Genomic DNA, 57671 nt, shown 5'->3' with positions numbered 1-57671 from the left:
GTCGCCGACGATGACGATCCTGGCTCCGTCGACGTGGCCGAGGCGGCTGCGCAGTGTCACGGCGTCCAGCAGCGCCTGGGTGGGGTGTTCGTGGGCACCGTCACCGGCGTTGAGGACGCTGATGCCGTCGCCGCCCCGGCCGACCCATCCGGCGACCTGCCGGGCGGCGCCGGACGAGGGGTGCCGGATGATGATGGCGTCCTATTCTTTTTTTTTTTTTTTCAAGCAGAAGACGGCATACGAGATGATCTGGTGACTGGAGTTCAGACGTGTGCTCTTCCGATCTTGTGGTTCCGCAGCACAGACAGGGACGCCCCGACGGCGCGCAGGGTCAGTGCCGTGTCCTTGAGTGACTCGCCCTTCTTCACCGAGGAGGACGCCGCGGAAATGTTGATCACGTCCGCGCTCATCCACTTGCCCGCGGTCTCGAAGCTGGACCGCGTCCGGGTCGAGTTCTCGTAGAAGAGTGTGAAGACGGTGCGGCCGCGCAGCGTCGGGAGCTTCCTGACCTCCCTGTCACGCAGGGAGTCGGCGAAGCGGTCAGCCTCGTCCATCAGGCCGGTGATCTCGTCGGGGGTGAGATCGGCGATACTGAGCAGGTGTTTCATTCGGCGGTACCTCCGTCGCCCTCGGGTGCTGCGGGGCGGAGCAGGCGGACGCCGTCGGCGCCGTCGATCTCCGCCAGGTCCACGCACACGTCCTCGGTCAGTGCCGTGGGGATGTTCTTGCCGACGTAGTCTGCGCGGATGGGCAGTTCACGGTGCCCGCGGTCGACGAGGACGGCCAGCTGGACTCTGCGGGCCCGTCCGATGTCGCGGAGGGCGTCGAGCGCGGAGCGGATCGTCCGTCCGGAGAAGAGGACGTCGTCGACGAGGACCACGGTCGCCCCTTCGATGCCCTCACGGGGGACGGTGGTGGACTGCAGAGCCCGGTGCGGGCTCTTCTTCAGGTCGTCACGGTAGAGGGTGACGTCAAGCGCGCCGTGGAAGACCGTCACCCCGCTGAAGTCCCGGATCCGGGCGGCGAGCCGCGCTGCCAGGGGGACGCCACCGGAGGGGATACCCAGGAGAACCACCCGGTCAGCACCGGGTGAATCGAGTGCGGTCTTCTCTATGATCTGGTGCGCGATGCGTGCGATGGTACGTCCGACATCGTCGTTGTCCATGAGGACAACGGACGTGTTGTCGTCGGCAGCATTCGTGTTCATCGTGACCTCCTTCCCCGCCTCACTGGACGGATCGTTAAAGGTGGTCGGGCCGGCGGACAGCCGGTCCCTTGCCGTCGGTCAGTGTATCACGGGGCCCGGTGAGTGCCGTCGGTGCCGGGGACCTCACCGGCACCGTCCGGGTCACTGTCGACGGCTTCGTCCGGAACGGGTTCACCGGGGGTCGTCTCACGGGCCAGACGGTGGGACCGGGCTATCCCGTCCAGCACCGCGTGGACGTAGCCGGGTGCTTTGGGGTGCCCGTACTCCTTCGCCAGCCCGATACCCTCGTCGACGGCGACTTTCCCGGGGACCTCGTCACTGTTGTAGAGCAGTTCCCACGCACCGACACGCAGCACCGCACGGTCGACGGCGGGAAGTCGCTCGAGGGTCCATTCACTCGACAGGTGCGCGGCGATTTCCGCGTCAACCCCGTCGAGGTGCTCGGCGACGCCGGTGACGATCACCGCGGTGTACGGGTTGACCGGTGCGACCTGGTTCGCTTCATCCTTGGACAGTTCGCGACGGTCCTCGACGATCTCCACCGGGTCGATGTCCCGGAACTCGGCCTCGTAGAGCATGTCGACGGCTCGCCGGCGCGCCCGGAACCGGGACCCGTGGCGGTGGTGTTTCTTCTCCTGAGTCATCTGCGGGGATCAGTGACTCTACTGCGCGACGCGGGAGAGGTAGGACCCGTCGCGCGTGTCGATCTTCAGCACGTTACCGGTCTCGATGAACAGCGGCACCTGGACCTCCGCACCGGTCTCCAGGGTGGCGGGCTTGGTGCCGCCGGTGGAGCGGTCGCCCTGCAGGCCCGGATCGGTGTGCTCGACGACCAGGTCGACGGAGACGGGCAGTTCGCCGAAGAGGATCTCACCGTCGTGGAAGGACAGCTGCACCTTCATGCCGTCCTTGAGGAAACGACCGGCGTCACCGAACTTCTCCTGGGGGACCTCGTACTGCTCGAAGGTCTTCGTGTCCATGACGACGTAGTTCTCACCGTCGTTGTAGAGGTAGTCCATGTCACGACGGTCCACCGTGGCGGTCTCCACCTTGACCCCGGCGTTGAAGGTCTTGTCGACGACCTTGCCGGTGACGACATCCTTGAGCTTGGTGCGGACGAACGCCGGGCCCTTACCGGGCTTGACGTGCTGGAACTCGGTGATCTGCTGCAGCTTGTTGTCGATCTTCAGCACGAGACCGTTCTTGAAATCCGCGGTGGTTGCCACGTGTGTACTCCCTAGAGGAAAGTCGGACAGGTAATCGACCCGACAGTCTAGCAGGTGGTCCTGCACGACCTGCAGCTCGGTCGTGGTCCTACACGACCTGCAGCTCGGTCGTCGAGGGGTTCACCGTCTCCGCCCCGTCCTCCGTGACGATGTAGGTGTTCTCGATCCTCACGCCGGTCCGGCCGGGCAGATACACCCCCGGTTCGATCGTCAACGTCTCCCCCGCCACCAGCGTCTCCGACTCGTCCGTACGCGACGCCGCATAAGGTGCCTCGTGGACGTCCAGGCCCACCCCGTGGCCGGTGGAGTGCACGAAGTACTCCCCGTAGCCCGCTTCGGTGATGATGTCACGGCAGACCTTGTCGACGGCGAAGAGTCCGGCTCCCGGCCTGACGGCGTCAACACCGGCGAGGAAGGACCGGTGGACGAGCCCGTAGAGTTCGCGTGAGAACTCGTCGGGTTCCCCGACGCAGACGGTGCGTGTCTGGTCGGAGGCGTACCCGTCGAGCCACACCCCGAAGTCGACGGTGACCAGGCCGGGCACGATGACGTCGCGGGAGACCCCGGCATGAGGCTTGGCGGCGTTGGTGCCTGAGGCCAGGATCGTGTCGAAGCTCAGTCCGTCCGCCCCGGCGGCACGGAGGCGGTGCTCCAGGTCGGCCGCCGCCTCGATCTCGGTGATTCCCCCGCGGATGCCGCCCGCTGCGATGAACTCGGTGAACACGGTGTCCGCCAGGCGTCCCGCCTCCCGCAGTGCGGCGAGCTCCGATGTGTCCTTGACCAGCCGGGCCTTCTCCACTGCGCCCTCGAGGACCGCAGGATCGCCGAGAGCGCGGGCGGTGCCCACCGGCAGTCCGGGTTCGACCGCGTACCCGGCGTCCCCGGCGACACGGTCGAGCTCGCCGAACAGGTCCCGGGAGATCAGGATGTCCAGGTCCGGGGAGGACGCCGTCTGCTGACGGATCTGTGTGTCGTAACGACCGTCGGTGACGACAGTGGCGGACCCGTCGGCCCCGAGGAGGAGGGCGGCGTTGGAGCCGGTGAAGCCTGTGAGGTAGCGGACATTCTTCAGGTCACTGACCAGCAGGTTCCGGTGGCCGGAGGTGGAGATCGTGCGGGCCACGGCAGCCCGGCGGGAGGAGTAGTCGACTGTTGCGCTCATGTCCTCTGAGCCTACGCCGTGGTCCCGGTGCCCGCCCGGGTCACTTCCGGGTTCCGGGCACCCTGTCCGTCATCACCTCCGGGCGAGGAACTCCAGTGCCGCCGTGTACCCGTAGGCGCCGAGGCCGACGATGACTCCGGCTGCCCCCGCGGACAGGTAGCTGTGGTGCCGGAACTCTTCCCGGGCATGGATATTGGAGATGTGGACCTCGACGTAGCCGGCCCCGTCGGTGATCTCGGCCAGGGCGTCCTTCAGGGCCACAGAAGTGTGGGTCAAGCCTCCTGCGTTGATGATTACGGCATCGCCGTCGTCGGCGGCCCGGTGGATCCGGTCGATGATCTCACCCTCGCTGTTCGACCGGAAGAACTCCACCTCCACACCGAGTTCCCCGGCCCTGGCCGCCAGTCCGTCCTCGATGTCCTGCAGGGTCGTCGACCCGTAGATGTCCGGCTGACGTCGGCCGAGACGGTCGAGGTTGGGCCCGTTGACGACGAGAATGCTCACCTGTGCTCCTTCGTGGTCGCGTCGTAGGCGGCGCGCAGTGCAGACATTTCCGGCGACTCCAGACGCACCGGGGTGTAGGGAAGGCCCTCACGGTCGGAGAGCACGACGATGCGCAGGTGACCGTCCCGGTTCTTCTTGTCACGGCCCATCACCTCGAGAAGTTCTCCGAGGGACGCCCCGTCGTAGGAGGTCGGCAGACCTGCAGAAGTGAGGATACGGCGGTGCCGGGCGACAGCGTCCGATCCGAGCAGTCCGACAGCATGTGCGAGCTCCGCCTCGAAGACCATGCCCACCGCCACGGCACGGCCGTGCCGCCACCGGTAGTGCTCGTGCTGTTCAACCGCATGCCCGTAGGTGTGGCCGTAGTTGAGGATCTCACGCAGGGAGGACTCCCGCAGGTCCTTGCCCACCACGTCCGCTTTCACGGTCACCGCCCGGCGGATCAGCTCGGGAAGGGCGCCGCGCGGGTCGAGAGCAGCCTCCGGGTCAGCCTCGTAGATGTCGAGGATGCCGGGGTCACGGATGAAACCTGCCTTGATGATCTCGGCGGAACCGGCCGAGATCTCCGCGGCGGGAAGAGAGTCCAGGACATCCAGGTCGACGAAGACTGCACGGGGTTCATGGAAGGCACCGACCAGGTTCTTTCCTGCCGCAGTGTTGATCCCGGTCTTTCCTCCGACCGCCGCGTCGACCATCGCCAGCAGGGTAGTCGGGTAGTGGACGACCCGGATGCCGCGCATCCAGGTCGCGGCGATGAAACCGGCGAGGTCGGTGGTGGCACCGCCGCCGACACCCACGACCACGTCCTGGCGGGTCAGTCCTGCGGACGCGCACACGTCCCAGCATTCGGCCGCGCCGGCGACGGTCTTGGCGTCCTCGGCGTCAGGGGTCTCGTGGAGGGTCACCTCCACGCCGCGGGAACGGAAACCCTCCGCCACCCGTTGCGCCAGACCGGACAGGGGCGGCTGGTGGAGAATGACCGCCCTCCCGGCCTCCGGAACCGCCCGGGCGACGCATCCCGTGAGGTCCCTGCCGACTGTCACGTCGTAGGGGGAGCCGGTGGCGACCCGGATCCGGTGGAATGCCGTCCCCGCGGCGTCCGGGTCCGCTTCCGTGGCCGCACCCAGTCCGGTCACCGTGCTCTCCCCTGCGGCCGCTGTGCCGTCTCTGCCGTCTCTGTCGTCCCTGTCGTCGCGACTGCCGCGACCGTGCGGAGAGGCGGGTTCCTCGAGCGCCTCGAGGAAATAGAGTATCTCCGCGACTGTCTGCCGGGGATCCCTCCCCTCACTGGAGACGGTGAGGTCGGAGACCTCGTTGTAGAACGGGTCACGTTCCTCCTGCAGCTGCCGGTAGCGTGCCACGGGGTCAGCCCCGGCGAGCACGGGGCGGGAATCGTCGACCGATGTCCGTCTCACACCCTCCTCCGGGGACACCCGGAGATGGATGACGAGATGGTCGTCGAGCAGGGCCCGGGTCTTCGGCGAGATCACCGCACCTCCGCCCAGGGACACGATCCCGTCGGTGTCCAGGGCCTGCCGGACCAGGGTCTCCTCAAGTTCGCGGAACGCCGGCTCTCCGAGAGCGGAGAAAACGTCCCCGCAGGGGGCTCCCTGGGCCTCCTCGATGAGTACGTCCGTGTCCACGACCCCGCAGTGCAGGGCGTGGGCCAGGCGGCGGCCGATGGTGGACTTCCCCGCCCCGGGAAGTCCCACCAGCACCACTCGGGGATTCGGCCGGGGCGTCCCCTCCTGCCGTGTCGTCATGCTATCTGCCCTCCTCGGGGTCGGCGGACCGGTTGTCCCACCTCAGGCGTTCGTCGACGTCGGCGAGATAGGCCGTGCAGTTGCGGCGCGTCTCCTCCAGGGAATCCCCGCCGAACTTGTCGAGCAGTGCCCCTGCCAGGACGAGCGCGACCATGGCCTCGGCGACGACCCCGGCGGCGGGGACGGCACACACGTCAGATCTCTGGTGGATGCCGCTGGCCGGGGCACCGGTGTCCGTGTCGACGGTGGCGAGGGCACGGGGCACAGTGGATATCGGTTTCATTGCGGCACGGACCCGCAGGGGTTCCCCGTTGGTCATGCCACCCTCCAGCCCCCCGGCACGGTTGGTGTCCCGGACGATCCCGTGAGCGGCGGGACGGATCTCGTCGTGGGCGGCTGACCCGCGGCGGCGGGCCTCGGCGAAACCGTCTCCGATCTCCACACCCTTGATGGCCTGGATACTCATGAGCGCCTGTGCCAGCCGTCCGTCGAGACGGGAGTCCCAGGAGACATGGCTCCCCAGTCCCACGGGAAGTCCGGTGACGACGACCTCGACGACACCCCCGAGGGTGTCCCCGGACTTCTTCGCGGCATCGATCTGCGCGACCATGGACTTCTCGTGCTCGTCGGTGAACCCGGTGAAGGCCCGCACCGGGGAGGCGTCCACCGCATCCAGGTCACCGGGACCCGGCACCGGCCCGTCATAGGGGGCCGATTCCCCGATCGAGATCACGTGGCTGACGACCTCGGCGCCGGTCACCTCACGCAGCAGTGCCCGGGCGACGGTCCCGGCGGCGACCCTGGCGGCTGTCTCGCGGGCGCTGGAGCGCTCCAGAACGGGACGGGCCTCGGTGTGGCCGTACTTGAGCATCCCGGACAGGTCGGCGTGACCCGGACGTGGACGGGTGAGACGGGCACCCCTCCCGGAGTTCATCTCCTTGGCGACCTCAGGATCGTCGCGGTCGACCGGGTCGGCGGACATGATCGTCGTCCACTTCGGCCACTCGGTGTTGCCGATCATCACCGCGACAGGGGAACCGAGGGTGAGACCGTGACGGACGCCACCGAGAAAAGTGACCTCGTCTGCCTCGAACTTCATGCGTGCGCCACGGCCGTATCCGAGGCGGCGGCGGGCGAGCTGGCGGGAGACCTCAGCGCGGGTGAAGGGCACCCCCGCCGGGAGGTTCTCGACGATGGTGACAAGGGCCTGGCCGTGGGATTCCCCGGCAGTCGTCCAACGAAGCATAAGGGCCATTGTGGCACGGCGTGGGCGGAGGCGTCACATGACCCCACCTCACGGGGTGGAACCTCGGCCGGCAGGTTGTGTCACACAGTGAGAAGTACTGAGAGCCAGGACGCCACGAGCATTCCCGGGCCGTGCGGAACCCTTGGACGCCCTGGTCCGGCAGGGCTGCCGTCGGTCCCCGGATCCCCTGCCCTCCCGGCCGTCCCTGTCCTCCCGGCCGTCCCTGTCCTCCCGGTCCTCTCCGTCGCCCGGGCCGCACATACCGGAGCCAGCGCCAGGGTCAGCAGGGAGGACCCGGCCACCGCCGTCCACCAGCCGACAACTCCGCCCGCCGCTGCGGTGACCGCGCCGAGCGTCAGTGCCAGTTTGGCGTCCCCTCCCCCGATCCTCAGCCTCGCCGAGAACAGACCCGGCACCGCACACAGCGCCCACCACGCCACCGCCCCCGCCAGAGCGCGGTGGTGACCGCTGCACCCCAGTGCCAGCCAGACCACCGCTGCTGCGGGAAGGGTGAGCCGGTCCGGCAGACGGAGCTGCCGGAGATCCGTGAGCATCAGGGATGCACTCCACCCGAGTGCCACCGTAACCACCCCGACCACCACGACAATCCTCACAGCGCACCCCCGGTCCCCCTACCTGCCGCACCTCCGGCCCTGACGACCCTGACAGACCCTGTCTGCCGGTGACCGTCAGTCCAGCCGGAGGTGTTCCCTGAGTGCAGAATACATCGTCGACACAGACGCGGTGGAGCCGGTGAACAACCGGAACTGTTCGGCCCCCTGACCCGCCAGCATCAGCAGACCGTCGGCGACAGGCCTGCCGAGCGACCCCGCAGCGGACATCAGGCGGGTGGGGTACGGATCGTAGATGACGTCGACGACGGCTCCGGCCAGCGCAAGGTCACCGGCATGCTCCCCCGCTGCAGCCTCCGGCACCGTGGAGACCAGGACTCCGGCGTCCTCACAGACCCCGGGAAGCTCCGGGGAATCCAGCCGGACCCAGGAGAAGGTGGCACCGGTCCGGGACTCCCCCTCATCCCCTGTACCGCCTTCGACGAGGCTGCGCAGCCCCAGGGCCCGCTCCGAACGGGCGGCGACACAGATGTGCCGTACCCCGCGGGCCACGAGAGCAGCGACGGCGGGGCGGGCGGTCCCGCCGTTTCCGACGACCACGGCACGCTCAGGCACGGCGTCCCCCAGCACCGAGTTGAGGCAGGTCGTCACCCCGTCGACGTCGGTGTTCTCCGCGGACCACCGCCCGGTGGGCCGTCCCCTGCCGTCACGTACCGGGGTGAGGGTGTTGGCGGAGCCGACTGCTCTGGCGCGGGCTGTGGCTGTGTCCGCGATCTGAAGTGCCACCGGCTTACCCGGCATCGTGACCGAGTAGCCTCCGACACACGCGGGGGCGGCGGAGGTCAGTTCCCGCAGTTCAGCGGTGTCCCCGGCCTCGACGCGCACGTACCGGAAATGGGGGTTGCCCCGGGCTGCCCGATGGTGGATCACCGGGGACAGGGAATGCGCGACGGGTCGTCCCAGGACCGCGCACAGGCGGACCTGTGCGGGGTCGAGCGACCGCGCCAGCCCGAGGAATTCATCGACGGTGAACGTCTGACCGGCTGTCCCGCCGGGCACATCAGCGGGCTTCTCAGCGGGCATATCAGCGGGCACTGTCGAGGACCCCGTTCGCACGGGACTCCGCGATGGCCGCCTCATGGGCGGCGAAGTCACGGTTGAACACCGTCGTGCCGTTCTTGTCGACGGTCACGAAATAGAGCCAGTCACCGTCGGCGGGGTGTTCCATGGCCTGCAGCGCCTCCACACCCGGTGAGGCGATCGGGGTCGCCGGCAGCCCTTCCCTGGCGTAGGTGTTCCACGGGGTGAGCCGTTCACGGTCGGCGTCGGTGGTGGCGACCTCCTGGGCGTCAAGGTCGTAGTTGACGGTGGAGTCGAACTGCAGCATCTGATTCTCGTTGAGGCGGTTGAGGATCACCCGGGCGACCTTGTCGAAGTCACCTGCGGGGGCTTCCCGCTCCACCAGCGATGCGGCGGTGAGCACCTGGTAAGGGCTCAGACCGACGGTGGAGGCCATCTGGACCAGGCCGGTGCCCTCGTACTGGCGCGCCGAGGAGGTGACCAGCTCGCGGAGGATCTCCTGCGGACCCGACGTCGGGTCGAACAGGTGGACGCCCGGGGAGATCAGGCCCTCGATGCGGCGACCGTCGGCCCCGCGGGAGTTCACGTCGGCGACCGCCCAGTCGGGGACGCCGAGTTCCGTCGGGTCGGTGTCCGCGATGGTCTGGTGGAGTTCGTCGACGCTGACGCAGGTGCCCAGGCCGTCGGTGAGGCCGTCCCGGCAGGAGTTCGCGGCAATCATCGACAGGATCCCGGTGCGCACCTCCCCGCCGACGACGGCGGTGTCGTCGAGGGTGAGCCCGTTGGGTACGTCGATGACGCCAAGGCGACGGTTGTCGTCGGTGAGTGCCTTGAGGGCGGAGGACGCGGACATCTTCTGCTGCAGCGCGTAGTACCCGGCCTGCAGGTCACGGACCTCTCCGGTGCGTTCGGCGTCCTCGGCGGCGCTGATGATCGCCGACCGGGAGCCGACGACGTCCTCGTCGAGCAGACGCGGGACGAGCCCGGAGACCGTGTCCCCCTCCTCGACACGCACGAGCACCACCGACCCGTTCCCTTCCCCCTCATAGTCCCTGGTCCCGACAACTTCGCGCTGCCAGTAGACGTAGACGACGACGAAGACGAGGAGTATCACGAGGGCGGTCGCCAGGGCGAAGGACCACTGGCGACGCCGGCGGTACTTCGGCTCAGTTGTAGTTGTTCGTGGCATTACTGAAAGTCTCCGCGCCTTTCCGGAGCACGGTGGTGCTCACAAGGGGTGCTGCATTCTCCGGCGATCATTCTCGCACGAAATGATCACAGATCGTTATCTGAGGCCTCTGTACGGGCCAGATACGCCTTCCTGGCGTCAAGCCAACCCTGCAGAATGTGGACGGCGGCGGCCTGGTCGATCCGGGACCGGCCCTTCTTCTCGTTCACCCCGGAGGCGTGCATCGCGTTGGACGCCGCCATCGTCGACATGCGCTCGTCGACGAGCCTCACCGGGATATCGAGATGACGCCGCAGACGGTCCGCATAGTTCTCCGCACGTCGGGTTGAGGCGGTACGGCGGGAACGCAGGGTCACCGGCAGACCGACCACCACCTCGACGACGAAGTTCTCCTCGACGAGTTCGAGGACACGACCGAACTCCTCACCGGGCCACGCTCCGGAACTCCGGTCAGCCTGGACGGTCTCCAGAGGGGTGGCGAGGATACCGTCCGGGTCGGACAGTGACACCCCGATGCGGACCGTCCCGATGTCGAGGCCGAGCCTGCGGCCCCTGCCGGCGTCATCGTCCCCGGGCCGGTCGGGTACCGGGGCGGGGCGGGACCGGTCGTCGGCGTGTGCGTTCACTCCTCGCCCCGTCCCTACTTCGCCGAGGTGGCGACGACGTCCTTCACCGCGGCGACGGCGGCGTCGATACCCGTGGCGTCCGAACCGGAGCCCTGGGCCATCGCAGGCTTGCCGCCGCCCCGTCCGCCGACGTACGGCGCGACGGTCTTCACGATCTCTCCGGCACTGACCCCCGACTCCACGGCCGCGTCCGTGGCCGCGGCGATGAAGGGGACCTTGCCTGACCCGCTGTCGGAGGAGATGAAGAACACGACCGCGGCGTCGGCACCGAAGCGTCCCTTCGCCTCGTTGGCGAGGGTGCGCAGGTCACCGGAGGACACACCGTCGGGCACGCGCGCGGCGACGACCCGCAGGTCCCCGACGTTGACCGCGGCGCGGACATAGTCACCGACCTTCGCGGTCAGCTCAGCGGCACGCAGCTGGGTCAGCCGCTTCTCGACCTCGTGCAGTCGGGAGGTCAGGGCGTCCACGCGGTCCGGGAGCTCCTCCGCAGGGACCCGCAGGCGGGTCGCGAGGGAGTCGGACAGCTGGTGCTGGTCGGACAGGAAACGGAAGGAGTCCACCCCCGTGTACGCCTCGATGCGACGGATCCCTGAACCGACGGAAGACTCTCCGAGCACAGCCACCGGGCCGATCTGGGAGGAGTGGCCCACGTGGGTTCCTCCGCACAGTTCCATGGAGAAGGGACCACCGATCTCGACGACCCGGACGCGGGAACCGTAGTTCTCGCCGAACAGGGCCATCGCACCCATCTTCTTCGCCTCGTCGAGGTCCGTCTCGACGGTGTTGACGGTGTAGTCGGCGTCCACCGCCTCATTGGCGATGAACTCGATCCGGCGCAGCTGGTCCTCGGTGAGCTGCCTGCCGTAGCTGAAGTCGAAGCGCAGGTAACCGGGCCGGTTCATGGAACCGGCCTGCACGGCTGTGGGGCCGAGGACCTGTCGCAGTGCCGCGTGGATGAGGTGGGTGCCGGAGTGCGCCTGGCGGGCGCGGTGACGCCACGCGTGGTCGACCTTCGCGGTGACGCGCTGCCCGACGGCCAGTTCCCCGCCGGTGACGGTGACACTGTGCAGCCACACCTTCTTACCGGTCTTCTGCACGTCGTCGACCTGTGCCGCTCCGCCGGTACCGGTGATTGTGCCACGGTCGGCGAGCTGCCCGCCGGACTCCGCGTAGAACGGTGTGCTGTCGAGGATGATCTGGACCTGACTGCCCTCCCCTGCCCGGTCGACCAGGGCGCCGTCGGCGACGATCCCGAGGACCGTGGCCTCAGCCTCGGTGGACGTGTAGCCGAGGAAGACCGTGGGGTGGTTGTCGACGAAGGGACGGTAGACGGAGACGTCGGCGTGGGCGTGCTTCTTGGCGCGGTTGTCTGCCTTGGCGCGGGCCTTCTGTTCTGCCATGAGGGCGTCGAAGCCCTCCCGGTCGACGGTCAGACCCGATTCCGCGGCCATCTCGACCGTCAGGTCGATGGGGAATCCGTGGGTGTCGTGGAGGGAGAAGGCGGCCTCTCCCCCGAGCTCCGTACCACCGCCGGCCCGGACCTTTGCGGCTGCCTCCTCGAACAGGCGGGTGCCGGATTCGAGGGTCTTGAGGAAGGCGGTCTCCTCTCCGACGGCGACGGCGCGGATACGCTCCCAGTTGTCGGCGATCTCCGGGTAGGAGGGGGTCATGGTCTCACGGACGGTGTCCATGAGCTTCTCCATGGTCACTCCGGTGGCGCCGAGCAGGCGTGCGGAGCGGATGATGCGGCGCAGCAGGCGGCGCAGAATGTAGCCGCGGCCTTCGTTGCCGGGGGTGACGCCGTCCAGGATGAGCATCAGACCGGTACGGCAGTGGTCGGCGATGACACGGAAGCGGATGTCGTCGGTGTGGGCGGCATGATAGGCCGCCGAGGTCGTGTCACCGTCAGCGGCGAGGGACTCGCTGCGGCCGTAGGTCGCGCCGGTGAGCTTCTCGGCGACGCGGATGACGGGGGCGAGGAGGTCGGTCTCGTAGACGTTCTCGACATTCTGCAGGATGCAGGCCACCCGTTCGACACCCATGCCGGTGTCGATGTTCTTCTTCGGCAGCGGGCCGAGGATCTCGAAGTCGTCCTTGCCGATGCCCCTGCCGCGCTCGTTCTGCATGAACACGAGGTTCCACAGTTCGATGTAGCGGGTGTCGTCGACGACGGGTCCACCGTAGCGTCCGTACTCCTCGCCACGGTCGTAGTAGATCTCGGAGCAGGGCCCGCAGGGGCCGGGGATTCCCATGGACCAGTAGTTGTCCGCCATCCCGAGGCGCTGGATACGTTCCTCGGGCACGCCGATCTTCTCGTGCCAGATCTGTGCGGCCTCGTCGTCGTCCAGGTACACGGTGACCCAGAGACGGTCAGGGTCCAGCCCGAATCCGCCGTCCTCCAGAGATCCGGTGAGCAGGGTCCAGGCGTGGGTGATGGCACCTTCCTTGAAGTACTGCCCGAAGGAGAAGTTCCCCGCCATCTGGAAGAAGGTGTTGTGCCGGGTGGTGATGCCCACCTCCTCGATGTCGAGGGTCCTCACGCACTTCTGGATGGAGGTGGCGGTGCCGTTGGGGAACGGCGGGTTCTGCTGGCCGAGGAAGTAGGGCTTGAAGGGCACCATGCCGGCGTTGACGAAGAGCAGGTTCGGATCGTCGAGGATGAGCGAGGCGCTGGGAACCTCGGTGTGCCCCGCCTTGACGAAGTGGTTGATGAATCGCTCGCGGATCTCATGCGTCTGCACGTTGACGGAACCTTCTTGCTGTGTCTCTGGGTTGGTCTGGATGTTGGTCTGGATGGGTCGGTGATTTGCCGGTTGCCCAGTCTACCTGCCGTCGCGGACGATACTGCGCAGGGTGTCCAGGGTTGCGGAGATCTGGCGTTCCCGCCCGTGGTCGGTGGGTTCGTAGTAGCGGGCGCCCGCCAGATCCTCCGGAAGGTAGTCCTGCGCGAGGACGCCACGGGGATCGTCGTGGGGGTACCGGTATCCCACGGCGTTACCGAGTCCCTCCGCCCCGGAATAGTGGCCGTCACGCAGGTGGGGTGGCACGACGGTACCCTTCCCCGCCCGCACGTCGGCGAGGGCGGCGTCGACGGCGGAGATCACCGAATTCGACTTCGCCGCGGTGGCCAGATGGACCGTCGCCTGGGCCAGCGGGATCCTGCCCTCCGGCATGCCGATGAAACTCACCGCCTGATGGGCGGCGACGGCGATCTGGAGGGCCGTGGGGTCGGCCATGCCGATGTCCTCGGAGGCGTGGATGACCAGGCGGCGGGCGATGAAACGCGGGTCCTCCCCCGCGTCGATCATCCGGGCGAGGTAGTGGAGCGCGGCGTCCGGGTCCGAGCCACGGATGGACTTGATGAAGGCACTGACGATGTCGTAGTGCTGGTCCCCGTCACGGTCGTAGCGGGCGACGGCCCGGTCCGTGGACAGCGCGACGGTCTCGACGGTTATCTCCCCGCCACTGTCCTGGACGGTCTCCGCGGCCGCCTCGAGGTAGGTCAGTGCCCTGCGTGCGTCACCTGCGGCCAGGGCGGTGAGACGGTCGCAGGCTTCGTCGGTGAGGGTCACCGAGCCGCCGAAACCGCGGGGGTCGTCCACCGCCCGCCGCAGCAGAGTGGCGATGTCCGCGGGTGCCAGCGGGGTGAGCTGGACGAGCAGGGACCGGGACAGCAGGGGCGCGACCACGGAGAAGCTCGGGTTCTCGGTCGTCGCCGCGACGAGCAGGACCGTACGGTTCTCGACGGCGGAGAGCAGGGCGTCCTGCTGGGTGCGGGAGAACCTGTGCACCTCGTCGATGAACAGCACGGTCGACACACCGTCGACGAGCATGCGCCGGGCTGTGTCGATGACCGCCCGGACCTCCTTCACCCCGGAGTTCAGTGCGGACAGTGCCTCGAAGCGGTGCCCGGACGTCCCGGCGATGAGGGAGGCGACGGTCGTCTTCCCCGTCCCGGGTGGTCCGTAGAGGATGACCGAGGATTCACCGCGCCCCTCAATCAGACGGCGCAGCGGGGCTCCCTCACCGAGGACCTGCTCCTGGCCGACGACCTCGTCGAGGGTCCGGGGGCGCATCCTCACCGCCAGCGGGGCATGGGCACCGGGGTGGAAGTAGGATTCGGCGGAGCGTGAGGGCGGTGCAGGGTCCGCTGCCCGGCGGCGGGGCTCCCGGCCTGCGCCGTGTTCCGGGGTGCCGTGTCCGGAGGATCCGACCTCGAAGAGTCCCTCGCCCATGATGCTGTGATTCCGGCGCGGTCAGCGTGACCGGAGCCGGCTCCTTGTCTGGGGCACTGCCCCGAGTTCGGCGAGACGCTCCAGCAGACTGCTGGCGAAGAGCGCGACCCGGGTGTACCGGCCGAGGGTGTCACTGCCGTCCCTGCCCGCGTCCGCTCCGGTCGCGGAGGTGGCGGCGGTCGTGGCGAAGCGACGGACCGATTCGACGGTGGTGGCGAAGTCCGCCAGGTGGGTCTCGGGAAGGCGGTCGAGCTGGCGTGCCCCGTCGGTGGGGGTGTCGGCTCCGGCGATGACCGCCAGGGTGCCGTGGTAGAGCAGGGACAGGCTCATCAGTGTCCAGCCGATGAGGGAGGTCATCAGTGCCTCGGTGAGCTGGTGGTGGTCGCGGACCTCCGGCCACACCGAGACAACCTCGGACGCCCAGGCGTCGATGAACTCGTTCGCCTCGTCCTCGTCGAGCAGCGGCGTGGAGATGTCGTGGGGGAATCCGGCGATGACGCAGGCGACGTCGAAGACGATGTCACGGAATCCCGCCCACTCGAAGTCCAGGAAGACGACCTGGTCGGACAACATGATGTTGTCCGGGGTGAGGTCGAAGGGGGTGAAGGCCCGCAGACTGGAGCGTTGCTGCCGGTGACCGGCCTCCCTGGCGAAGTCGACGACCGCGTCGGGGATCTCCACCCCGCTGCCCTCCAGCAGGTCGAGGCCCTGGGTGACCAGTGCCGCGACGTCGACGTCACGTTCACCGACCTGTCCGAGGGGCAGCCCGTGGCGGGTGTACTGGCGGCGGTTGAGGGTGTCGAAGGACTCCTCACCGTCTGCGGTCGCCACCTGCATACGGCCCAGTGCGCGGCCCAGTTTGCGCAGGGCGGAGGCGCGCTGCGCGGCGTCCTCACGGACAAGAATGTCCGCGAAGCTCTCTCCGGTGCCTGCGTCGGAGAGCACGATGATGCGCTCGTCGATGTCGTGGGCGAGCAGCAGCGGTCCGGGACGGTTCTCGGAGGGCAGGGTGTTGGTGTACTGGTAGGCGACGACTTCCCTGATCATCGCGGCATTCGCCTCGGCTTCCGGTGGTGTCCCTTCGGCGAGGGCGGGCAGCTGCTTGATGACGACAGACCGCTGCTGCAGGAACGGGTTCGGGGTGACCTTCGCCCGCAGGACCAGTGAGTCACTGGAACCCCCGAGGTCCTCGGGGTGGGTGAGCTCCGGGGTGCCTCCGAACCTGCGGCCCAGCAGGTGGGTCGCTCTGTCGAGGACGGTGTCGGTACTCAGCACGTCGGCTCCTTCAGGCAGGTGGTCGGATGTGGCCGGGGCGGGCCGGGTGACCCGTCGGTGACTCCGGCCGGATGGGCTAGTCGGCTCCGGCGGCACCGGCCACCGTGTCCTGTTTCTTCGCCCCGGTCCTGCCCGGCCGGGCGTCAAGGCCCGCCTCATGGCGCTGCTGGGCGGTGATCGGCGCCGGGGCGTCGGTCAGGGGGTCGACTCCGCCACCGGACTTCGGGAAGGCGATGACGTCGCGGATCGAGTCGAATCCTCCGAGCAGCGACACGATACGGTCCCAGCCGAAGGCGATGCCGCCGTGCGGCGGGGCACCGAAGGCGAAGGCGTCCAGGAGGAAGCCGAACTTCTCCCGTGCCTCCTCCTCGGTGATGCCCATGACGGCGAAGACCCGCTCCTGGACGTCACGGCGGTGGATACGGATCGATCCGCCGCCGATCTCGTTGCCGTTGCAGACGATGTCGTATGCGTAGGCGGTGGCCTCACCCGGGTTGGTGTCGAAGCTGTCCATCCACTCCGGCTTCGGAGAGGTGAACGCGTGGTGCACGGCGGTCCACGAGGAGTGGCCGAGCGCGACGTCCCCGGAGGCGGTGGCGTCCGCGGCCGGCTCGAACATGGGCGCGTCGACGACCCAGGTGAACGCCCAGTCACCTTCCCTGATCAGGCCGAGGCGTTCGGCGATCTCGCCGCGGGCGGCACCGAGCAGGGCGCGGGAGGACTTCACGTCACCGGCGGCGAAGAAGATGCAGTCACCTGGTTCCGCTCCGACGTGGGCCGCGATGTTCGCGCGTTCGGCGTCGGTGATGTTCTTGGCCACCGGGCCGGAGAGGGTGCCGTCCTCACCGACGAGGATGTAGGCCAGGCCCTTGGCACCGCGCTGCCGGGCCCAGTCCTGCCAGGCGTCGAGGGTGCGCCTGGGCTGGGAGGCGCCGCCGTGCATGACGACCGCGCCGACGTAGGGGGCCCTGAAGACCCGGAACGAGGTTTCCGCGAAGAAGTCGGTGCACTCGGTGATCTCGATGTCGAAGCGCAGGTCCGGCTTGTCCGAACCGTAGCGCCTCATGGCGTCGGCGTAGGTGATCCTGGGGATCGGTGTGGGGATCTCGTAGCCGATCTGCCGCCACACTGCGACGAGGATCTTCTCTGCCAGGGAGATGATGTCCTCCTGGTCGACGAAGCTCATCTCCACGTCGAGCTGGGTGAACTCGGGCTGCCGGTCGGCGCGGAAGTCCTCGTCACGGTAACAGCGGGCGATCTGGAAGTACCGCTCCATCCCGGCGACCATGAGCAGCTGCTTGAACAGCTGGGGGGACTGCGGGAGGGCGTAGAACGAGCCGGGCCGCAGACGGGCGGGGACGAGGAAGTCCCGTGCGCCCTCGGGGGTGGAGCGGGTCAGGGTCGGGGTCTCGATCTCGGTGAAGTCCTCGTCGAGAAGGACGCCGCGGGCCGCCTGGCTGACCCGGGACCGAAGTCTCAGGGCTCCGGCCTGCCGTTCGCGGCGCAGGTCGAGGTAGCGGTACTTCAGGCGGGTTTCTTCACCGACCTCCCCTCCCGAGGAGTCCTCGATCTGGAAGGGCAGGGGCGCCGACTCGTTGAGGATCTCCAGGGAGCTGACGTTGACCTCGACGTCGCCGGAGGCGAGGTTCGGGTTCTCGGAGCCCTCGGGCCGGTCCTCGACGATTCCCGTGACCCTGATGCAGTACTCGCTGCGCAGGTCATGGGCGCGTTCGGCGACCTCGCTGTCGCGGAAGACCACCTGGGCCAGGCCGGAGCGGTCACGCAGGTCGATGAAGATCACCCCGCCGTGGTCACGTCGCCGGGCGACCCACCCGGTGAGTGTGACCTCCTTCCCGCTGTCGTCGGAGCGAAGGTCGCCACACAGATGCGTCCGCAGCACGTCGCGTTGTCCTTTCGGATCTGGTTGAAGGAGCGGCGCTCCACAGAGGCCTCCCCGGCTGTCACCGGCGCACGTCCTCCGGGGTTCCCGGCGGCAGGGTGCGCGCATGTCGACCCTCGAGCGTACTCCCCCGCCTCCCGGGTGGTCGGGGGTGGGTGTACCGGGTGACCCGGCCCCGACGTTTCCGCCGGGCAGCCGCTACCGTGGGGTCATGGCCGAGAACCTTCCAGCAGATACCCCGGACAGCGGAACGGGACGCAGCCCTGCCTCCCAGGGCCCGGACGACGGTGCCCCGCGTGACTCGGACGGAATCCCCGACCAGTTGTCCGTCGAGGACACCATCGTCACCCCGCTGGACCGCAGGGACGTGTACCGCTTCTTCTGGGTTGCCAACCAGGTCGTGCTGGCCGTGTCGGCGGTCGTGGCGGTCTGCGCGATCGTCTACGGTCTGGCGGCCGGTGAACCGGGCGCCTGGGTCACCGGTATGGATAAAAGACAGCCCTGATGGTGTGGTTCCGGCGCGGGCAGCGGGACCGGAGCCGGCTCCTTGTCTGGGGCACTGCCCCCGGTTCGGCGGGGCGCCAGGTCGGAAGAGCGTCGTGTAGGGGAAGAGTGGAGATGTCGGGGGTCGCCGGCCGGCCGCTGCCTGCCGCGCGCCGGCTGCCGCCCGACGAATACGGTCGGTGTCTCTCGGGGCCGGCTCAGGCGAGCGACCGGGCGAACCCGTCGGGGTCGTCGGTGGTGATCTGGTCGACCCGCAGTTCCAGCAGGGCGCGGGCCTGCGCGAGAGTTGTCTCGTCGGGGCCCGTCAGGGTGTAGGCGTCCACGAGTTTTCCTGCGGCGTGGAAATCGGCGACGATGTCGTGTCCGCGACCGGCCGCAGCAAGGATGATCCGGTGGTCGAGGTAGACGGTGTCCGCGGAAGGCTGGGCGTCGAGGGCGTCGCCGACGAAACGGGCGATGTCTGCGGTGCGTCGCAGGCGCAGTACCGCCCGCCGGGTGCAGGGGTCGTGCCCCAGTCTCAACCGCGGGTCCTGCCGGGCCACCGTGGCCGCGGCGCGAGGGTCGGTTCCGGAGACGATGACGTGTGACGCCAGTGCCCCGACGGCCCCGGCTGTCCGCCGGGCGTTCGCCGGGGTCATGACGGACGCGTTGTCTTTGATGTCGAGCTGCAGCAGGGCGGTGGGCGGAAACTGTCCGCCGGTGTCCTCCCCGGCACCGGGAGCTGTACCGGTGATGCGGGCGTCGGCGAGAGTGCACAGTGCCGGTGCCGGCTGTCGTCGGCGCCACCGTCGGACGGGGTCATGGCGGATCTCAGGGACGCCGTCAGCACTGACCCTCACGTCGATCTCCACGCTCGCCCCCTCGCGCAGACCTTCGGTGATGCGGGCGAGGGTGAAAGGGGTGTCGGTGGATGTCCGCCGGGCCCGGTGCCATTTGAGTCTGGTGAGATGTCCGTCGACGAGGATGTCCGTCGACGACCTTCCGGTGGTCATGCCTCCATGAGTACCAGCACCAGCTGCCACCCGCTGAGCGCGGTGAAGACCAGGCACAGCGCCCGGTCCGCGACTCCGGAGGTCGTGACCGTGAGTGCCGGGGGCAGGGTCCAGTTCCACCACCGGCGTCCTTTCCGCGGTATCAGCGGCGAGGTCAGCGGGACCCCGGTCTTCGTCAGGGCGTCCCCTGCCAGGTGTGCCAGTACTCCGGCGGTCACGGCCGAGGCCGGCAGCAGCGGTGTCTGCAGTGCGGGGACCGTGAGGTAGGCGGCGACCCCTGCTGCGACGGCGACGAGGACGACCACGGGTCCACCCCTGGCCGAGCTCCATTCCGGGAACAGACCGCGTAGGGCCAGTCCTGCGAAGAAGACGAGCATGACGGTGACGCCGCGTTCCCCCGCCACTCCTCCGGCCGCCCACGCACATGCTCCGGCGAGGAGTGCGAACCAGACGGTGTGGGTCGCCGTCCGGTGTGCACCGGTGACGCGGGTGTCCCTTCGGGTGCCCGTGGCGTTGACGACGAGGACGCTGACGGCCGCGACGGTGCGGGAGAGGACCCCGGTGACGAAGCCGAAGGACCTCGAGACGGTCGAGCCGGGTGCGTCGAGGTCCGGCAGAAGTGCGGCCCCGGCGGTGATGCCGGCGTAGCAGAGGATCTCGGGCACACCGGTGGCGCCGCCCCAGGCGGTCGGCAGGGTGGTTGCCAGTGCGAGTCCCGCGGCAGCTCCGGACATGGCATGGGTCGGCCCCTGGACCATCCGCTCCCCCTCCGTCCCTGGCTCCGGGGTTTCTGCCCCGACTGCATCCGGTTGATCCTGCCCGTCTTCCCCCCGGGCCGGGTCATGTGGTGCGCCATCAGGGACTCGAACCCCGAACCCGCTGATTAAGAGTCAGCTGCTCTGCCAATTGAGCTAATGGCGCCGGTGGCGACGGCCTCGCCGCGCAACAGTCGGATACTATAGGCCCCGGTCTGACAGGGGCGCAATTCAGCTGGTGGATGCCGGTTTCATCGGAAGGAGGCCGGGGCCGGGGCGATGACGTCCAGTGCCCCGGGGACGCATCCGAAGTCCAGTCGGCTGTGCCTGCCGACGTAGTCCCCGTCGATCTGCACGTCGGCGGGCGAAGTCCCGGTGAAACGTACGGTGGGAACGTCGTCCTCGCGCACCAGGTGGGCCGACCGTGGGTTGCGGGACCCGGTGAGCAGCCTGCCGGCCAGGACGAGGGTGGGCACCACCGCCAGTGAGGTCAGTGCGGCCACCCCGAGTCCGTGGTCGAGGTCGGTACCCGGGTTGGTCCGCAGGGCGAGGGGCCCCAGGTAGGTCCACGGGCTGGTGTTGCTGACGAATCCGAATCTCACCCCTTCCACGGTCCTGCCGGGCATTTCCACGGTGAAGGTCGGTGAAGGGTGGGCGGGAGAAAGGAAGGTGCCCAGGGCCGTGGTGACGTAGCGCAGGTCGGTGACCCGGCGTCCCGTGGCCCGCAGCTGTTCCATGCGCCGGATCACTGTGGCGTCCAGCCCGGTTCCCGCGGTGAACAGGAACCAGCGTCCGAGGGTGTGCCCGAGGCTGACGGGCCGTCGGGTCCCGCGGTCAAGTCCCGTGGCGAGCTGGGCGGCGGCCCGCACGGGGTCCGGGTCGATGCCGAGGGCACGGGCGAAGACGTTGGCGTTGCCGCCCGGGATGACGCCGAGGGCCGGCAGGTCACCTGCTGCGGGCCGGTCGGTTCTGTCAGGTGCGCCGAGCATGCCGTTGACCACTTCGTTGACTGAACCGTCACCCCCGTTGACCACGACGGCGTCGAAGGTTCCGGCGGCCAGGGCACCGAGTTCGGTGGCGTGGCCGCGGCGGGTGGTGGCGACGAGTTCCACACTGTGTCGGGCGGACAGGGACTCGTACAGACGGTCACGGCCGGCACTGCTGGTCGTGGTCGCGAAAGGGTTGGTGATCAGCATGACTCGCACAGGTGACGATGCTACCGGTGACCCGGGGACGCCCGGGGCGGCGGTCACGTCCGGGCACTCGGTAGGCTGGGACCATGAAATACATCTCCACGCGAGACGCCCGGGCCACCCCGGTGTCCTTCTCCGACATCCTTCTCGGCGGCCTGGCACCGGACGGCGGCCTGTACCTGCCGCAGGAGTATCCGCGTGTCAGTTCCTCGACGTTGGAGACCTGGCGGGGTCTCCTGGCGTCGCAGGGCTACGCGGCCCTGGCAGCCGAGGTTGTGGCCCTGTTTGTCGACGACATCCCTGTCGGGGAGATCCGGGCCATGACCGCCCGGGCCTACTCCACCCCGAAGTTCGCCTCTGAGCAGATCGTGCCGGTGACCGATCTGGAGCCGGGAGTGAAGATCGCGCACCTGTCCGAGGGGCCCACGGCGGCGTTCAAGGACATGGCCATGCAGCTTCTCGGGGAGCTTTTCGAGTATGTCCTCGCCGAGCGCGGGCAGACGATCAACATCCTTGGTGCCACCAGCGGGGACACAGGTTCCTCCGCCGAGTACGCCATGCGGGGCAGGCCGGGCGTGAGGGTGTTCATGCTCACCCCGGCAGGCCGGATGACACCGTTCCAGCAGGCGCAGATGTTCGGCCTGGATGACCCGAACATCTTCAACATCGCCCTGGACGGGGTCTTCGACGACTGTCAGGACGTGGTCAAGGCCGTGTCCTCGGATGCCGCGTTCAAGGCCGAGTACCACATCGGGGCGGTGAACTCGATCAACTGGGCCCGGTTGATGGCCCAGGTGGTCTACTACGTCTCCAGCTGGCTGCGGGCCACGTCCGGCCCCGGCGAGAAGGTGTCCTTCTGCGTGCCCACGGGAAACTTCGGGGACATCTGCGCCGGTCACATCGCCCGCCAGATGGGGGTACCGATCGACCGGCTCATTGTCGCGACGAACGAGAACGACGTCCTCGACGAGTTCTTCCGCACCGGCGACTACCGGGTCCGCACCTCGGCGGAGACCCTGGCCACCTCGAGCCCGTCGATGGATATCTCGAAGGCGTCGAACTTCGAGCGGTTCATCTTCGACCTTCTGGGACGGGACGCCGCACGCACGGCCGAGCTTTTCGGCACCGGGGTTCCCTCCGGCGGTTTCTCCCTGGCCGGCGACCCTGCCTTCCCGGAGGTGGACAAGACCTTCGGTTTCGCTTCGGGGTCGTCGACTCACGCCGACAGGTTGGCGACCATCCGGTCGTGCTGGGAGCAGGCGGGCGTGCTCGTCGACCCGCACACGGCCGACGGGGTGAAGGTGGCCAGGGACTTCCTCTCCTCCCATCCGGACGCGGCCCCGGTGGTCTGCCTGGAGACGGCCCTGCCGGTGAAGTTCGCGGACACGATCCGAGAGGCACTGGGCAGTGAGCCGGATTCGATGACTCCCGCACGTTTCCGGGACATCCTGTCCGCACCCAGGCATGTCACGGCCCTGTCCAATGACGTGGACGTGGTCAAGGACTTCATCCGGACCTCTGTCGCAGAGGTGCGTGTGTGACCAGCTGCGAGTGTGGCCCGGCTGCGCGTGTGGTCGGCCCTGGGTTCCGGGGCGACCACGGCGTCGGCCGGACATGACAACACTCCTGCCCTGCCCGCTACACTTCCCCCATGACCTTCAACTCCAATCTCAACGGACTGGGTGACCGGGCGTCCTCGGGCGGCGGCGCCGGTGGTGGCGGCGGATTCGGTTTCGAGGGCGGCAACCGCGGCGGGGGCAACGGACTGCTGGGACTGATCATGGGGATCGTCGGCTCGAAGTTCGGACTCCCGGGCATCATCGTTGTCGCGGCGGTCGCGTTCTTTGCGGGAGGGGGCACGGGCCTGTTCTCCGACGGTGGTTCCACCGGCACCCCGGGCGGGTCCGGAGGGTCGGGTACCGCGGCGTCGGGCAGTTCCCTGGAGCACTGCCGTACCTGGCAGGACGCCAACGCCTACGACGACTGCCGTATCGAGGGCACCGCAGTGTCCCTCGACGCTGTGTGGTCGCAGATCCTGCCGGCCCAGACGGGGATCACCTACACGGAACCTGCGGTGAAGATCGGCGACGGGACGGTGAACACCGGATGCGGTACGGCGTCCACGGCCCGGACCGGCCCGTTCTACTGTCCCGGTGACCGCACGGTGTACATCGGTGACGACTTCTTCGCCCAGCTCAAGCAGATGGGCGGCTCCGACGGACCTTTCGCCCAGATGTATGTGGTGGCGCACGAGTTCGGGCACCACATCCAGAATCTCCAGGGGACCATCGGTCTGTCCGACTACGACAACGCCGGTGAGGATTCGAATGCCGTGAAGATCGAACTGCAGGCGGACTGCTATGCGGGGGTCTGGGCCAGTCACGCGGACTCCGGTGAGAACGCGATGCTCGATCCGCTCACCGATGAGCAGGTCTCGCAGGCCATCATCTCCGCGCAGGCCATCGGTGACGATGCGATCCAACGCTCCTCAGGCTCCGCGGTCAACCCTGACAACTGGACCCACGGTTCGTCTGAGCAGCGCCAGCAGTGGTTCCTGCAGGGTTACCAGGGCGGGACCGTGGACTCCTGCCACCAGGACTTCACCAGGTAGGACGCCCCGGTCCTCCCCGGACCCGGGGTATCCTGTCCCCCGGTCGTCCCCGGATCAGGCCCGGATCAGGTCTGCTGCACGTTCCCCGATGAGCATGCACGTGATGTTGGGGTTCACCGCGGTGAGCTGCGGCATGACCGAGGCGTCCACGACACGGAGCCCCTGCACCCCCTTGACCCTCAGCTGCGGGTCAAGGGGTGACATCGTGTCACCGGGGTCACCCATCCGGACAGTGCCGGCAGGGTGGTACACGGTGTTGTGGGTGCGTGAAATGTAGTCGGCGATATCCTCGTCGGACTGGACGTCAGGGCCGGGGAAGAGTTCGCGCCCGGCGTAGGGGGCCATCGCCGGGCGGGCGACGATGCGGCGGGCCAGCCTGATCCCGGCCACGGCGATGCGCATGTCGTAGCCTTCCTCGTCGGTGAAGTAGCGTGGGTCGACCTTCGGCTTGTCCCGGTAGTCGGCGGAACGCAGCCTGACGGTGCCGCGTGCGCGGGAGTGGGTGATGTTCGGGGTGAGGCAGAAGGCCTCGTCGGCGGTGGGGTATCCCTGACGACGGGTGTGCATGTCGAAGGGCATGGACCCGTAGTGCATCATCAGGTCCGGCAGTCCCAGCCCGTCGGCGCCGCCCTCGTCGACCTCGTCGAAGATACCGATCTCCCACCACTGGCTGGCGTCCCGCAGCATCGGGACCGTCGACTCCCACGAGATCACCGCCTCCGGATGGTCCTGCAGGTTCGATCCGACCCCTGGTGCGTCGACGAGGACGTCGATGCCGAACTCCCTGAGGTGGTCGGCGGGGCCGATGCCGGAGAGCATGAGCAGTTTGGGGCTGTCGATCGCCCCTGCGGAGACGATCACCTCGCGCTCGGCGTGGAGAGTCTTCAGACGCCCGAAGGGGTTGTCGAGGTATTCGATTCCCACGGCCCGGTCACCGTCGAACAGGATCCGCGAGACCCGCCGGTCGGTGAGGATGTCGAGGTTCTCCCGGTCCATCACCGGGTGCAGGTAGGCGACCGAGGAGGACGCCCTGATGTTGTCGTCTCCGGCGTTGATCTGGAACCAGTCGGCACCGTGACTGACGGTCTCTCCCTCGTTGAACGGGGTGACCGGCAGCCCCTCCTCCTCGCAGGCTTCCAGCAGTGCCACTCCGACCGGGTCCTTGGGGTGGACCGAGCGCAGGTGCACGGGCCCGCCGTGGCCGTGGTGGTCTCCCGGCCGGTCGTTGTCCTCCAGCCGTCGGAGCAGCGGCAGGATCGTGGCGGAGTCCCAGCCGGCTGCACCGAGGCTCACCCAGTGGTCCAGGTCCTGGGCGGGGGTGTGGAAGGCGATGCAGGAGTTGTGGGAGGAACAGCCGCCGAGGACCTTCGCTCTGGCGTGCCGCATGAAGGAGTTTCCGTTCTCCTGCGGTTCGATCGGGTAGTCCCAGTCGTAGCCGGATTCGAGCAGTGCGGGCCACTCGTGGAGGTTGAGGATCTCCGGTTTGTCCACATCGGTGGGTCCGGCTTCGACGAGTCCCACTGTGACGGAGGGGTCCTCGCTGAGCCGGGCCGCGACAACGGCACCGGAGGATCCGGCTCCGACAACGATGTAGTCGTACTTCTCACGCATGTGTGCTCCCTGTTCTCGTCTCACCTGTTACTTCGTGGGGAACCAGCCGGTCACGGCGGGTTCGGTGTTCTCGTAGATGTGCTTGGCCTCCCGGTACTCCTCGAGCCCGGTGGGGCCGAGTTCCCGGCCGATGCCGGACGCCTTGAATCCACCCCACTCGGCCTGCGGAAGGTAGGGGTGGTAGTCGTTGATCCAGATGGTCCCGTGGCGCAGCGCCCGGGAGACACGGTTGGCCACTCCCCTGTCGGAGGTCCACACCGCCCCGGCGAGTCCGTAGTCGGTGTCGTTGGCGATCGCCACAGCCTCGGCCTCGGTGGAGAAGGTCTCCACGGTGATGACGGGGCCGAAGCCCTCCTCGATGACGGCCGGGTTGTCGGCGGTGCAGTTGTCGAGCACTGTCGGCCGGTAGAAGAAACCGTTCTCCAGGCCGGGTCCTCCCCCTTCACCACCGCAGCGCAGGGTGGCCCCGGCCTCGATCCCACGCCTGACGTAGTCACTGACCTTCTCCAGGTGGGCGCGGGAGATCAGGGGTCCGGCCTGGGCGTCCTCGTCGAAGGGGCCGCCGAGGACGATGCCTTCGGCGCGGCGCACCAGTTCGTCGACGAAACGGTCTCTAACGGTGTCCTGCACGATCAAGCGGGTTCCTGCCGAGCACACCAGGCCGGAGTCGAGGAAACCGGCGTTGAGGGCGTTGTCGACCGCGGCGTCGAAGTCGGCGTCGGCGAAGACGACGTTGGGGTTCTTGCCCCCGAGCTCCAGTGCGACCTTCTTGACGGTGGGCGCCGCGGATTCGGCGATCTTCCGGCCGGTGACGAGGCCGCCGGTGAAGGAGACGAGATCGACGTCCGGGTGGGTGGACAGGGGTGCCCCGGCCTGCGCGCCCGCTCCGAGAACCAGATTTCCCACACCGGCGGGCAGTCCGAGTTTGTCGAGGACGTCCATGATGAGGACGGCGGTGTGGGGGGTGAGCTCGGCGGGTTTGAGGATGAAGGTGTCTCCGGCGGCGAGGGCGGGGGCGATTTTCCAGCTGGCCTGCAGCAGCGGGAAGTTCCAGGGGGTGATCAGACCGCACACGCCGACGGGTTCGTAGACGACCCGGGAGATCACCGCGGGACTTCCGGCGTCGACGAGGCGTCCGGGGTGCTGGTCGGCGATCTTCCCGAAGTAGCGGAAGCAGCTGATGATGTCGTCCATGTCCCCTTCGGCTTCGACGAGTCTCTTGCCGGTGTCGAGGGCTTCGGCGCGGGCGAACTCGTCTTTGCGGGCGGTGACGGCGTCGGCGACGGCAAGCAGCAGGTCACCGCGTTCGGCTGCCGGGGTGGAGGACCATTCTCCGGCGTCGAAGGCACGGCGTGCGGCGGCCACGGCCTTCTCCGTGTCCGCGGATGTCGCTTCGGAGACTGTTCCCACGGTGGTGCCGTCGGCCGGGCAGATCACGGTCCTGGTGCCGCCGTCGGAGGCTGCGACCCACCGGCCGTCGATGTAGAGCGTCTTCGGTGCGGTGGAATCGTCGGTTGCGTTCATTCCTTCTTATCTCCTTCTGTGTCGGTCGTGCCGGTCCTGACGGCGGTGTCGGTCGTGCCGGTCGTGCCGGTTTCTCCAGCTGTGCCGGTTGCGGTGCTGACGGGGCTGCTCTCGGAGCCGTCGTAGTTGTCGTCGGCCCAGAATTCGGGGACAGGTGCCTGGGTCTCCCCGGTGGGGGTGCCCCGGTCCCCCGACAGTGACATAAATTCGAGGTGGGCGTCGTAGGCGTCCAGTACGTCGGTGATGACCTGCTCTTTCGTGTAGCCGAGGATGTCGTGGCCACGGGACCCGGTCGCCGAGAAGATCTCGAGGGTGAAGTAGACGTCGTGGTCCACATTGAGGTTCACGGCGAAGTTGGGGACCTGGCAGGCCACCGGATACGCCTCGTACTTGAACTCGTTCTGCCCGGGGAAGTTGACGACCAGGTCCACGTAGCTGATCGGGTAGTCCGGGTGGGTGCCCCGGTGGCAGGAGACGTCCAGGCCCATGCCCTTGAGTTCCTCGGCGACCTCCTCGATCGCCGGTGCTGCGACAGTTTCGACGTACTTCTCCGTCTCCGCGGCGGAGGGGAAACTCATCCTGCGTCTCAGACGCCTGCGCCAGGCGAGTCTGGCCGGTCCGGTTCCGCCGGTGCGGTCGATGAGTGCCCTCATCCTGGAGACTTCCCGGGAGTCCAGTGAGTGCCCCTCTGCGGCCAGGACCCGCCAGACGCTGATCATCAGCAGGTACATGATGAAGGCGAAGGGAAGTCCGATGAGCACAGTGGCGGACTGGAGGGTGTACACCCCACCGATGAGCAGCATCACCAGGGTCAAAGCGCCGGTGATCACCGCCCACACGATACGCAGCCAGGGTGGTCCGTCGGAGTCGTCGACGGAGGCCTTCGAGGTCATGTTCGCCATCACCAGTGAGCCGGAGTCGGCGGAGGTGACGTAGAACAGCAGGCCGGTGATGACGGCGAGGGACACGGAGAAGGTGGCACCCGGGTACTGCTGGAGCAGCAGGAAGAAGCCGGACTCCGGGGTGTCGACGGCGGTGTGGAGGAATTCTTCGTCGCCGTCCCGGAAGAACCCGAGGGCGGCGTTGCCGAAGACGGAGATCCACATCGCGATGAAGGCGAAGGGGATGACGAGGACGCCGAGGACGAACTGGCGCACTGTGCGACCGCGGGAGATCCTGGCGAGGAAGAGGCCCACGAACGGTGCCCAGGCGATCCACCAGGCCCAGAAGAACAGGGTCCAGTCCGACATCCAGTCCTGGGCCGGGTAGTCCGGTGACCCGTCGGTGTAGGCGAAGGTGTTCATCAGCATCGAAGGGAACCGAGCGACGAAGTCGCCGATGTTCTGCACCAGCGCGTTGAGCAGTTCACTGGTCCTGCCCATCACGATGATCCAGACCATGAGTACGACGGCGAGCCAGACGTTGAGTTCGGACAGGCGCCTGATGCCTTTGTCCACCCCGGAGACGGTGGACAGGATGGTGATGAACACTGACAGACAGATGAGGCCGATCTGCACGCCTGTGCTGGTGGGGATGCCGAAGAGTTCGGAGAGCCCGTAGTTGATGAACACGACCCCGATCCCCAGTGACACCGAGATCCCGAATGCGGTGCCGATGGAGGCCGCGATCTCCACGGCGTGACCGGTGCCGCCGTGGATGCGGCGTCCGAAAATGGGGGCGAGGGCTGAGCGGATGCTCAGCGGCATGTGGTAGCGGTAGGCGAACAGTCCGAAAGCGAGCCCCATCAGTGCATACATGGCCCATCCCGGTATTCCGTAGTGGAACATGGTCCACAGGGGCGCCATCCGGGCAGCTTCGTCGGACATTTCCGCGCCTTCAGGCGGGGTGAGGTAGTTGGTCGCGGGACCGGAGATGCCGAAGAACATCAGGTCCACGCCTATTCCTGCCGCGAAGAGCATCGCACCCCAGGTGAACAGGCCGAACTTCGGCTGGGAATGGTCCGGGCCGATCTTGGTGTTCCCGGTGCGTCTGAAGGCGATGATGAGGACGAAGACGACCACCGCGCCGGCGGTGAGAACGTAGAACCAGCCGAGGTTGACCGAGATCCAGTTCTTGACGTTGTTGATGACCGCATCTGCGGCGTCAGGGGCGAGCCATGCCCACAGCACAAAAGCCACGATCAGGCCGGAGGCCGTGCCGAACACCGGCCAGTTCACCGCGGAATGGGCGGGTTTCTCCGGCGGAGTGTCGGTCTCTCCGGTCCCTGCTGACTGCTGCGCACTATTCTGTGATCCGCTCACAGGCGTTCCCTCTTTCAGCTGTGTGTCAGTTGAACCGGTACGCGGCCAACCGTAGCTGAACCTCAGGCGTCCCGCTGTGTGGGAAAACCGGAGTTCTGCGGGGTCCGGGTGGCCCGGAGATGACGTGCCGGTGATGCGCGGGAGCCACTGTTGTGCACCTTACGCTGGGGAAACAGTGGTGCAGGGAAGGAACCGGGCGGAGCTCAGGATGTGACAGGGCAGAGATGGTGCACGGACCGTGCAGAGATTTCGTAGGACGCCCGGCCGGGGCGCTGCGGGGTCGGCGCAGAGTCGGTGCAGAGTCGGGTGCAGAGTCGGGTGCGGGATCAGCGGGGGACGACGCCGAGGGCGCTGCGGACGGTGAGCACCACGTCCTCGAGGGAGACTTCGTGCTGGTCGCGGGTGGTCAGGTCCCGCAGCACGACTGTGCCGTCGGCGAGCTCCTGCTCCCCCATCACCAGGGCGTAGCGGGCACCGGCGCGGTCGGCCCCCTTCATCGCACCCTTGAGGCCACGGTCACCGTAGGCCATGTCGGCGCTGACCCCGGCGCGCCGCAGTCGGTCGATGACCACAGCGAGTCTGCGTTTCGCCTCGTGGCCCATGGGCACACCGTAGATGTCGACGCGGCGTCCTTCCGTCGCCGACACACCCTCGGCCTCGAGTGCGAGCAGCGTGCGGTCGACCCCGAGGCCGAAGCCGATACCGGAGAGGTCCTGTCCGCCGAGCTGCGCCATGAGACCGTCGTAACGCCCGCCGCCGCCGATTCCGGACTGGGCGCCGAGTCCGTCGTGGACGAACTCGAAGCAGGTCTTCGTGTAGTAGTCCAGTCCGCGGACCAGGCGGGGGTTGAGTGTGTACTCCACGCCCATGTCGTCGAGCAGGCCGGTGACGGTCTCGAAGTGCTCCCGGGCTTCCGGGGACAGGTGGTCGGGCATCAGCGGAGCATCGTCGAGCATCTTCCGGATCTCGGGGCGCTTGTCGTCGAGGACGCGAAGGGGGTTGATCTCGGCACGCCGGCGGGTCTCCTCGTCGAGCGGGAGGGCGAAGAGGAAGTCCTGGAGTTTGCGGCGGTACTCGGGCCGGCAGGTGGAGTCCCCCAGACTGGTCAGCTCCAGTCGGTACCCGGTCAGCCCGAGAGCCCGGTAGCAGCGGTCCGCCAGGCACACCACTTCGGCGTCGAGAGCGGGGTCGTCGATACCGATGGCTTCCACGCCGACCTGCTGGAGCTGACGGTAGCGCCCGGCCTGGGGACGCTCGTAGCGGAAGAACGGTCCGGAGTAGGTCAGTTTCACCGGCAGCTGACCGCGGTCGAGATTGTGCTCGATCACGGCGCGCATCACCCCGGCGGTGCCTTCGGGGCGCAGGGTGACGGAGCGTCCGCCACGGTCGTTGAAGGTGTACATCTCCTTGGAGACGACGTCGGTGGATTCGCCGACTCCGCGGGCGAACAGGCCGGTCTCCTCGAAGACGGGCAGTTCGATGTGCCCGTACCCGGAGTTGTGGATCACGGTCTCGAAGGTGCTGCGTACGGCGTGGAAGTCCGCCGACGCCGGGGGCACGTAGTCGGGTACGCCCTTGGGGGCGGAAAACGGCTGGATTCTCGCACTCTTCGCAGTGTCAGTCACGCCGGTCAACTATAGCGGGTCGACGGGACCGTCCCGGTGACCGCGTGCCCCGGGCTGTGGCCGTGACCGTGACTGACGTATCACACCACGGACCGCAGGAATCCGTTGTCCTTCTTCTCCCGGCCGACCGTGGTGGCCGGTCCGTGGCCGGGGTAGACGATGTCCGCGTCGTCGAAGATCTCCGGAATCCGTCGCAGACTGTCCATCATCGCGTGCGGGTCGGACAGGGGCAGGTCGGTGCGGCCCACTCCCCCGCGGAACAGGACGTCACCGCCGAGGATGACGGTTGTGCCGCCGAGTGTCCCGCGGTACATCACGGACCCCGGCGAGTGCCCGGGCATGAGGTGGGCGGTGAAGTCCACGCCGGCGACGCTGAGGGTGTCCCCGTCGTTGACCGGTGCGGGAACCCGGGGCGTGGGCATACGGTCGGTGGCGTGCATCTGGCCGAGCTCGCCGAGGGAGTCGAGGGTCTCGCGCAGGAGCCAGGGCCGGTCGTCCGGGTGCATGTAGGCGGGGACGCCGTATTCCTCCTGGATCTCGGGGAGGTCACGGACATGGTCGATGTGGCCGTGGGTGAGCAGGACCTGTTCGACGGTGAGTCCCCGGTCGGAAATCAGCCGACGGATCCGGTCCGCCGCCCCCATTCCGGGGTCGACGACGGTTGCGCGTGTGCCGTCGTGGACGACCAGACAGTTCATGTCGAGCGGTCCGGTGGGCAGGACCTCGACGACGGGGATGGTGTGCGGGCCGGTCTGAGCGCCGGGGCGGGGGCCGGTGTGCGGGTTCATGGTTCCGAGGCTACCGCCGGGCCCCGGTACCGGGGGGCGGTGTCACCGAGCCGGTTGTGGCCTGTCACAGGTGGGGATGGAACAATGGTCGTCTGTTGCAGCTACACCCGTAGCAGTTTACCGTTGTTCCCCGATCAGAGAGGCCCCGAGCGTTGTCTGACAACTCCGCACGCCGCGATGCGGCACTGAAGAAACTCGCCAAGGAGCTGAAGTCCCGGTCACGCCGGGAGAAGATGCGTCCGCTCGGGGTCGTCGCCGCCACAGTCGTGGTCCTCGTCGTCCTCGTCGGTGGTATCTGGTTCGCCGTCACCCGCGACGACTCCTCCGACACAGTCGCCGACGCCACCGACGCCACCGACGCTGCCGCCACGACGACGCAGGCTGAGGGCCCCCAGGCGTGCACGTACACCGACACGGGGGACGCCGCGAAGCAGGTCTCCCTGCCCTCCACCGACGGAATGTCCACCGAGGGCACCACGGCGGTGACCCTGGCGACGAACCAGGGGAACATCGGCATCACCCTCGACCACGCCCAGGCGCCGTGTGCCGCGAATGCGATCCAGCACCTTGTGGAGGAGAAGTTCTACGATGACACGATCTGCCACCGTGTGGTCGTCTCTGAGGGGATGAAGATCCTGCAGTGCGGTGACCCGACCGGTTCGGGTTCAGGAGGACCGGGATTCTCCTTCCCCGACGAGTACCCGGTGTGGGGTGACAACGGAGAGAAGGTCGAGGACCAGGGCCTGTACAAGCGTGGGGTGCTGGCCATGGCGAACTCCGGCAAGAACACCAACGGTTCCCAGTTCTTCCTGGTCGACGACCAGTCCCAGCTGACCAACGACTACACGATCTTCGGCACCGTCACCGAGGACGGCCTGACGACCCTCGACAAGGTCATCGACGAGAACAAGGACGCCAACGCCGACAACGGCGGCGACGGCAAGCCTGCGCAGGAAGTCCGGATCACCTCCGCGACCGTCAACTCCTGACGCGTGGCCACACGCTGCGGCGGGACTGCGCAGGGACCACCGGGGGCCGCCTTTCAACTCCTGTGCGGTTCTTTCCTGCCCGTGTCAGCTCCTCTGTGGACTTCAAGTTCTCGTCTATGTGTCGGGTATGTGATCTTTCCGAACTGCGGAGAAGGCACTCCACCCGGTACAGGTATCGGTTCTCTTGAAGTTGGGGCAGCCAGTTGACGCGACTGCCTTTCCGGCAGTGCAGTTCATCGCCATCCCCCTGTACTCACCGGGTGTCGACTCTGTCTTCAGCTGTCCCGGGTGAATCAGCTTGTCGTCGTCGCTGTCCCACAGCAGGTCCCGGCACTGATCCTGCCGTCTGGAGAATGAATCTGTCCTGGGCGGCTGCTCCCGTCGGGGTCTGTACATCGGGGCATCCTTCCGTCCCCCGACGGCCGGTGGACTTCTCTGCTTCCCAGGTAGGCGGCATTGATCACGGTCCACGGCTTTCGTCCATTGCTTTCCGCGCCCGTTGGTAGGCCGTGGTCCACGGCGGTGGCACAAGACGGTGACACAAGACGGTGAGGGCCCGCTGCCATGACTTCGACGGCGTCCCGTAACTTGTGGGTAACGCTCGCCCAGTCAGGTCTTCAGGACGTCTGTGCTGAGATGGAGGGCGCATGTCGATCGGTCGGGCCGAACCTGACCCGTCAGTCATTGAAGTGAGCTCAACCCGAGCGGACAATCAGGGCGGCGGGTGTTCTTCCAGACATGCTCATTGACACCGAGCGCCCGAACGGACAAATACGACGGAACGGTGTAGACGACGTGGCTGGCAGCGTGCAAAGCAGGGTCCTGGTTCAATCAGATGACGGTACGGTAACTCACATCTTGAACAGGTCCGGACCTGTCCATGACTTACCCACCCGATTCCTCGTAGTCTCCGCCCGAAGGTCAAAATCGCAATTCCGATTACGATGAGCCTCCACTGTCGAACGTTGAGCCGATACCCGTGATGTAGAAAGTTGTGCGGACATTGAGAGTGCCGGCCCTCAGTTCGAGTAAGCGGTGAGGGTTGACGGAATTCAACAGGGAAGAAACTCAGTCACAGGAACGATCCACGGAAAGGACCGTGGTTGACTTCTTCCACTTCAGGATACTCTCCACTAATGACCACCCACTCGGTAGGAGGTGCGGGAAAATCTTCAACATTTCCCAGCACCACCGAGACCGAGTAGCTGTTCCCTCGACTGCTCCGCTTTTCCCATTCGATCACTTCACCCGCATCAGGGACATCAGTGACGAAATATGAAAACCGGTAGTAGAGCTCGTCAAATTCTTCTATCTTTAACCAGAAGCATACGTAAAAGACAAGATCTTTTGCGGACGAGTTGAACGGGTCAGAAGTGATTCTCTCCGTGACATCGACTATCTTCATTATACCTCTATCTGTATTCTTCCTTCTTACGGACAAGTTTCATAGGACAGTGGTAAGTTGGTTACCGACATTTTGGTGGCCGGCCCTCTACAGACCAGCCAGGTTCCGGAGAATGGAGGTCTTGCAGTACTTCCGTAACCGACACTGAACTGACTGTGCAAGGATGAGTTTCGTCTTCGTGGCGAGGTAGCGGTGCCAGCCACCTGGGAATAGTCAATCAATTCTCGTATTCTGATGACGAGGAGTGCCCCAAGGGCCGCCGTGCGGAACCGGTCACTGCCGCAGTTACTAAACTGCCAGATCAACCTTCACCACCGTCACCGGGGATCATTTCCCACGGTGGCGGGCCAGCCTCCGCGTGAACGCCGCCCGGAAACTGCTCGACCGTGGTGAGAATGTCGGCACCGCCGCCAGAAAGGTCGGATACTCCCACGCCTCCGGGCTCACGAAGACCTTCAGAGAGGTCCTCGGGATCACCCCGAGCGGGTACATCCGGCAGCGCCGGTGGCTGCACTGACCCCGCCCTACCCCCCGGCGGTCACCCGGTACACGTCGAACACTCCCTCAACATTGCGCAGCTGGTTCATCAGGTACCCCAGCTGCTTGATGTCGGAGACCTCGAAGGTGAACCGGCACACCGCCACCCGGTCCTCGGAGACATGGGTGCTCGTCGCCATGATCGGAACTTTCTGCTCACTGACCACCCGGGTCACCTCAGAAAGCAGCCCCGTCCGGTCCAGGCCCTCGATCTGCAGGGTCACCATGAACACGGCATTGCTCACGTTCGAGGCCCACTCCACCTCGATCAACCGCTCAGGTTCGGCATGGAGCTTCGCGGCATTGGTGCAGTCCGTCCGGTGCACGGACACCCCACCGCCCTTGGTGATGAAACCGAAGATCTCGTCACCTGGCACAGGGGTACAGCACTTCGCCAGCTTCGCCGAGAAATCGGCGTTACCCTGCACCAGGATCCCCGAGCCGTCACCACGCCCCGCCTTCACCGCCTGCTGCGGTGTCGACTGACGCTGCCTCCCCGTCCTCGTCTCCGGGATGTCGTCGACATCCTCACCGGCGTCACCCTGGTAGATCTCCTTCAGGAGATTGATCACATGCCCCGCCGTTTCACCACCCGAGCCCACGGCAGTGTAAAGGTCGTCCACACTGTCACGGTGCAGGGACGTCGCCACCGTCTTCAAGGCCTCAGCAGTGACCAGGCGCTGCAGGGGGATACCCGTGCGCTGCGCCTCATGCGCCAGGGCGTCCCTCCCCTTCTCCAGGGACTCCTCCCGACGCTCCTTGTTGAACCACGCCCGGATCTTGTTGCGCGCCCGCGGGGAGACCACGATCTTCTCCCAGTCCTTCGACGGGCCCGCATGGGCGTCCTTCGAGGTGAACACCTCGACCTTGTCACCGGTGTGGAGCTCAGTCTCCAGGGCCACCAGTTTGCCGTTGACCTTCGCCCCGATGCACCGGTGCCCCACCTCCGTGTGCACCGCGTAGGCGAAGTCGATCGGGGTGGACCCCGCCGGCAGGGTGATGGCGTCCCCCTTCGGCGTGAAAGCGAAGATCTGGTTCGTCGACAGGTCGTAACGCAACGAATCCAGGAACTCGTTCGGGTCGGCGGCCTCCTTCTGCCAGTCCAGCAGCTGGCGCATCCACGCCATCTGGTCGACCTCCGCATTGTCCCCCTTGTGGGACCCCTTAGTCTCCTTGTACCGCCAGTGGGCGGCAATGCCGTACTCCGCCTGGTAGTGCATCTCGTGGGTGCGGATCTGCACCTCCAGGGCCTTCGCGTCCGGTCCCAGCACCGTGGTGTGCAGTGACCGGTACACCCCGAAACGCGGCTGGGAGATGTAGTCCTTGAACCTTCCCGGCATCGGCTGGTACAGAGAGTGCACCGCACCGACGGCCGCGTAGCAGTCCCGGACATCGTCGACCAGGATACGGATCCCCACCAGATCGAAGATCTCGTCGAAGTCGCGGCCCCGGACGATCATCTTCTGGTAGATCGACCAGTAGTGCTTCGGCCGGCCCACCACATCGGCGACAATGTGCGCCTCCTTCATCGTCGCCTGGATCTCGTCGATCACCTTCGCCAGGTACTGGTCCCGCTTCGGGGCCCGGTCGGCGACAAGCCTGACGATCTCCTCGTACTTCTTCGGGTACAGGATCGCGAAGGACAGGTCCTCCAGCTCCCACTTGATCGTCGCCATACCCAGCCGGTGCGCCAGCGGGGCGATGACCTCCAGGGTCTGCCTCGCCTTCTTCGCCTGCTTCTCCGGCGGCAGGAAACGCATCGTCCGCATGTTGTGCAGCCGGTCGGCGACCTTGATCACCAGCACCCGCGGGTCATTGGCCATCGCCACGATCATCTTGCGGATCGTCTCGGCCTCGGCGGCCGACCCCAGGGCCACCTTGTCCAGCTTCGTCACCCCGTCGACAAGCTGGGCGACCTCGGGACCGAAATCGCGGGTCAGGTCCTCCAGGGAGTAGTCCGTGTCCTCCACCGTGTCGTGCAGCAGCGCGGCAACCAGGGTCGTGGTGTCCATGCCGATCTCCGCGGCAATGTTCGCCACCGCCAGAGGATGGGTGATGTACGGCTCCCCGGACTTCCGCAGCACACCCTCGTGCAGTTTCTCCGCGGTCGTGTACGCCCGGTCGAGCAGCTCGATGTCCGCCTTCGGATGGTAGCGGCGGTGCACCGCGATGAGAGGACCCAGCACCGGATTGATCCGGCTCCTGCCGGTGAGACTGCGCGCGATCCGCGCCGCCATCCACAGCGAGTTCTTCTCGTTACTCATGCCTCACCGTAACTCTCCCGGGGTGTCACCCCGCACCGGTCGTCCAACCTGCGTGCCGGGGATCTGGTCACGCAGGTACATGCGTGTGCTGTAAGAGTAACGGCACAGCGGCACTGACCGGCAACAAGGGCACCTATCGACCCGCAGAGACCACGTACAACGGCAGATCGGAGAACCTGCTGCGCCCGTCCAGTTCGGTGACCTCCAGAGCGACAGCCACCCCGCACACCACACCGCCGGCCCGTTCAATCAGCCGCCGGGACGCCGCCAACGTACCTCCGGTCGCCAGAACGTCATCGACCAGCAGAACCCTCTTCCCCTGCAGGTCTAGACCTTCCGCGGGGATCTCCAACGCCGCCGAACCGTACTCCAGGGCGTACTCCTCGTGCAGCACCGGCGGCGGAAGCTTGCCCGCCTTACGGACAGCCAGGATGCCCACCCCCAGCTCCACCGCCACAGCAGAACCCAACAGGAAACCACGCGCATCGAGGCCGCCGACGAGATCCGGACGGCACGGACCGCACGCGTCCGCCAGGTCATTGACGATGAGTCGGAAACCGTGGGCGTCCGCGAGAACCGGGGTGAGGTCCTGGAAGACGATCCCCGGTGCCGGGTAGTCGGGCACGAAACGGGTCAGGGTCTTCAGCGCCCACCGGGCGTCAGCCCCTGCCGGGATCTCTGCAGCGGTCACGCGTCCTCCTCGCCTTCAGCGGCACTGTCGGTGACCGGATGGTCGGTGGAGATCCACCGGTCCATGTTCCAGCTCAGCCCCGTGTCCGTTCCCGAATCACTGACGTCAGTCACCGTACCTGCCACGGCCGTCAGCCGCGGCTCAACCGACAGGGGCACTGTCACGGCCTCCTGTGCCAGAGCCTGCTCGGCCTCCCTGATCTGGGAGACCGTCGAGACCGGGGACGCCGTCACCGACGGGTTACGCCCGTAGGCTGTCCTCGTGTCCAGGACGGCGTCGACGTCACGCCCCAGCACACCGGGAAGGTCGAAGGCCGCCGCGGGAAGCTGGACGGCCTCCACCGTCACCCCTGCCGCAGCACACGACGTCGTCACCGCCTCCACCTCCGCGGCGTAGCGGGGCCGGTCCGCGGGGAAACCGACACGGACACTTACCCCGCCGAGGACCGCCCTCGTCGCGGCGGGATCGTAGCTGCTGTCTGCGGTGGCGGACGGGGTCAATGCCTCGGCCCTGTCTCTTTTACACCTCTAGATGGGGCTAAGAGACAGGAGGAGGCCAGTCCGCGGACCAGGCGGGGGGTGGGTGTGGACCCCCCGCCCACTGGCACCCGTGGACGTGGCGACCGCCGCGACGACGGCGTCCCGGTCGATGCACCGGGTGAAGGCCCGGCGGTTGTCGGCGGTGGCGAAAACACCGTCTGTGGCCAGGGTCAGGCCGTCGATCCTGCTGCCTGTCGTCCGGTCCACGGTGAACCCGGCCGCCGCCAGATCGGCGTCGGTGGGCTGGCCCGGGCGGACTGCGGCGTCCACCACGTCCGCGGTTCCGTTGACCGCGCGTGCCAGGTCACCACCACCGGTGACGACGATGCGGTCGATGCCCGGACGGTCTCCCGACCATTCAGGGTTGGCACTGAGCAGCAGCGCCCCGTCGCCTTCCCGGGCCTCTATCCGGAACGGACCGTAGGTCGGCACGGTGGCGGGGTCAGTCGTCGCCAGGTCGAAAGTCGACGTCCAGGACCGTCCCAGGGCGGCCAGCGCGTCGGGGTCCCCGGTGTTCACTGCGTCGACGACATCCGGCACCCCTGCCGCCGAGGCCACCGTGTGCGAGGGAAGAACCTCCCCGGGCCCGAAGAGCTCGCGGTACCGTTGTCCGGCGCCCGCATCGAAGTCGACCCGGAACTTCTTCTCCCCCGCCACGCAGCTGACGTCGCGGACACGGGTCATCAGGCCGGGGTCGGAGGCGAAGAGATCGGTCCGGTGCGCGGCGACCCAGGACAGGAGGAAATCGTCACAGACCACAGGCGCACCGTCGGAGTAGGTGGCGGTGTCGGCGATGACGTAGTCCACGGCGTCCGGGTTGCCGTCCTCCGGGGTCGCGGTGACCAGGTCCGTGTTCGGCAGGAGCCTGTTTCCTGGCCCCGGGATGAAAGCCCCGGGGTACAGCCTGGCGGACAGTTTCGCCGCGTCCGTCACCACACCGGTGGAGGACGCCGCGTTAGTGGTCACAGGTGTGCTGTCGAGGACATAGGTGAAGTCCTCCTCCGTTGTGGCCCCGTCCTCGCCGTCCGTGCCGCACGAGACTGTCACGGCCGCTGCCGCCACCGCCACGGCCACGGCCGCGGCTCCCCGGCAGGCACCGGGGCGGGCCCGCCGACTGCAGCGAGTTCCCGGGCACGGGCCACGCGGGCGTCATGGTCCCGGTAGCGGCGCTGACGGGCCTTCAGTGTCACAAGCAGGGGTGCGGAGAAGTAGATGGAGCTGACCGTACCTGCGACCACACCGGCCAACTGCACCAGGGCGAGATCCTTGAGGGTTCCCACACCCATGAGCCACACCGCGACGACCAGCAGCGCTGCGATGGGTATGACCGAGAACAGGGAAGTGTTCAACGAACGCATGATCGTCTGGTTCACCGCCAGGTTGACCTGCTCCCCGTAGGTGGATCTGGTGGAACTCAGTACATCCTGGGTGTTCTCGTGGACCTTGTCGAAGACGATGACCGTGTCATACAGGGAGTACGCCAGGATCGTCAGCAGGCCGATGACAGTCGCCGGGGACACCTCGAAACCGACCAGGGAGTACACACCGGCCACCACGACACCGTCGAGCACGAGGCTGACGATCGCGGAGATCGCCATGTCCCTCTCCAGACGGATGGTGATGTAGACGAAGACGACCGCGAGGAAGACCACCATGCCCAACAGCATGCGCTGGGTGATCGACTGGCCCCACGATTCCGAGACGGTGGAGTCACTGATCGCGTCCGGACTGGGGGTGCCGCTGTTGTCCACCGGTGTGAAACGGTCGTAGAGCGCGACCCGGGCGTCCCGGATCTGATCGTCGGTGAGACGTTCTGCGGTGACCTCGATGATCCTGGAGTCCCCCGAGCCGACGATCTGGGTGGACTGGGGTTCCACCCCCGTGGCTTCCTCGAAGGTCTCGGAGACGGAGCTTTCTGTCGCACCGTTCGACGGAGGCATCGACATCTTCGTGCCTCCCTCGAAGTCGATGCCGAGGGTGAAGCCCTTCACGGCGATGACGGCGACGCACGCCACGCACAGCAGCGCGTACATCCAGTACCACCGGCGACGGGTGCCGACGATGTCGAATCCGCCCTCACCGTTGTACATCCGCTCCATGAAGCCGGCCGGCCTGAGGGTTGATGTGGTCTTGGCCATGGTCACTTCTCCTCTCCGGTGGTGGCGTCCTTGTCCGTGGCAGGGGTGTCGGCGCCCCCCGTGTCGTTCTGCCCGTCGGTGACGGGCGTGTCCTTCTGCCCGTCGGTGACGGGCGTGTCCTTCTGCCCGTCAGACGAGACCGTGGCAGCTGCACTCTCACGGGCCCTGCGCCTCTCCGCGGCACGGAACGCGGAATGCAGTCCGTTGAGGCGGGGGCTGGCGAAAGCCTCCCTGCGGGAGACCAGGATCACCAGCGGAGCAGTGACGAGGAAGGCGATGACCACGTCGAACACCGTGGTCAGTCCGAGAGTGAAGGCGAAGCCCTTGACGTTGCCGACAGCGACGAAGTAGAGCACCAGGGACGCCACGAGGGACACCACGTTACCGGTGATGATCGTCGCACGTGCCCGCTTCCACGCTCGCGGCGCAGCGGAACGGAAGGTCGAACCCCTGTGGATCTCGTCCTTGATCCTCTCGAAGTAGACGACGAAAGAGTCCGCCGTTGTACCGATACCGATGATCAGACCGGCGACACCGGCGAGATCGAGACTGTAGTTGATCCAACGACCCAGCAGCACCAGACCGCCGTAGATCAGGATGCCCGAGGTCACCAGGGACAGCAGGGCGATGATGCCGAGACCCCGGTAGTAGGCCAGGGCGTAGACCGCCACGATGGCCAGGCCGATGGCACCGGCGATGAGACCGGCCTTCAGGGACGCCGAGCCCATCGTCGCGGAGATGGTCTCGGCGGTGCCGCCCTTCTCCCCGTTCTCACCGGTGAAGCTCAACGGGAGTGCACCGTACTTCAGGTTGTTGGCGAGGTCTCTGGCTTCCTGCTCGGTGAAGTCACCGGTGATCTGGGTCCCCTGACCGACCGGGGTGGGGCTCTGGATCGTCGGAGCGGAGATCACCCGGCTGTCCAGGGTGATCGCGATCTGGCTGCCCATGTACTGGGTCGTCAGGTCCGCCCAGGTCTCACTGCCGGGGGTGGAGGCCCCCTGCTTGAACCCGAAGGTCACGACCATCTGGTTGGTCTGGCTGTCCAGCCCGCCGAAGATGTTGGAGTTCGGGTCGATCATGTCACCGGTCAGGCGACGGGCATCTGGGCCGTCGGTCTCACCTTGGAGCAGCGGAGCCGGGTCGAGCAGCATCGGGCTTCCGTCGTCGCTGCACGTCACCAGCGGCTTCGCGGGGTCGTCGGCGCCGGCCAGAGGATCGTCGGGGGCGTCACAGGCCAGCAGGAGGGCAGCGGAGTTCTGGGTGTTCGGGTCGGTGGACTGCCGGTCGGTCTTCAGCACCTCGACCATCTCGTTGCGACGGTCGGTCTCCTCGATGGAGTTCGCCGGAGGCTCGGGTGCCTTCACGGTGACGGTGGGTGCCTTGTCCGGGACGGTGATCCCCTGCGCGCCCTTGAGATTCGTTGTCGCGTCCGACAGGTGGGTGTTCGCCTCGTCAACGGTGAGGATACCGTTCTCCACCCAGCGGTTCGCCATGTCGGTGAGGGTTCCGAAAAGCTTGTCGTCGGGGTTGCTTCCGGTACCCACCGGGCGGAACAGCAGCTGGGAGGTCTGGCCGAGGGAGCGTGCCTGGGAGGAGTCCTCCCCCGGGACAGTGATGACCAGGGTGTCGCCGTCGGTGACGACCTGGGCCCCGGAGACCCCCATGCCGTTGACACGGTTCTCCAGGATCCGACGGGCCTGCTCCAGCTGGGAGTCGGAGGGGTTGCCACCCTGGGGCACCAGCGTGACTCGGGTGCCGCCCTGCAGGTCGATGCCGAGTTTCGGTTCGGCTTTCCTGTCTCCGGTGAAGAAGACCAGACTGTAGATGACGACCACGAGGGCGAGGAAGAAGAACAGTGCCTTGACGGGCCACTTCCTCGCCCTGGCGGCTGCTGCACCCGTTGAGCTCACGCTTGTTTCTCCTGGGGTTCGAGAGGACTGCGGACACGAGGCCGCGCACGCCACCGGTGGTGAAGTACGGGCAACCCCGGAGAGTTTAGACCCTCATCCTGGCAGGAGACCACAGCCGGTCCCCCGGTGGCGGGGTCAACGCCGGTTGTCGTTGTCCTCGTCGTCGCCGTGGTTGCCGCCCGTCCCGCCCCCGTGCGAGCCGTCAGTCCCGTCTGTGTTGCCCGTGCCCCGGTCACTGTCGGCGGAGTCACCACGGTCGCCGGTGCCGGAACCTGCGGCTCCTGTGGCGGTGCCGGTGTCGAGTGAGGACAGGTCGTCGGGGACCCGGCCCACTCCACCGTCGAAGTCGGCGGCGCCGGTGAGGTGGTCGGCTTCAGCTGTTCCGGGGTCCACGGCGTCGACGAGCTTGAGGACTGCGGCCCTCTCCCAGGTGGTGACGATCCCGGGTGAGACCTCGATGTCCACGGTGGTCTCACCGACCGAGACAATCCGTCCGTGAAGCCCGGAGGTCAGCTGGACGACCATGCCGGGGGTCAGACTGGACTGGAAGGACCGTATCTCCCCGATCTGCCGGGACTGCTTCCTCATCTGCAGCAGCGGCAGGCCCAGGAAGACGAGGACGACGAGTATGAGAAGAATGAATTCCATGCGGGCCAGTCTGCCACAGACCCGCCGGAGGCCCGCAGACAGGGTTCACGCCGTTCACTGACGCGACGCGGCCGGGGCAGGTTTTCCCGCCGGACGACTACGGGGTCGGCGGTTCCAGCCCGAGATGACGCCACGCCGCTGGAGTGGCGATCCGTCCACGGGCGGTCCTGGCGACCATGCCGGCACGCACAAGGTAGGGCTCGCACACCTCCTCGACGGTGGACGGTTCCTCCCCCACCGCCACGGCCAGGGTGTTCACCCCGACAGGTCCTCCACCGTGGACACGCACCAGGGAATCGAGCACCGCCCGGTCCAGCCGGTCCAGACCCAGCTCGTCGACGTCGAAGACCACCAGGGCAGCCCTGGCGACTTCCACCGTGATCCTGCCGTCAGAACGCACGTCGGCGTAGTCCCGGACCCGTCGCAGCAGCCTGTTGGCGATGCGAGGCGTTCCCCGGGACCGTGAGGCGATCTCGGCCGCGGCGTCCGCGGTGATATCGACGTCGAGGATACGGGCGGCACGGGTGACGACCCTGGTCAGGTCGGCGGTCCCGTAGAACTCCATCTGCGCGGTGAAACCGAACCTGTCCCGCAGCGGCCCGGTGAGCATTCCCGCCCTGGTCGTCGCGCCGACGAGGGTGAACGGGGGAAGCTCGATGGGGATGGACGTCGCCCCCGGACCCTTGCCGACGATCACGTCGATCCGGAAATCCTCCATCGCCATGTAGAGCATTTCTTCGGCCGGACGTGCCATCCGGTGGATCTCGTCGATGAACAGGACATCGCCCTCCATGAGGTTCGACAGCATCGCGGCCAGGTCCCCCGCGCGCTCCAGGGCAGGGCCGGAGGTCATCCGCAACGCGGTACCGAGCTCCTGGGCGATGATCATCGCCATGGTGGTCTTGCCCAGACCCGGCGGTCCCGCCAACAGGACATGGTCAGGGACGACTCCACGGGAACGGGCACCGCCGAGCACCAGGTCAAGCTGACTGCGGACCTTGGGTTGACCGATGAACTCCCCGAGCGACCGGGGACGCAACGACAGTTCGGCGTCCCCGTCATCCGGCAGCTGCGCAGCCGACAGGTCAGCGTTCGGCCCCGCACCCGACGGGGGGACGCCACCAGCTGACATCCCTCCGAGATCGAACTCGGTCCTCTCGATGTCTCCCATGCCCGTCTCCTTCCGCTACTGTTCTCGCCCGAGCCGGGCCAGTGCGCCCCGCAGAAGGGCCGAGGCGTCGGACGCCGCCCCCGGATCCTCGTCTGCCATGGCAGCGACCACCTCCGATGACCGCTCCTCCGGGAAACCGAGCCCCGACAGTGCCTCGACAACCCGGTCCCGGACCACCGGGTCGATCCCCTCCGCGACAGCCGGGGTCTCCCTGCGGGGTACCGCAGGTCCGGCATAGGCGTCCAGTTTGCCCTTCAGGTCCACCGCCATGCGTTCGGCGAGACGTTTGCCCACCCCCGGAGCCCGCTGGAGGGTCTTCACGTCACCCTCCGCGACGGCTGCAGCGATCTCCACCGGGGTGAGCACGGACAGCAGGGCCATCGCCATCCTCGCACCGACGCCGGACACACTCTGCACCAGGGTGAACAGTTCCCTGCTCGCAGCGTCCGGAAAGGCGTACAGGGTCTGGGAATCCTCCCTGACCACCATGGAGGTCAGTACCCTGACCGTCTCCCCTCTGGGAAGACCCGCCAGGGTCCGTGCCGTTGCCTGGCACAGGTAGCCGACCCCCGCGCATTCAATGACCACGTGGTCCGTTCCCTTGTCGAGCACCGTTCCGTGCAGGGATGCGATCAACGACGTCCACTCCTCGTCTTTTCAGGTGTTGTCCCGCCGCACACCCGGGAAGCCTGTCCAAGTTCTGCGGTGCGCGCGATGAACGGGGCACGCCAGCAGTGGCAGACCGCGAGGGCGAGGGCATCGGCGGCGTCCGCAGGCTTCGGAGGTTCAGCGAGCCCCAGGATCCGCGTGACCATGCTGGTGATCTGGCGCTTGTCTGCGCGACCGTTCCCGGTCAGGGCCTTCTTCGCCTCGCTGGGAGTGTACTGGTGCACCTCCAGGCCACGTCGGGCAGCCGCGAGCATGAGGACACCGACAGCGTGGGCGGTGTTCATCACGGTGGAGACGTTGCCACGTTCGAAGACCCGCTCAATCGCCACGACATCCGGGCGGTAGTCGTCCATCCACTCCTCGACGGCGGAGGACAACCTGAGCAACCGGACCGACAACGGAGCATCATGCGGGGTACGGACCACACCGACCGCCACCGGCAGCACCGACCGGCCGTGACCGCCCTGAACCACCGACAGCCCGCAGCGGGTAAGGCCCGGGTCTATGCCCATCACCCGCAGTCCCTGCAGTTCAGCCACCATGATCTCCACTTCCGTACCGTTGCACCACCGCCGGCGATCATAGCACAGGTGTGCGATATCCCCGTGAGGTGAACGTCACTTACAGGGCCGGTGGACTCCTCAGGGTCCTCGGGTAGGATCATGTCCCGATGAAACCACAGAAGATCTACCGCATCGTCGCCGACATCGAGGCCGTGACCTGGGCACTCCTCATTTTCGGCATGCTCCTCAAGTACGCTTTCGACGTCACCGAAGTCGGGGTGAAGATCGCCGGCCCTGTCCACGGCCTGGCCTTCATCAGCTTCATTGTCCTGACGGTCCTCGTGTGGGCGAACAACCGCTGGTCACCGCTGCGCGGTCTCGTCGGTCTGGCCAGTGCCGTCCTGCCGTTCTGCACCGTCCCGTTCGAACGCTCCTCGGCGAAGGCCGGTGCCCTCGACGGTGACTGGCGTGCGGACAACCCCCTGACCGCACCGCTGACCGGTCACCCTCGGCTCGCCGCAGGAGTTCTCGGAGGCGGCGTCCTCGTCATCTTCGCTGTCATGCTCGTCATCGGCGGGCCTTTCGGCTGAGAGGCCCCCTGACCCCGGGGCAGTTCCGTGCCGGTCCCGGGCCATTCCCGTGCCGACCCCGGGACTAAGTCGCTCTGGTCACTCCGCGTCGAGTTCTGCGAGGACCTCGTCAGAAACGTCCATGTTGGTGTAGACGTCCTGGACGTCGTCCGATTCCTCCAGCGCGTCAATCAGGCGGAGGATCTTCCTCGCACCGTCGGCGTCCAGGGGCACCTCGACCTCGGCCCGGTAGTCCGGGTCCGCGGAATCGTAGTCGATGCCGGCCTCGGTCAGTGCAGCTCGCACGGTGCTGAGGTCGGCGAGGTCGCAGACCACCTCGAACTTGTCACCGAGGTCGTTGACCTCCTCGGCGCCGGCATCGAGGACCGCCATCAGAAGGTCGTCCTCGGTGTTGTCGCCCTTGTCCAGGATGATGACACCCTTGCGGTTAAACATGTAGGACACCGATCCGGCGTCCGCCATGTTGCCCCCGTTCTTGTTCATCGCGGTGCGCACATCCGTCGTCGCACGGTTGCGGTTGTCCGTCAGGCACTCGATGAGCATGGCCACACCGTTGGGTCCGTAACCCTCGTAGACGATGGTCTCCCAGTCTGAGCCGCCGGCCTCTTCACCGGAGCCACGCTTGCGGGCGCGCTCGATGTTGTCGTTGGGCACGGAGGCCTTCTTGGCCTTCTTGATCATGTCGTCCAACGTCGGGTTGGCCGACGGATCACCACCACCGGTCCGGGCTGCGACCTCGATGTTCTTGATCAGCTTCGCGAACTCCTTGCCGCGTTTGGCGTCGTTCGCAGCCTTCTTGTGCTTGGTCGTCGCCCATTTCGAGTGGCCGCTCATCGGATACCTGCTCTTCCTCGGTCGATTTCTGTCGTCACCATCGTAGTCCACCCCCGCCTGTTTCCCGTCGACAGGTGACGGTATTCCACCCGTGCACCGCACACCCTTCCACAGGGTCAGGCGGAGCCGGGACCGGACGCCACAGATTCGAGGAACAGGCGGTGCATCCGGGTGTCCCCGGTCAGTTCCGGGTGGAAGGAGATCCCCAGGACAGAGCCCTGACGTACCGCGACAACGGCACCGTCGGAGACGCCGGCGGTTCTGTCGTCCACCCGTGCCAGGACCTCGACCCCCTCTCCCACCCTCTCGACCCGCGGAGCCCGGATGAACACCGCATGGACCGGGGCAGGCCGGCCGGCCACGGCGGCAGGCAGGTCGGCAGGGTCGGTCGTGCCGGCAGGGTCGGCAGTGACATCTGTGATTCCTGTGACCTGCAGATCAGTCTCGAAGGAATCGACCTGCCGGCCGAAGGCGTTACGGCGCACCGACACATCCAGTGCTCCGAGACACAGGGCGTCCTCGCGGGTGTCCAGGATCTCCGAACCCAGCATGATCAGTCCTGCACAGGTGCCGAAGGCGGGCAACCCCTCGGCGAGCAGGCCACGCAGTGGTCCGATCATTCCGGAGATCTCCAGCAGTTTCGACATGGTCGTCGACTCCCCGCCCGGCAGCACGAGCCCGTCCAGACCGTCGAGCTGGCTGCGTCGACGGACCAGCCTGGTCTCCACACCGAGGCCACGCAGTGCACGCTCATGCTCGGAGACCCCTCCCTGCACCGCCAGGACACCGATCAGCGTGTGCGGGGCCGGTGCGGAGACCGCAGAACCTGTGACCTCCGCAGCGTCGGCCGGGTCTCCGGCCCGCTGTCCCGTGGCGTCCTGCAGACCGACCCGCCGCACCCTCACCGGCCGGTCTCCTTGAGAGGCATGGCCTGCCTGCCCGGAGCAAGGGTGCGGGTCAGCCCCTCCTGGGTCACCGAAGCGACCAGGTCACCCTGCTGGTTGAAGATCCTGCCCGTGGTCAAAGCCCGACCTCCGTGCGCCGACGGCGACGTCTGGTCGTAGAGCAGCCACTCGTCGGCGCGGAACGGCCGCATGAACCACATGGCGTGGTCCAGGGAGGCCTCCTGGACCTCCTCACCGCGGTGGGGAACCGTCGCCGATCCCAGCAGGGTCATGTCGGACATGTACGCCAGGGTGCAGATGTGGAAGGTCTCGTCGTCCGGGAGGGGAAGCCGGGAGCGGAACCACACCACCTGCTGGGACGCCGCATAAGGGTCGTGGTCGAACTGGTCCGGGGGCACGATGCGGATGTCCCAGTCCTCCCAGTCCTTGGCGAACGCCCGGGTCGACGGCCGGGTGTCCGACAGATCCTGGACGATGTCCTCCGGACGGGGGACTTTGCGCATCGTGTTGGAGTGCTCCGGGCCGTGGTCGTCACGGACGTGGAAGCTGGCCTGCATGAGGAACAGTGTGCGTCCGTCCTGCACGGCCTTGACCGACCGGACCCGGAAGGACCTGCCGTCACGGACGTTCTCCACGAGGAAGATGATCGGACGGTCCGAGTCACCGGGGCCGACGAAGTAGCCGTGGAGCGAGTGCACCCGGTACTCCGGGCCGACTGTGCGGGTCGCGGCCACGAGAGCCTGGGACGCCACCTGTCCACCGAAGGTGCGGCTCAACGCGGAGGGTATGACCTGCCCGCGGTAGATCCCGGTGTCGATGCGCTCCAGGTCGAGCACATCGGTGATCCGGGGACGCCGTTGCGTCGGTGCGTCCCGTCGTCCCGGTTCGGTGGACGTCATTGTTTACCAGCCTCTCTCCGCCAGCCTGTGCGGCTGCGGAATCTCGTCGACGTTGATTCCGACCATCGCCTCGCCCAGGCCCCGTGAGACCTTGGCGATCTCGGCCGGATCATCGTAGTTGAGGGTGGCCTGGACAATCGCCTTCGCGCGCTTGACCGGGTCACCCGACTTGAAGATTCCGGAGCCGACGAAAACTCCCTCGGCCCCGAGCTGCATCATCATGGCGGCATCGGCCGGAGTGGCGATCCCGCCCGCGGTGAACAGCACCACAGGGAGTCTACCTGCAGCGGCCACCTCACACACGAGTTCATAGGGTGCCTGCAGCTCCTTGGCCGCCACGTACAGTTCATCGGGGGCCATGGACCGCAGGCGGTTGATCTCGGCCCGGATGGTGCGCATGTGCGTCACCGCGTTGGACACGTCCCCGGTACCGGCCTCTCCCTTGGACCGGATCATCGCCGCGCCTTCGTTGATGCGCCGCAGGGCCTCACCGAGATTGGTCGCACCACAGACGAAAGGCACGGTGAACCCGAACTTGTCGATGTGGTTGCTGTAGTCGGCGGGAGTGAGGACCTCGGATTCGTCGATGAAGTCCACGCCGAGGCTCTGGAGCACCTGCGCCTCGACGAAATGGCCGATGCGCGCCTTGGCCATGACGGGGATGCTCACCGCGTCGATGATCCCCTCGATCATGTCCGGGTCGGACATACGGGAGACCCCGCCCTGCGCCCGGATGTCGGCGGGGACCCGCTCAAGTGCCATCACGGCGGTGGCTCCGGCGTCCTCGGCGATCTTCGCCTGATCGGGGGTGACGACGTCCATGATGACGCCGCCCTTGAGCATGTCGGCCAGCCCGCGCTTGACGCGTCCGGTTCCTGTGGTCTGGGTGCTTTCGCCCATCGCGATGGTCCTCACTGTCGGTGTCTGGGATTCTGTGCGTGCCTGACTGTGCCTGACTGTGTCTGACTGTGTCTGCAGGTCACGCACGTCCGGTACCGGGGACCGCCGGATCCGGGGCATGCTCTTCCACACACCGTCGGATTGTCCTAGGACAGTTCCTTTCCCGTCTACCCGGGAGATGATAATGGCCTAGGCCAAAATTGGGAAGCCGCGGGCGGGATCCGTCACCACGACTACTGCGAACTGTCCCCCACCGACATCGCCTCATAGTAGGCGGGCAAGGGTGCCGACCCCGCCAGACGGAACACCCTGACCACCGGACGCGACCGGAGCCCCAGGGTGTCCCCCACGGCATCGTTGTAGAACCGGGCGGCAAGATCGACCTTCGTCGACGCGGCGACGAACGACGGGCTCGCGATGTCCTCCCTGTCCAGCTCCTGCAGCAGCACATTCTCGGCGTCCGACCTGGCACCCATGTCCTCGGCACGCAGTGCCAGCCCGCCGGCCCGGCTGACCGCCGGCAGCAGGTCCGGCCGCAGCACCCCGATCACCGCGGCACAGGTCCGGCCGCAGCACCCCGATCACCGCGGCACGGGCCTGCAGCGCACCCTCCAGATTCACCCGGGCCGAATCAGTCCGGATGTGCAGACGGTTGAGCCGGGAAGCGAGTCCCGACAACCAGATACCGACCACCACGACCACCGCGACGGCCACCACCGCGACAAGAAGCCACCCGGGAATCATGACGGCACAACCTTCCTGCCGGGGGTGACCACCGTCTCGTAGACCTGCTCGACCCTGGTGGTCACGGTCTGCCAGTCGAAGTCCCGGGCACGCCGCGTCCCCCGGACCGTCAGTTCACGGCGCCCCCCGGTGTCGGAGAACAGTTCGACGACCGTCCTCGCCAGATCCCGGGACGAACCGTTGGCGAACAGTCTTCCCGCCCGACCACGGTCGGTGACCGCGGCGAAAGCGGGGATGTCGCTGGCTACCACCGCCGCACCGGCGGCCATCGCCTCGACCAGGACGATGCCGAAACTCTCACCACCGGTGTTCGGTGCGACATAGACGTCGGACGCCGCGAGTGCCGCAGCCTTGTCCGCGTCACTGACCCTGCCAAGGATCCTCACAGTGGGACGGGTGCTGCCGTCACCGACCCGGGAGACGCCCTCCCGTCGGAGCACCTCGTGAAGCTCCGTGACATCCCCGCCGCCGGCGACGACGACCTCCAGATCCGGCACAGCCGCCAGTATCCGGGGCAGTGCCCGCAGAAGTACGGGGAACCCCTTGCGCGGTTCCCCGAACCGGCCGAGGAACATCAGGCGGGGCCGGTCGGGGTCCAGTTCCGGCATCGGTTCGGCGGACCGGTACATCGCCGTGTCCACCCCGTTGGGGATGAGGACGGGATCCCCTGACAGCATCTCCACCTGCCACCGACGGGCCTCCTCGGACACCGCGATGCCCGCGTGGATCTTCTCCAGGTACGGCCTGAGCACGGGCAGGAAGGTCCGTAGTACCCGCGACCCGCTCGCCGAGGCGTGGTAGGTGGCCACCAGCGGCCCGTCAGCCTCTGCCAGGGTGATCATCGAGTAGCTCGGGGAGTTCGGTTCGTGGATGTGGACCAGGTCGAAGTCGTGCTCACCGATCCAGCGGCGCAGGTGCCGCCACGTGCGCGGGCCGAAGGCCAGCCGGGCCACTGAACCGTTGTACGGGATCGAGACGACCCCTCTTCCCAACTCGACGAAGTCGGGCACGTCCGCGGCGTCACTGCCGGGGCCGATGAGACTGACCTCGTGCCCACGGCGCTGCAGTTCCTCGCACAGTTCGATGGCGTGGATCTGCACCCCGCCGGGCTCGTCGAAGGAATACGGGCAGACCATCCCTATCTTCACGGCCGGGTGTCCTCCAGCCCCAGGCGCCTGCGCCTGGACTCGGACAGGTCGCTGAACCACAGGGGCTGCAGCAGATGCCAGTCACAGGGATGCGCCGCGATGTTCTCGGCGAAGCGGTCCGCCTGTACCTGGACCATCTGCTCCAGCGGCAGGGAACTGTCGATCTCCTCGTCGATGACGAAGCCCCAGCCGTCCCCGGTGAAGTAGGAGTGCACCGGCATCACCGCGGCGCCGGTCTCCTGAGCCAGACGGCAGGAGCCGGCAGGCATGCTCGTACGCTCACCGAAGAAGTCGACCTCGACACCGTGGCCGGACAGGTCCCGCTCCCCCATCAGGCACACCACACCACCTGCCCGCAGGACCTCGCGCAGACGCCCGAAAGGCGGCTGTTCCCCTCCGGACAGTGGAAGAACCTCGAATCCGAGGGACTCCCTGAACTCCACGAAAGCCTCGAACAGGCTCTCCGGCTTCAGTCTCTCCGCCACCGTGGTGAACTGGCCGAAGGTGTTGACCAGCCAGACCCCCGCCATGTCCCAGTTTCCCGAGTGCGGGAGGGTGAGGACCACTCCGCGTCCCCGGTCACGGGCAGCGACGAAGCGTCTGATGTCCTCCGGGTCGAATCCGGCGTCCAGTTTCCGGGCCAGTTCAGGCCCGGCGATGGAGGGCAGTCGGAAGGCCTCCATCCAGTAGCGCATGTAGGAGCGCATGGAGTCCCGCACCAGGCGCCGGGTGACGTTGGCGTCCCCCACCACCCGGCCGAGGTTCGCCCGCAGCTGTTCGGGCCCTCGGCCGTGGTCGGAGACAACGTCCGCGATGATCTGGAAGGCCTTGGCCGCGACCGGTCCGGGGACTCTGCGCACCACCGTCCAGCCGGCCCGGTAGGCCAGGGACGTCAGTCTCTCCGACAGGGTCGGACGGTCGGGATCTGTCACGCGTGAGGTCCTCTCGTGCTCAGGATGGTGGGGCGCACACGGTTCGGGCGCCGGCTAACGCTCCGGGATGTCGGCGTCCGGAAAGTCCTTCGCCCCCGTCGGTGCTGCGATGGTCTCCTGCGCCAGACTGGAGCGGGCGACGATGACCAGTCTCTCGACCACGGTGTACACCGACCCGACGGCGAGGATGATCAGTCCGCCGCCGAGGACGTAGGGGACGCCGAGACCGGACAACCCCAGTGCCACCAGACCGATGATCAGTCTTTCCGGACGTTCGATCAGACCACCGTCGACCTTGATCCCCGACGCCTCGGCCCGAGCCTTGACATAGGAGGTGACCTGGCTGGCGACCATGATCACCAGCGCACAGGCGAACAGTCCCCGGTACGGTTCGTGGTCGTGCTGGAAGGCCATCCACCAGGCGATGCACCCGAACAGGACGCCGTCGGTGATGCGGTCGCAGGTGGCGTCGAGGGTGGCGCCGAATCGGGTACCTCCCCCGCTCATCCGGGCCATTGTCCCGTCGATCATGTCACTGGCCACGGCGATGCCGAGCAGTACGGCGGCGGGGAAATGCCAGCCGGTGGGAATGAGTGCGACTGACAGCACCACGGCCAGGGTCGTCGAGACGATCGTCACCGTGTTCGGAGTCACCCCCCAGGACACCAGTCTCCGGGCGACGGGTTCAACCACCACCGCCGCGGGACGCCGTCCGCGCACACTCAGCATTACTCTGTCTCCTCTGCACCTTCGTCAAGTTCCTGCCATGCTGACGCCAGCAGCTCCCTGGTCTGCGCCAGGGCCTGGACCAGGACCTTCGTCCCGCCGATCACCGTCATGAAGTTCGCGTCACCGGTCCACCGCGGGACAATGTGCTGGTGCAGGTGGCCGGGAACCGACCCTCCTGACGCCCGTCCGAGGTTCATGCCGATGTTGACGGCGTCCGGGTCCGAGACCCGGCGCAGCACGCGCACCGCCTTCGCCGTGAACGCGGAGAACTCCACGGTCTCCGAGTCCGTGAGGTCCTCGTAGGAGGCGACCTTCCGGTACGGGATGACCATCATGTGACCAGGATTGTACGGGTACAGGTTGAGAATGCAGAACACCTCACGCCCCCGCGCCACGATCAGCCCGTCCTCGTCACTGCCCGAGGGCAGGTCCACGAACGGGTCCTCCGGACGGGTCTGCTCGGCGACATACAGTGACCTGTAGGGGGCCCACAGCCTGGTCAGACGGTCACCGACACCTGCCCCGTGGTCGGTCACCGTACCAGGCCGGCCGTCAGCGGAGCGCGTCAACGGCTTCCCCGGTCGGCTGATCGTTCCGGCGGGACGACACCCACTCGGCGATGATCCGCACGGCGTCCTCCTTCGGCACCCCGTTGACCTGTGTGCCGTCAAGGAAGCGGAAGCTCACCGCACCGGCTTCGACGTCCCGTGCCCCGGCGAGGAGCATGAACGGCACCTTGCCCGTGGTGTGGTTGCGGATCTTCTTCTGCATCCGGTCGTCAGAGGTGTCCACTGCGGCGCGGATGCCGTGACCCCGCAGTTCCGCGGTGACCTCCTCAAGGTACGGGATGAACTCGTCGGCGACCGGAATGCCGGTGACCTGGTGCGGGGCCAGCCATGCGGGGAAGGCACCGGCGTAGTGCTCCAGCAGGACGCCGAAGAACCTTTCGATCGAACCGAACAGGGCGCGGTGGATCATCACCGGGCGCTGCTTGGAACCGTCGGGGGCCGTGTACTCCAGGTCGAATCGTTCCGGAAGGTTGAAGTCCAGCTGCACCGTGGACATCTGCCAGGTACGGCCGATGGCGTCGCGGGCCTGGACGGAGATCTTCGGGCCGTAGAAGGCCGCGCCGGCCGGGTCAGGGACCAGGTCCAGTCCCGACCGCTCGGCGACCTCGCGCAGGGTGTCCGTCGCCTTCTCCCACACCTCGTCGGAACCGACGTACTTGTTCGGGTCCTTCGTCGACAGTTCCAGGTAGAAGTCGTCGAGACCGTAGTCCTTGAGCAGGGAGACAATGAACTCCAGCACGGTGGTCAGCTCGGTCTGCAGCTGGTCCTCCGTGCAGTAGATGTGGGCGTCATCCTGGGTGAATCCGCGGGCACGGGTCAGCCCGTGCACCACACCGGACTTCTCGTAGCGGTACACGGTGCCGAACTCGAACAACCGCAACGGCAGTTCACGGTACGACCTGCCCCGCGAGGCGAAGATGAGGTTGTGCATCGGGCAGTTCATCGGCTTCGCGTAGTAGTCGACGGCCTGGCGGGTGATGTTGCCGTCGGCGTCCCGCTCCTCGTCCAGCTTCATCGGAGGGAACATGCCGTCGGCGTACCAGTCGAGGTGCCCGGACTTCTTGAACAGGTCCCCCTTGGTGATGTGCGGGGTGTTGACGAAGGAGTAGCCCGCGGCGATGTGACGCCGGCGCGAATGCTCCTCCATCTCCATACGCACGGTGGCACCGTCCGGGTGGAAGACGGGGAAACCGGAGCCGATCTCGTCGGGGAAGCTGAACAGGTCCAGCTCGGCGCCGAGACGCCGGTGGTCCCGCTTCTCCGCCTCCTCGAGCATCGTCTGGTACTCGTCGAGAGCCTCTTTCGACTCCCATGCGGTCCCGTAGATGCGCTGCAGTCCGGGCTGGGACTGGTCACCGCGCCAGTACGCCGCCGAGGTACGGGTCAGGGCGAACGCGGGAATGTACCTGGTGGTCGGGACATGGGGACCACGGCACAGGTCATACCACTCCACCTCGCCGGTGCGCGGGTTCACGTTCGAGTAGGCCGTGAGCTCACCTTCGCCGACCTCGACCGAGGCGTCCCCCTCGGGGATGTCACCACGCGACTTGTCGTCGACCAGTTCCAGTTTGAAAGGCTCGTCGAGGTAGTCCTGCCGGGCGGCCTCCACGGAGGGGTAGGTGCGCCGCTCGAAGCGCTGACCGGACTTGATGATCTTCTTCATCGTCTTCTCGAGACGCTTCAGATCCTCAGGGGTGAACGGCTCGGCCGGTTCGAAGTCGTAGTAGAAACCGTCCTGGATCGCGGGGCCGATTCCGAGCTTCGTGCCGGGGAAGTCCTTCTGCACCGCCTGTGCCAGCACATGGGCGCAGGAGTGGCGGATGACGGAACGCCCCTCTTCGGTGTTCGCCGGCACCGCGGTGACCTCGGTGTCCGTGTCCGGAGTGAAGGCCAGGTCGCGGAGGTTGCCCTCGGCGTCCTTCACACAGACGATCGCCTCCGGCCCCTTGTTCGGCAGGTCCAGGGGGCGCATGGCCGCACCGGCGGACTCTCCGGCGGGAACGGTGAACGTCACCGTGGTGCCGGTGACCTCCGGGTTTCCGATTCCGTTGCCGGCGTCCAGTGCTGTTTCACTCACGGGTGGTGTGCTCCTTACACAAAGGTGAAGACGGTCACATACCTGGTGACAGTCATAATTCCGTCCACCACCTTACCTGCCGCTCACCCGGCCTCATTCCCCGGCCACAGAACAGGCACACAACAGGCACACAACAGGGGTAGGACGCCTAACCGAGCAGCTTCTCTCCCCAGTACTCCCCTTCAGCAGTTCCCGGAGGAATGAAGAACACCGCCGATCCCACGTGGGATATCCACTCGTTGAGCCGGTCACCGTCGGCCAGCCTGCGCTGCACCGGGATGAACGACGTCCGCGGGTCCGTCTGGAAGCAGGTGAAGATCAGCCCCGTGTCCGCCAGAGCGACAAGGTCCGCGTCCTCCAGACCGTCGGCACGGGCCGCGGTGACAGGCAGATCGTAGTTGTAGGCGCGCCGCAGCATGCGCTGTCGGGTGTCACCGTCATGCACGCCGGCCAGGGCGATGTGGGCGTGCGCGTCGATGACAGGAAGACCGTCGTCTCCGATGGCGGCCAGGTCAGGCTCGTCGAACTCCGCTCGACCGGTCAGAGGGGCCCCTTCGGTGATTGTCCGCCCCATGGACACCTCCCGGGTCGTACGGTCCGCAGACTCCCACAACGGCATGTCGAACGCCACCCGGCGGATCACCATGCACGTACCACCGACATGCGCCGGGTGGGACGCCTCAGCGTCGTCGATCCACACCTGCTCGTCGAAGTCTGCCTCTGTGCGCGGATTGACTGTGCCGTCCTTGAAGCCGAACAGGTTCCGCGGTGTACCCGGCTCGCCGTCAGGTCCCACGGGAACATCCAGGAATCCGGTCTGGGTCCACGACGGGCGGGCATAGTCCGCCCCGCCCCGGACAAGTATGCGCAGGGCGTGGGAAACCGTGGTCCTGTCGTCCCCGCAGACCTGGATTACCAGGTCACGCTCACCCCAGCGGGGGTCGAGCCGGTCGGTGCTGAACGCGGGGAGGGGGCCGAGCCAGCGGGGGGCTCTGTCTGCGACCCCGGCGGCGGTGAACAGCCCGCGACCGAAACCGCAGGTGACGGTCAGCCTGCCCGGGTCTGACGACAGTTCCGGTTCCAGGTCGGCCAGTACCGGCTCACCGGAGCACATCCTCCGGGCGTCCGAGGTCCAGATGTTCAGGAGTCTGCGGACTTCCTTCGGCCCGACACCGTCACGCAGTGTGAAGGCGACGGTCGTGTTGTGTGCCTGCACCGGGGTCGCGATCCCCGCCTGGTGGGGACCGTCGAAGGGGACGACCGGGTCAGGGCGGTCGGCGCCCTGCTGATCCGCGGAGCTGTCAGTGCCGGCCTCCCCCGATGAACAGGCCGTGGTCACCCCGGCGGCCGCGGTCGCTGAGACCAGGCCGACCGTGGTGAGGAAGGAACGCCTGCTGAGCTGTCCGGAAGACGAGTGTCGCTTCATCGAAGTCACCGTCGCTCTCTGCCCGCTGTCAGTGCTGTCCGGAATCGTCCGCATGACCGGTCTCGTGAGCGGCTCCAGAACTCTCCGTCCCGTCCATGCCGTCCATACCGTCCATGTCTCCCATGTCCATCCCGTCGGTGCCGTAGTCCTCGTGCCCGGACTGCTGCACCCGCACCGGAATGTCGGCGAGAGTGTAGATCGCCCCGTCCTCCGCGGTGAGGGTAAGGGTGAGCTGGTCACCGGCGGCGATGTCGTCATGGTTCTCCATGATCATGATGTGGTGTCCGCCGGGTTCCAGTGTCATGGAACTGTTCGCAGGGATGGTGAGACCGTCTGCGGTCTCCCGCATCACGCCGTCGACGACCTCGTGGTACTGGTACACGGCATCAAGGTCACCGGTCACCTTCGTCAGGTGGATGTCCTTGTCAGTGGAGTTGGTGAGCTCGCCGAACACTGCCGTCATGTCCTTGTCCGCGGTTTTCGCCGCTGCCGGGCCTGTCGACGGTGCCTACGACGACAGTTCCTATGACGCTGATCCCTACCGCGGAAGTGCGGATGCAGGGGCCGGTGCGGTGGACGGGTACGAGGGAGACGGGGGAGAT

At 67.1% G+C, this 57671-nt stretch carries 50 protein-coding genes, 1 tRNA gene and 4 pseudogenes (1 of these 55 only partly in view); 6 read left to right on the top strand and 49 right to left on the bottom strand.

The window, feature by feature from the left end; all coding sequences use genetic code 11:
• From BN3906_RS11865 to aspS, 17 genes and pseudogenes are all read right to left on the bottom strand, one after another.
• A pseudogene (locus BN3906_RS11865) lies at positions 1–201 on the bottom strand (aspartate carbamoyltransferase); its annotated part reaches 468 nt to the left of the window's first position; the annotation flags it as partial.
• Positions 202–311: 110 nt separating this feature from the next.
• A pseudogene (locus BN3906_RS11860) lies at positions 312–608 on the bottom strand (aspartate carbamoyltransferase); the annotation flags it as partial.
• Positions 605–1207, bottom strand: coding sequence for a bifunctional pyr operon transcriptional regulator/uracil phosphoribosyltransferase PyrR (gene pyrR / locus BN3906_RS11855; protein ID WP_066588699.1), 603 nt, complete (start codon positions 1205–1207; stop codon positions 605–607). The pseudogene BN3906_RS11860 and the gene pyrR, both read right to left, overlap by 4 nt.
• Positions 1208–1293: 86 nt before the next feature.
• Entirely contained in the window at positions 1294–1851 is a 558-nt protein-coding gene (nusB, locus tag BN3906_RS11850) for a transcription antitermination factor NusB (protein WP_066588697.1), read from the bottom strand.
• Positions 1852–1869: 18 nt separating this feature from the next.
• Positions 1870–2433 carry an elongation factor P gene (gene efp, locus BN3906_RS11845; protein ID WP_066588694.1) on the bottom strand — a complete coding sequence of 188 codons (564 nt, stop codon included), beginning with the start codon at positions 2431–2433 and terminating at the stop codon, positions 1870–1872.
• 88 nt (positions 2434–2521) lie between these two features.
• Positions 2522–3595 (bottom strand): M24 family metallopeptidase, encoded by a 1074-nt coding sequence (locus BN3906_RS11840; RefSeq protein WP_066588691.1) that lies wholly within the window; start codon positions 3593–3595, stop codon positions 2522–2524.
• Between the two features lie 72 nt (positions 3596–3667).
• Positions 3668–4099 (bottom strand): type II 3-dehydroquinate dehydratase, encoded by a 432-nt coding sequence (gene aroQ / locus BN3906_RS11835; protein ID WP_066588689.1) that lies wholly within the window; start codon positions 4097–4099, stop codon positions 3668–3670.
• Positions 4096–5862, bottom strand: coding sequence for a 3-dehydroquinate synthase (gene aroB, locus BN3906_RS11830; protein WP_066588686.1), 1767 nt, complete (start codon positions 5860–5862; stop codon positions 4096–4098). The genes aroQ and aroB overlap by 4 nt, the downstream gene beginning before the upstream one ends.
• Position 5863: 1 nt before the next feature.
• Positions 5864–7108 carry a chorismate synthase gene (gene aroC, locus BN3906_RS11825; RefSeq protein ID WP_066588683.1) on the bottom strand — a complete coding sequence of 415 codons (1245 nt, stop codon included), beginning with the start codon at positions 7106–7108 and terminating at the stop codon, positions 5864–5866.
• Between the two features lie 80 nt (positions 7109–7188).
• The gene (locus tag BN3906_RS11820) at positions 7189–7722 is read right to left on the bottom strand and encodes a prepilin peptidase (RefSeq protein ID WP_066588682.1); all 534 of its coding nucleotides are present in this window, start codon (positions 7720–7722) and stop codon (positions 7189–7191) included.
• Between the two features lie 75 nt (positions 7723–7797).
• Positions 7798–8763 carry a hypothetical protein gene (locus BN3906_RS11815; RefSeq protein ID WP_078057409.1) on the bottom strand — a complete coding sequence of 322 codons (966 nt, stop codon included), beginning with the start codon at positions 8761–8763 and terminating at the stop codon, positions 7798–7800.
• A gap of 1 nt (position 8764) precedes the next feature.
• Complete coding sequence (gene mltG / locus BN3906_RS11810; RefSeq protein ID WP_066588673.1) at positions 8765–9949, bottom strand: endolytic transglycosylase MltG; 1185 nt, start codon at positions 9947–9949, stop codon at positions 8765–8767.
• An 86-nt stretch (positions 9950–10035) separates the two neighbouring features.
• Complete coding sequence (gene ruvX, locus BN3906_RS11805; RefSeq protein ID WP_066588669.1) at positions 10036–10575, bottom strand: Holliday junction resolvase RuvX; 540 nt, start codon at positions 10573–10575, stop codon at positions 10036–10038.
• A 14-nt stretch (positions 10576–10589) separates the two neighbouring features.
• Positions 10590–13319 carry an alanine--tRNA ligase gene (gene alaS / locus BN3906_RS11800; protein WP_066588666.1) on the bottom strand — a complete coding sequence of 910 codons (2730 nt, stop codon included), beginning with the start codon at positions 13317–13319 and terminating at the stop codon, positions 10590–10592.
• Between the two features lie 81 nt (positions 13320–13400).
• The gene (locus tag BN3906_RS11795; protein WP_078057408.1) at positions 13401–14813 is read right to left on the bottom strand and encodes a replication-associated recombination protein A; all 1413 of its coding nucleotides are present in this window, start codon (positions 14811–14813) and stop codon (positions 13401–13403) included.
• 21 nt (positions 14814–14834) lie between these two features.
• Complete coding sequence (locus BN3906_RS11790) at positions 14835–16088, bottom strand: phosphotransferase (RefSeq protein ID WP_066588663.1); 1254 nt, start codon at positions 16086–16088, stop codon at positions 14835–14837.
• Positions 16089–16164: 76 nt separating this feature from the next.
• Positions 16165–17988, bottom strand: a complete 1824-nt coding sequence (gene aspS / locus BN3906_RS11785; RefSeq protein ID WP_066588659.1) for an aspartate--tRNA ligase — start codon at positions 17986–17988, stop codon at positions 16165–16167.
• A gap of 211 nt (positions 17989–18199) precedes the next feature.
• Between aspS and BN3906_RS11780 the strand changes: the two genes are divergently transcribed.
• On the top strand, positions 18200–18493 hold the full coding sequence (locus tag BN3906_RS11780) for a hypothetical protein (RefSeq protein WP_147592962.1): 294 nt from the start codon (positions 18200–18202) through the stop codon (positions 18491–18493).
• A gap of 196 nt (positions 18494–18689) precedes the next feature.
• Here the strand turns inward: BN3906_RS11780 and BN3906_RS11775 are convergent, their stop codons facing one another.
• From BN3906_RS11775 to BN3906_RS11760, 4 genes are all read right to left on the bottom strand, one after another.
• The gene (locus BN3906_RS11775) at positions 18690–19484 is read right to left on the bottom strand and encodes a glycerophosphodiester phosphodiesterase (RefSeq protein ID WP_066588654.1); all 795 of its coding nucleotides are present in this window, start codon (positions 19482–19484) and stop codon (positions 18690–18692) included.
• Positions 19481–20242 (bottom strand): metal-dependent hydrolase, encoded by a 762-nt coding sequence (locus BN3906_RS11770; protein WP_066588653.1) that lies wholly within the window; start codon positions 20240–20242, stop codon positions 19481–19483. The genes BN3906_RS11775 and BN3906_RS11770 overlap by 4 nt, the downstream gene beginning before the upstream one ends.
• A gap of 87 nt (positions 20243–20329) precedes the next feature.
• Positions 20330–20405: transfer RNA gene (locus BN3906_RS11765), tRNA-Lys, on the bottom strand.
• A gap of 85 nt (positions 20406–20490) precedes the next feature.
• On the bottom strand, positions 20491–21444 hold the full coding sequence (locus BN3906_RS11760) for a diacylglycerol/lipid kinase family protein (RefSeq protein WP_066588650.1): 954 nt from the start codon (positions 21442–21444) through the stop codon (positions 20491–20493).
• A 74-nt stretch (positions 21445–21518) separates the two neighbouring features.
• On the opposite strand from BN3906_RS11760, the gene thrC reads away from it, so the two are divergent.
• Together thrC and ypfJ are read left to right on the top strand one after the other, a co-directional pair.
• The gene (thrC, locus tag BN3906_RS11755) at positions 21519–22973 is read left to right on the top strand and encodes a threonine synthase (protein ID WP_066588648.1); all 1455 of its coding nucleotides are present in this window, start codon (positions 21519–21521) and stop codon (positions 22971–22973) included.
• A gap of 110 nt (positions 22974–23083) precedes the next feature.
• Positions 23084–24043 carry a KPN_02809 family neutral zinc metallopeptidase gene (gene ypfJ / locus BN3906_RS11750; RefSeq protein WP_066588643.1) on the top strand — a complete coding sequence of 320 codons (960 nt, stop codon included), beginning with the start codon at positions 23084–23086 and terminating at the stop codon, positions 24041–24043.
• A gap of 54 nt (positions 24044–24097) precedes the next feature.
• Here the strand turns inward: ypfJ and BN3906_RS11745 are convergent, their stop codons facing one another.
• The 5 genes from BN3906_RS11745 to BN3906_RS11725 all read right to left on the bottom strand — a co-directional run bounded on the left by BN3906_RS11745 (position 24098) and on the right by BN3906_RS11725 (position 31852).
• Positions 24098–25654, bottom strand: coding sequence for a GMC family oxidoreductase (locus BN3906_RS11745; RefSeq protein WP_066588635.1), 1557 nt, complete (start codon positions 25652–25654; stop codon positions 24098–24100).
• 27 nt (positions 25655–25681) lie between these two features.
• Positions 25682–27178, bottom strand: a complete 1497-nt coding sequence (locus tag BN3906_RS11740; protein WP_066588628.1) for an aldehyde dehydrogenase family protein — start codon at positions 27176–27178, stop codon at positions 25682–25684.
• On the bottom strand, positions 27175–29355 hold the full coding sequence (gene betT, locus BN3906_RS11735; protein WP_390620352.1) for a choline BCCT transporter BetT: 2181 nt from the start codon (positions 29353–29355) through the stop codon (positions 27175–27177). Before betT ends, BN3906_RS11740 begins: the two co-directional genes overlap by 4 nt.
• A gap of 410 nt (positions 29356–29765) precedes the next feature.
• The gene (hisS, locus tag BN3906_RS11730; RefSeq protein ID WP_066588624.1) at positions 29766–31064 is read right to left on the bottom strand and encodes a histidine--tRNA ligase; all 1299 of its coding nucleotides are present in this window, start codon (positions 31062–31064) and stop codon (positions 29766–29768) included.
• Between the two features lie 80 nt (positions 31065–31144).
• Positions 31145–31852, bottom strand: coding sequence for an MBL fold metallo-hydrolase (locus BN3906_RS11725; RefSeq protein WP_066588621.1), 708 nt, complete (start codon positions 31850–31852; stop codon positions 31145–31147).
• A gap of 152 nt (positions 31853–32004) precedes the next feature.
• Here BN3906_RS11725 and BN3906_RS11720 point away from each other — a divergent pair, with 152 nt between their 5' ends.
• Positions 32005–32841, top strand: a complete 837-nt coding sequence (locus BN3906_RS11720; protein ID WP_066588617.1) for a peptidylprolyl isomerase — start codon at positions 32005–32007, stop codon at positions 32839–32841.
• A 1072-nt stretch (positions 32842–33913) separates the two neighbouring features.
• On the opposite strand, the gene BN3906_RS14605 is transcribed toward BN3906_RS11720, so the two are convergent.
• A complete protein-coding gene (locus BN3906_RS14605; RefSeq protein ID WP_147592959.1) occupies positions 33914–34246 on the bottom strand; it encodes a hypothetical protein in 333 nt (110 codons plus the stop codon).
• A gap of 310 nt (positions 34247–34556) precedes the next feature.
• Between BN3906_RS14605 and BN3906_RS14250 the strand changes: the two are divergent.
• Positions 34557–34763, top strand: a pseudogene (locus BN3906_RS14250) (helix-turn-helix domain-containing protein); the annotation flags it as partial.
• A 7-nt stretch (positions 34764–34770) separates the two neighbouring features.
• On the opposite strand, the gene BN3906_RS11715 reads toward BN3906_RS14250, so the two are convergent.
• From BN3906_RS11715 to ruvC, 10 genes are all read right to left on the bottom strand, one after another.
• Positions 34771–37047 (bottom strand): RelA/SpoT family protein, encoded by a 2277-nt coding sequence (locus BN3906_RS11715; protein WP_066588614.1) that lies wholly within the window; start codon positions 37045–37047, stop codon positions 34771–34773.
• A gap of 133 nt (positions 37048–37180) precedes the next feature.
• Positions 37181–37738 carry an adenine phosphoribosyltransferase gene (locus BN3906_RS11710; RefSeq protein ID WP_066588611.1) on the bottom strand — a complete coding sequence of 186 codons (558 nt, stop codon included), beginning with the start codon at positions 37736–37738 and terminating at the stop codon, positions 37181–37183.
• Positions 37735–38238: a periplasmic substrate-binding domain-containing protein gene (locus BN3906_RS15230; RefSeq protein WP_066588608.1), complete on the bottom strand. Its 504-nt coding sequence runs from the start codon at positions 38236–38238 to the stop codon at positions 37735–37737. Before BN3906_RS15230 ends, BN3906_RS11710 begins: the two co-directional genes overlap by 4 nt.
• 27 nt (positions 38239–38265) lie before the next feature.
• On the bottom strand, positions 38266–39351 hold the full coding sequence (locus BN3906_RS11700) for an ABC transporter substrate-binding protein (RefSeq protein ID WP_066588604.1): 1086 nt from the start codon (positions 39349–39351) through the stop codon (positions 38266–38268).
• Complete coding sequence (secF, locus tag BN3906_RS11695; RefSeq protein ID WP_261797006.1) at positions 39321–40415, bottom strand: protein translocase subunit SecF; 1095 nt, start codon at positions 40413–40415, stop codon at positions 39321–39323. Before secF ends, BN3906_RS11700 begins: the two co-directional genes overlap by 31 nt.
• 2 nt (positions 40416–40417) lie before the next feature.
• Entirely contained in the window at positions 40418–42325 is a 1908-nt protein-coding gene (gene secD, locus BN3906_RS11690; RefSeq protein ID WP_066588601.1) for a protein translocase subunit SecD, read from the bottom strand.
• A gap of 135 nt (positions 42326–42460) precedes the next feature.
• Entirely contained in the window at positions 42461–42973 is a 513-nt protein-coding gene (gene yajC / locus BN3906_RS11685) for a preprotein translocase subunit YajC (protein ID WP_147592957.1), read from the bottom strand.
• A 97-nt stretch (positions 42974–43070) separates the two neighbouring features.
• The gene (gene ruvB / locus BN3906_RS11680) at positions 43071–44144 is read right to left on the bottom strand and encodes a Holliday junction branch migration DNA helicase RuvB (protein WP_066588599.1); all 1074 of its coding nucleotides are present in this window, start codon (positions 44142–44144) and stop codon (positions 43071–43073) included.
• Positions 44145–44159: 15 nt separating this feature from the next.
• Complete coding sequence (gene ruvA, locus BN3906_RS11675) at positions 44160–44780, bottom strand: Holliday junction branch migration protein RuvA (RefSeq protein WP_066588597.1); 621 nt, start codon at positions 44778–44780, stop codon at positions 44160–44162.
• On the bottom strand, positions 44777–45355 hold the full coding sequence (gene ruvC, locus BN3906_RS11670) for a crossover junction endodeoxyribonuclease RuvC (protein ID WP_066589927.1): 579 nt from the start codon (positions 45353–45355) through the stop codon (positions 44777–44779). Before ruvC ends, ruvA begins: the two co-directional genes overlap by 4 nt.
• Before the next feature lie 128 nt (positions 45356–45483).
• Here ruvC and BN3906_RS11665 point away from each other — a divergent pair, with 128 nt between their 5' ends.
• On the top strand, positions 45484–45906 hold the full coding sequence (locus BN3906_RS11665) for a DUF3817 domain-containing protein (RefSeq protein WP_066588594.1): 423 nt from the start codon (positions 45484–45486) through the stop codon (positions 45904–45906).
• Positions 45907–45984: 78 nt separating this feature from the next.
• Here BN3906_RS11665 and BN3906_RS11660 read toward each other — a convergent pair whose 3' ends face one another.
• The 12 genes and pseudogenes from BN3906_RS11660 to BN3906_RS11605 all read right to left on the bottom strand — a co-directional run.
• Positions 45985–46740, bottom strand: a complete 756-nt coding sequence (locus tag BN3906_RS11660; protein WP_066588591.1) for a YebC/PmpR family DNA-binding transcriptional regulator — start codon at positions 46738–46740, stop codon at positions 45985–45987.
• A gap of 116 nt (positions 46741–46856) precedes the next feature.
• Positions 46857–47534, bottom strand: coding sequence for a pyridoxal 5'-phosphate synthase glutaminase subunit PdxT (pdxT, locus tag BN3906_RS11655; RefSeq protein ID WP_066589924.1), 678 nt, complete (start codon positions 47532–47534; stop codon positions 46857–46859).
• Between the two features lie 107 nt (positions 47535–47641).
• Positions 47642–48544: an acyl-CoA thioesterase gene (locus BN3906_RS11650; RefSeq protein ID WP_066588588.1), complete on the bottom strand. Its 903-nt coding sequence runs from the start codon at positions 48542–48544 to the stop codon at positions 47642–47644.
• A 3-nt stretch (positions 48545–48547) separates the two neighbouring features.
• Positions 48548–49444, bottom strand: a complete 897-nt coding sequence (gene pdxS, locus BN3906_RS11645; RefSeq protein ID WP_066589922.1) for a pyridoxal 5'-phosphate synthase lyase subunit PdxS — start codon at positions 49442–49444, stop codon at positions 48548–48550.
• A 233-nt stretch (positions 49445–49677) separates the two neighbouring features.
• Complete coding sequence (locus BN3906_RS11640) at positions 49678–49995, bottom strand: hypothetical protein (protein WP_261797005.1); 318 nt, start codon at positions 49993–49995, stop codon at positions 49678–49680.
• A 189-nt stretch (positions 49996–50184) separates the two neighbouring features.
• Positions 50185–51336: a glycosyltransferase family 4 protein gene (locus tag BN3906_RS11635; protein WP_066588575.1), complete on the bottom strand. Its 1152-nt coding sequence runs from the start codon at positions 51334–51336 to the stop codon at positions 50185–50187.
• On the bottom strand, positions 51333–52268 hold the full coding sequence (locus tag BN3906_RS11630; RefSeq protein ID WP_066588568.1) for a phosphatidylinositol mannoside acyltransferase: 936 nt from the start codon (positions 52266–52268) through the stop codon (positions 51333–51335). Before BN3906_RS11630 ends, BN3906_RS11635 begins: the two co-directional genes overlap by 4 nt.
• A gap of 54 nt (positions 52269–52322) precedes the next feature.
• Positions 52323–52997: a phosphatidylinositol phosphate synthase gene (pgsA, locus tag BN3906_RS11625; RefSeq protein ID WP_066588557.1), complete on the bottom strand. Its 675-nt coding sequence runs from the start codon at positions 52995–52997 to the stop codon at positions 52323–52325.
• Positions 52997–53566 (bottom strand): HIT family protein, encoded by a 570-nt coding sequence (locus BN3906_RS11620; protein ID WP_066588550.1) that lies wholly within the window; start codon positions 53564–53566, stop codon positions 52997–52999. Before BN3906_RS11620 ends, pgsA begins: the two co-directional genes overlap by 1 nt.
• The gene (thrS, locus tag BN3906_RS11615) at positions 53550–55538 is read right to left on the bottom strand and encodes a threonine--tRNA ligase (protein WP_227871261.1); all 1989 of its coding nucleotides are present in this window, start codon (positions 55536–55538) and stop codon (positions 53550–53552) included. The genes BN3906_RS11620 and thrS overlap by 17 nt, the downstream gene beginning before the upstream one ends.
• Before the next feature lie 253 nt (positions 55539–55791).
• Positions 55792–57069, bottom strand: a complete 1278-nt coding sequence (locus tag BN3906_RS11610; protein WP_066588541.1) for a Dyp-type peroxidase — start codon at positions 57067–57069, stop codon at positions 55792–55794.
• 28 nt (positions 57070–57097) lie between these two features.
• A pseudogene (locus tag BN3906_RS11605) lies at positions 57098–57541 on the bottom strand (copper chaperone PCu(A)C); the annotation flags it as partial.
• Between the last annotated feature and the right edge of the window lie 130 nt (positions 57542–57671).

Origin of the sequence: Corynebacterium provencense (assembly GCA_900049755.1) — a bacterium.
Taxonomy (GTDB): Bacteria; Actinomycetota; Actinomycetes; order Mycobacteriales; family Mycobacteriaceae; genus Corynebacterium; species Corynebacterium neomassiliense.
This window is presented reverse-complemented; position numbering and strand designations above follow the sequence as displayed.

What these genes read in the sequence shown, in the direction of transcription:
- BN3906_RS11660 (WP_066588591.1), bottom strand. Translation starts at nt 46,740, where the DNA reads ATGAGCGGCCACTCGAAATGGGCGACGACCAAGCACAAGAAGGCTGCG.
- nusB (WP_066588697.1), bottom strand. Translation starts at nt 1,851, where the DNA reads ATGACTCAGGAGAAGAAACACCACCGCCACGGGTCCCGGTTCCGGGCG.
- pyrR (WP_066588699.1), bottom strand. Translation starts at nt 1,207, where the DNA reads ATGAACACGAATGCTGCCGACGACAACACGTCCGTTGTCCTCATGGAC.
- pdxS (WP_066589922.1), bottom strand. Translation starts at nt 49,444, where the DNA reads ATGGGCGAAAGCACCCAGACCACAGGAACCGGACGCGTCAAGCGCGGG.
- BN3906_RS11650 (WP_066588588.1), bottom strand. Translation starts at nt 48,544, where the DNA reads ATGACGTCCACCGAACCGGGACGACGGGACGCACCGACGCAACGGCGT.
- BN3906_RS11740 (WP_066588628.1), bottom strand. Translation starts at nt 27,178, where the DNA reads ATGAACGCAACCGACGATTCCACCGCACCGAAGACGCTCTACATCGAC.
- thrC (WP_066588648.1), top strand. Translation starts at nt 21,519, where the DNA reads ATGAAATACATCTCCACGCGAGACGCCCGGGCCACCCCGGTGTCCTTC.
- BN3906_RS11725 (WP_066588621.1), bottom strand. Translation starts at nt 31,852, where the DNA reads ATGAACCCGCACACCGGCCCCCGCCCCGGCGCTCAGACCGGCCCGCAC.
- mltG (WP_066588673.1), bottom strand. Translation starts at nt 9,949, where the DNA reads ATGCCACGAACAACTACAACTGAGCCGAAGTACCGCCGGCGTCGCCAG.
- ypfJ (WP_066588643.1), top strand. Translation starts at nt 23,084, where the DNA reads ATGACCTTCAACTCCAATCTCAACGGACTGGGTGACCGGGCGTCCTCG.
- aroB (WP_066588686.1), bottom strand. Translation starts at nt 5,862, where the DNA reads ATGACGACACGGCAGGAGGGGACGCCCCGGCCGAATCCCCGAGTGGTG.
- BN3906_RS11815 (WP_078057409.1), bottom strand. Translation starts at nt 8,763, where the DNA reads ATGCCCGCTGAGAAGCCCGCTGATGTGCCCGGCGGGACAGCCGGTCAG.
- secF (WP_261797006.1), bottom strand. Translation starts at nt 40,415, where the DNA reads ATGGCCAAGACCACATCAACCCTCAGGCCGGCCGGCTTCATGGAGCGG.
- BN3906_RS11715 (WP_066588614.1), bottom strand. Translation starts at nt 37,047, where the DNA reads ATGAGTAACGAGAAGAACTCGCTGTGGATGGCGGCGCGGATCGCGCGC.
- BN3906_RS11665 (WP_066588594.1), top strand. Translation starts at nt 45,484, where the DNA reads ATGAAACCACAGAAGATCTACCGCATCGTCGCCGACATCGAGGCCGTG.
- ruvB (WP_066588599.1), bottom strand. Translation starts at nt 44,144, where the DNA reads ATGGGAGACATCGAGAGGACCGAGTTCGATCTCGGAGGGATGTCAGCT.
- yajC (WP_147592957.1), bottom strand. Translation starts at nt 42,973, where the DNA reads ATGGAATTCATTCTTCTCATACTCGTCGTCCTCGTCTTCCTGGGCCTG.
- BN3906_RS11840 (WP_066588691.1), bottom strand. Translation starts at nt 3,595, where the DNA reads ATGAGCGCAACAGTCGACTACTCCTCCCGCCGGGCTGCCGTGGCCCGC.
- BN3906_RS11780 (WP_147592962.1), top strand. Translation starts at nt 18,200, where the DNA reads ATGGCCGAGAACCTTCCAGCAGATACCCCGGACAGCGGAACGGGACGC.
- BN3906_RS14605 (WP_147592959.1), bottom strand. Translation starts at nt 34,246, where the DNA reads ATGAAGATAGTCGATGTCACGGAGAGAATCACTTCTGACCCGTTCAAC.
- pgsA (WP_066588557.1), bottom strand. Translation starts at nt 52,997, where the DNA reads ATGCTGAGTGTGCGCGGACGGCGTCCCGCGGCGGTGGTGGTTGAACCC.
- ruvC (WP_066589927.1), bottom strand. Translation starts at nt 45,355, where the DNA reads ATGGTGGCTGAACTGCAGGGACTGCGGGTGATGGGCATAGACCCGGGC.
- BN3906_RS11610 (WP_066588541.1), bottom strand. Translation starts at nt 57,069, where the DNA reads ATGAAGCGACACTCGTCTTCCGGACAGCTCAGCAGGCGTTCCTTCCTC.
- BN3906_RS11795 (WP_078057408.1), bottom strand. Translation starts at nt 14,813, where the DNA reads ATGGGCGAGGGACTCTTCGAGGTCGGATCCTCCGGACACGGCACCCCG.
- BN3906_RS11775 (WP_066588654.1), bottom strand. Translation starts at nt 19,484, where the DNA reads ATGACCACCGGAAGGTCGTCGACGGACATCCTCGTCGACGGACATCTC.
- aroC (WP_066588683.1), bottom strand. Translation starts at nt 7,108, where the DNA reads ATGCTTCGTTGGACGACTGCCGGGGAATCCCACGGCCAGGCCCTTGTC.
- BN3906_RS11770 (WP_066588653.1), bottom strand. Translation starts at nt 20,242, where the DNA reads ATGGTCCAGGGGCCGACCCATGCCATGTCCGGAGCTGCCGCGGGACTC.
- BN3906_RS11745 (WP_066588635.1), bottom strand. Translation starts at nt 25,654, where the DNA reads ATGCGTGAGAAGTACGACTACATCGTTGTCGGAGCCGGATCCTCCGGT.
- thrS (WP_227871261.1), bottom strand. Translation starts at nt 55,538, where the DNA reads ATGCGCCCCCTGGACCTGCCGAACAAGGGGCCGGAGGCGATCGTCTGT.